Raw genomic sequence first — 55,785 nt, 5'->3', positions numbered from 1 at the left:
CGGGGCCCCAGCAGTAGGTGACCACGGTCTTGGCCGGGTCGATCAGCTGCGGTGCCAGGTCGGCAATCTGTGCGGTGGGCATGTGGAGGGCGCCAGGGATGTGTCCCTGGTCCCAGGCGGCATCACTGCGGGTGTCGACCACCACGACCCCGTGGGCGCCGGATGCCAGATCGGCGTGGACGTCGGAGACATCCGCCTCGAAGGCGAGGCGGGCGGCGTAGTGGGCGGCGCCCTCGGACGGGGCGGCGGCGGGCACGCTCAGGACTGCGCTGGTGATCTCGGCGGGAGCGGTGGCGGACATGGAGTGCCTCTTGTTCCTGCTGGTCGGGAGGGCCGGTGGGCCGTGCCGGGTATCCCCGGCCGGCGATGGCTCCATCTTCCGATCCCTGAGCCCGGCCCACGAGTGGCGTATACGCCTCCAGCCATCAAGATTCCGCCAGTCGTGCCGGTCGTACGGAGTGCCCGTCATGCGTGCTCGGGACGCGGGTGAACGTCTTGCGGTAGGCCGTCGGCGTCGTGCGCATCTGACGGGTGAAGTGGTGCCGGTACGTCCCGGTGCTGTCGAAGCCGACCGCGGCTGCGACCTCGTCCACGGTGCCGTCACCGGACTCGAGCAGCGGCAGACTGGCGGCCACCCGCTGGGCGATGACCCAGCGCATGGGACTCACGCCGTTGCGGCGGGTGAAGTGCCTCAAGTACGAGCGTTCCGACATGCACGCAGCCCGGGCCAGGGCGGACACGGACAGGGGTGTGTGCAGATGGCGCAGCACCCAGTCCATGCTCCGCGTGACGCCGTCGTCCTCGGCACCGATCTCTCCCACCGCCGCCTCGATGAACTGGGCCTGCCCGCCCTCGCGGTGCGGCGGAACGACGAAGCGGCGTGCGACCGTGTTGGCCACGGCCGCGCCGTGATCGGCCCGGACCAGGTAGAGGCACAGGTCGATACCGGCCGCGCTGCCCGCGCTGGTGAGGACATCGCCGTTGTCGACGTACAGCACGTCCGGGTCGACCTCGATCCCGGGATGCCGCTCGGCGAGCGCGCGGGCATAGCGCCAGTGGGTGGCGGCGCGGCGCCCCTCCAGCAGGCCGGACGCGGCCAGCGCGAACGCCCCCGAACAGATCGACACCATGCGCGCTCCCCGGGCATGGGCCCGCAGCAGCGCTTCCACGAGGGCGGGCGAGACGTCCGCCCCGGCCTTGGCCACCCCCGGCACGATCACCGTGTCCGCCGTGGTCAGCGCATCGAGCCCGTGCTCGGCGCGCAGCGTGAACCCGCCGACCGCCCGCAGATCCCGGCCGGGTTCCTCGGCGCACACCCGCAGCTCGTACCAGGGCAGGTCTCCCAGCTCGGGGCGGGGCAGGCCGAAGACCTCCACCACCACGCCCAGCTCGAAGGGCGCCATCCCATCGAAGGCCAGTACAGCCACCACGTGCGCTTGCGCCATGGCTGGATCTTAACAATCATCAAGATCCAGCCACGATGGATGCGGGGCGGCGGAATGGGGCGGCTGCCCGAGGCCCACCTGCGACGCCCCCGCGAGCTCCCCGTACCGGACCGGAAACTCACCATGGCGCTCAGCGTGCCGGCACCTGCCGCACGTAAGCCGGGCAGCGTGGACCGGGCTGCCCTGACAGCGCGGGGCCCGAGCTCACGCTCCCCAGCCGCCTCCGACCGCCCTGCTCGACAGGTACGAGTCGCGCAGCGCCTTGCGCAGGCCGGGCACGACGCCGTCGTACCGCGCTGCGAGCGCCTTGAACACCTGCTTGTGCGCGCGGCGCTCCTTGCCGGTGAAGACGCTGCTCACCTCGACTTCGGCCGCCAGCACCGCCATGGCCAGCTCGTCCACCGGGATCGCCGTCGGATCGGGGCCGCCGAGCACGGTCTTACGGACCCTCTCCTGCAGGGCGAGAACCTGCTGCGGGTCGTTGACGGCGGTCCGGTCGACGCCGATCATCCCCAGCCTCTTCTCGTGCGTGACGGTGATCGCGCCCACTGCGGCGAGCTGCTCACGGACGGGCTTCTCGGCCCGGTGAGCCTTGTTGTGCACGAACGAGAGCCAGCCCTTCCGCTTCTCGGGCAGATCGCTCCACACCTCGGCGAGGAACGGATCGCCCTGCGGCTCGGCGCCGTCTCGTGCGACCTTCCCTCCCTCGGCGCTGAGCAGTCGGCCGAGGGCCAGTTCGGTGAGCGCACCGGCGCGCAGCAGCTGACCGCGGCCCTGGAGGTCGGTGAGTTCGAACTTGCCCTTGTCCACGGTGTAACAGAGCAGATAGAGCCGCTGAGGCAGAGTCAGTCGCATGTCTCGTCCTTCGGGGTCGCGGTGGGGGCATGCGGTCCGGGCGTCACGTCCGGAGCCGGGACCTCGGGCTCGGCGGCCGAGGGGTCAGGCCCGGGGGCTCAGGTGGCGGGCGAGGAAGCGGTCGGCCATGCGGTACATGTCGATGTTGTTCTCGGGGTTCACGAAGCCGTGGCCCTCGTTGTCCTTGACCATGTACTCGACCTCGACGCCGCGGGCCCGCAGAGCGTCGACGATCCGGTCGGACTCGGCCTTGACGACGCGGACGTCGTTGCCGCCCTGGACCACCATGAGAGGTGTGCGGATCCGATCCACCCGGCTGATGGGCGAGCGCGCCCACAACTCCGCTTCCTGCGCGGGGATTTCTGGGTTTCCCGCGAAGAGGTACCAGTTGTTGAAGAGTTGCGGCTTCGCGAACTCCGGTACGGTCCGCAGGAAGGTCACGAGATTGGAGATGCCGCAGAAGTCGACGGCGGCGGCGAAGACGTCGGGAGTGAAGGTGACGCCGACGAGTGTGGCGTAGCCGCCGTAGGAGCCTCCGAAGACCGCGACGCGGTCCCGGTCCGCGTACCCCTCCTCGACGGCCCAGTCGACGGCGTCGATGAGGTCGTCGTGCATCTTCCCGGCCAGTTCCCCGATGCCCGCCTTCAGGAAGGCCTTGCCGTATCCGGTCGAGCCCCGGAAGTTGACCTGCAGCACCGCGTAACCGCGGTTGGCCAGGAGCTGGGCGGTGGGGTCGAACTTCCAGCTGTCGCGATGCCAGGGGCCTCCGTGGACCAGCAGCACCATCGGCAGTCCGACCGGCTCCGCCCCCACGGGCAGCGTCAGGTAGGAGGGAAGCGCCAGTCCGTCGCGTGAGGTGATCGTGACCGGTGTCATCGGAGCCAGCACTCCGGGGCCCAGGTGCGGGTAGGGCCGGAAGAGCAGGCGGCTCTCCCCTGTCGAGTGGTCGTAGAGGTAGGTGACGCCGGGGTCCCGGTCGTGGGTGAAGCTGACGACCCAGCGCCGCCCGCTCCTGTCGGAGGACACGGCGGACAGGTCCCCCTCCGACAGCTGCTCCAGCTTCTTCAGAACCGCGGCGAATTGGGCGTCCAGTGCGTGGATCACCTGGCGCTCGCCGAGATAGCGCACCCCGAGCAGCTCTCCGGTGTGCCGGTCGAGGATGAGGGGCGAAGGCAGGGTGGGGAAGACGGAGGTACGGGGGTCGACGTCGAGGGTGGGGTGGCTGTCGACCTCGGACTCCTCGCCGGTGGCCAGATCCAGACGGACCACGCGGGTCCGGTCGCTGTCCCGGTTGGAGCCCGCCCACACTCCGGTGCCGTCCGGGGTGAACTGGAACGGGTTGATGCCCAGCGGGTGGTCGGCACCGTCGAAGGTGGCGACCGGACGCCGCTCTCCGGTCCCGATGTCCAGCTGCACCAGCTCGATGTCGCCGTCGGAGGTCCAGATCTGGGCGTACAGGTCCCCGCCGGGTGTGTGCGTCAACCCGGCGAGCCGGCCCGGGTTCTGCGCCAGCATCGTCAGCTCGGCCGTGGCGATGTCGGCTTCGTAGAGGTCGAATTCGACCGGGTCGCGGTGGTTCAGCTGCACCAGCGCCTTGCCGGGGCGGGAGACCCGCATCTCGAAGCCCAGGGCCGTGGCCCCCGGGAAGGGGGTGAGGTCGACCGCCTCGGCCTCCGGGTTCTCCAGGTCGACGCGGTAGACGTGCCAGTGCTCGTCCCCGTCGCCGTCCTGCTCGTAGAGCAGCCACCGCGGATCGTCCGTCCAGTGGTAGACGTGCACACTGCGGTTGTCGTCGGCCGTGACGCAACGCGCCCGCTCGTCGGAGTCGATGCCCTCCACCCACACGTTGAGCCGGTCACGCCACGGTGCCAGGTAGGCGATTCTGGTGCCGTCCGGCGAGATCGACGCGCCGGCGCGGACGGGCGAGGCGAAGATCTCTTCGACGGTCAGGTGCGGGGCCTCGGGCGGAACGGTGGACATGAGGACACTCCTTCTCGTTTGCCGTGGTCCCATCGACGCGCTTCTTCGGCCTCTCCGGCCCCGATGTCCTCAGACGACGGGGTCGCCGACGACTCCGCTGGTGGCCGTGCGGATCGCATGGGCATACTGCCGGGCGACCGCCGCCACGTCGGTGAACTCCGTGAGGTCGGCGCCGGCGAGGAGGGCGGCACCGATGTGCTCGTCCAGCACCCGCACGCCCGACGCGGTGGCCGCGGCGTGCAGCCGCACCTCGAGGTCGTCCGCCGGACGGCCCAGGCGGTCGCCGATGATGCCGCACATCTGGCGCTCCACCTGATCGCAGGCCATCAACCAGGCCGTACGGAGCGCCGGCTCGGTGTCGGCGAGCCGGATCATCTTCATCGCGAGCATCTCGTCGGCCAGGCCGACGGGCGGCGTCCCGTGACGGAGCCCGACCAACTCGGCGGCCAGGTGATCCTCGAGAGAGCTCTGTCGGGGCCAGCTGCGCAGCACCGTCATCAAGGTGACAACCCCCTGCATGACGATCGGCTCGGCACAGCTCTCCTTGCTGCGGAAGTGCCGCCAGATGGTCCGCGTCGAGAGACCCACGGCTTCGGCGATCTGGTCACCGCTGGTGGCTGCCACCCCGTGCTCCCAGAACAGGCGGGCAGCCTCACGGGAGATCTCCAGCCGCAGCCGGGCACGCCGCTGCTCGCTCATCCCCCCTGAGCTGCGCTTCGTCGTCGTCATGGCGTCGGTGTCACCCTTTCCCCTTGCGTCTCCCTACGACACTATGTCACTTAGTGACAACCTGCAAGGGTGGAGAAGGGCGTCGCATCGACCGGGGATACGCCGAGGCTGCCGCTCAGGGCATCCCCCTCACCACACCCTGACCGTCGAACGCCGTTCCGCCCCCTGACCCGAGGCCCAGCCACAGTTCGGTGAACCGGTCGAGCAGCCCGGCCGCGCGGGTCACGTCGTCCGTCAGCGGCCGGTCCGCCAGCTCCGCCTCGAGCACCGAGTCCGCCAGTTCGAAAGCGCGCCCGACGGGCAGTCCGGGGTCGAGCCGCATGTCGCGCTGCCGCAACGCCCGTACGGCCGCGACGAGTTCGCAGCCCACGACGAGCCGGTACGCCTCGCATGCCCGTAGCGTCTGGCGCGCCGCCAGCGAGGCGAAGCTGGCCTGCTCCTCGACGCCCCGCGAGAGCACCGCGTGACCGAGTGACGCGGGCGCGGAGAAGGCCCGCAGGTCGCCGAGCGCCGCCCCGGCCGCGTATTCGAGGATCATCACGCCGGACGACGCCGGCTCGCCGTCCGCGAGGAACGGCCGCAGGCGGGTGAACCCCGGTTCGTTGAGCGTCGAGAGACGCGAGGTCGACAGGCGCGCCACCTGTGACACGGCCAACCTGAAGTGATCCAGCGACAGGGCGAGTTGCGCGAGGTAGAAGCCGCCGTGGTGGTAGGCCGCCATGTCGTCCGCCGAGATCAGCGGATTCTCCGCCGCCGCGTTGATCTCGACCGTGAGGACGTCTTCGAGCGCGTCCGCCGCGTCGTGCGCGGGGCCGTGGATCTGCGGCACACAGCGGAAGCCGTACGGGTCCTGGATCCGGCCGAGTGGTGGCGTGGGGCGGTCGGGCGCGCCGAGCAGCAGGCGCATGCGTTCCGCGACGGCGTACGAACCGGCGTGCCGACGCGCCTCGTGCACGGGCAGCGCGTACGCCTCGTACGAACCGTCGGTCGCCATCAGGGACAGCGCCGCCACCACCTGTGTGGCCGCGATCAGGCCACGCAGCTCGTGCACCGCGAGCGCCGACTGGCCGAGGGTGAGGGCGTTGCTGCTGATCAGTGCGAGGGCGTCGTTGTTGTCGAGGGGCTGCGCGTCGGGAGCCGTCCCCGGTCCCCGCCAGGGGTGTTCGCCCGCCAGCGCGAGGCCCATCTGCGCGAGCGCGGCGATGTCGCCGGTGCCGACCGAGCCGAATTCGTTGACCTTCGGGTAGGCGCCCGTCCCCAGCGCCTCGCAGAGGGCCGTGACGACGGTGGGGCGCAGGCCGGCGCCACCCGCGAGCAGCTGGTTGGCCCGGACCGCCAGCATGGCGCGGACCTGCCGTGCCGGGAGCTCCTCACCGATCGCCCCGGCATGGCTGCGCAGCAGCCGCAGGCCGTGGTCGGCTGCGGCGTCCGTCGGCACGGACTCATTCCGGTTAGCGCCCACACCGGTGGAGCGACCGTAGACGCGACCCCACGAAGCGATCTCCCGTGCGGCGCCCCAGGAGGCCTCGACACGCTTCATCCCTTCCGCGGCGGGAACGGGCTTCGCTGCGGATTCGGCCATGCGTACGACATCTGCGACCATCAGTCCGCGGCCGTCGAGGACGACGATCGCACCGCTGTCGTCGACCGCCGTGTTCACCATACGAGACGACATCACTCGTAATTCCTCCTCAATCAGGCGCCTGGTCTTGCCTTACGGCCACTCGTAACCAGGGATTTACGCCTGAGCGGCGACCAGCTATTGACAACCTATTCAGTCACCGAGAACTCTGCATGATGATATGCAGCCGGGCAAGGGACTCCTCATGATCCAATTCGACAAGGTCCACAAGCGCTTCCCGAACGGCACAACCGCGGTGCACGACCTCACCCTTGAGATGCCGGAAGGGGGCGTGACCGTCCTCGTAGGATCTTCCGGTTGCGGCAAGACGACGACCCTCCGCATGATCAACCGGATGGTCGATCCGACCTCCGGGACGATCAGGGTCAACGGCAAGGACGTCCTGGAACAGGACGCCGCCGAGCTACGCCGTTCCATCGGTTACGTCATCCAGCAGTCCGGGCTCTTCCCCCACCGCACCGTCCTGGACAACATCGCGACCGTGCCGCTGCTGCTCGGCTGGGGCAGCAGGAAGGCGCGGACGCGGGCGGCGGAACTCCTGGAGACGGTCGGCCTGTCCGCCGACACGGGGAAGCGTTACCCGCACCAGCTCTCCGGCGGCCAGCAGCAGAGGGTCGGCGTGGCCCGCGCGCTCGCCGCGGACCCGCCGGTGCTCCTGATGGACGAGCCGTTCGGCGCTGTCGACCCCGTGGTCCGCACCCAGCTCCAGGACGAACTCCTGCGGCTTCAAAAAGAGTTGAACAAGACCATCGTCTTCGTCACGCATGACATCGACGAGGCCGTACGGCTCGGCGACCGCATAGCCGTCTTCCGGACCGGCGGCCACCTCGTCCAGTGCGCGAGCCCCGCCGAACTCCTGGCCCGGCCCTCGGACGAGTTCGTCGCGGACTTCCTGGGCGCGGAGCGAGGCCTGAAGCTGCTGTCCCTGTCGACGCTCGCGCGGGTTCCCCAGGGGCCCGCGCCTCTGGACTCCCGCTGGCAGCTGACCCTCGACCCCGCCCGGAAGCCGCTGGCCTGGCGCGACAGCGAGACACATGCGGAGACCCCGGTGCGGCCCCTGCGGGACACGGACTCGCTCCTCTCGGCTCTCAACGAGTCGATCGCCGCGCCGAGCGGCCTGGTCGCCCGGGTCGACGCGGAGGGCGCCCTCACCGGCGTGACGTCCCGCGAGGACATCCACGACCACGCGGGGCACGTGCACAGCGAGGCAAGCGCGGTGGTCGCATGACCTTCGACTGGTCATGGACAGCCGACCACACCGGTGACCTCACCACCCTGGCCCTCTCCCACCTCCAGGCCGCCCTCACCGCCGTACTCCTCGGCCTGGTCGTCTCGCTCCCCCTGGCTGTGGTCGCGCACCGGGTACGCCGGCTGCGCGGGCTCCTCCTCGGCCTGTCGAACGTCCTGTTCACCATCCCCTCGATCGCCGTCTTCGTGCTCCTCCTGCCGGTCAGCGGTCTCACCCGCACCACCACCGTCATCGGCCTGACGATCTACACACTCGTCGTGCTCCTGCGGAACACGGTCGAAGGCCTGGACTCCGTCCCCGCCAGGACGAAGGAAGCCGCGAAGGCCATGGGCTCCCGGCCGCTGCGCACCCTGCTCACGGTCGAACTGCCCCTCGCCCTCCCGGTGATCATGGCGGGTGTGCGGATCGCGACGGTGATGGCCATCTCCCTCGTCTCCGTGGCCACGTACATCGGCGACGGCGGACTCGGGCAGCTCTTCACGGACGGGTTCCAGCGCAACTTCCCCACCCCCGTGATCGTCGGCGTCGTCCTGACCCTGCTCCTCGCGCTCGTCGCGGACGCGCTTCTCGTCGCCCTTCAGTACGTCCTGACCCCCTGGACCCGCCGGCAGAAGCAGAGGGCCTGACCCGTGTACGAACTCTTCAAGAATCTCGGCGCCTGGCTCGTCAGCGGCGAACAGTGGGCCGGGGCGGACGGCATCGGCCACCGCCTCGCCGAGCACCTCCAGTACTCGCTGCTCGCCACCCTCGTCGCCGCCGCCATCGCACTGCCGGTCGGCCTGCTCATCGGTCACACCGGGCGCGGCGCGTTCGTCGCCATCAACCTCTCCAGCTTCGGCCGGGCGCTGCCCACCGTCGGCCTGGTCGTGCTGGTCTTCCTCGCCAGCGGCCTGTCGATGTGGCCCGTCTACATCGCGCTGGTGGCGCTCGCCGTGCCCTCCATCGTCACCAACACGTATGCGGGCATGACCGCCGTCGACCCCGAGGTACGGGACGCGGCGCGCGGGCAGGGCATGCGCCGGCACCAGGTCCTCCTCCAGGTCGAACTGCCGCTCGCGCTCCCACTGATCATGACCGGGCTCCGGCTCGCGCTCATCCAGGTCGTCGCGACGGCCACCATCGCCGCGTACGTCTCCTTCGGCGGGCTCGGCCGGTACGTCTTCGACGGGCTCGCCCAGCGCGACCTCGTGCAGGTGCTCGGGGGCGCCGTGCTCGTGGCGGTCGTCGCCGTCGTACTCGATCTCACGCTCTCCGCGCTCCAGCGCGTCCTTTTCCGTAATCGACCCGCCAAGTCGGCCTAGGAGCAAGCACGATGAACCGCAGAACTCTCCTCGGCGGGCTCTTCGCCGCCGCCTCCGTCCCCGCCCTCGCCTCCTGCAGCGGCGGCATCACCTCCCTCGACGGGCAGGGATCCGGCGGCGGAGGCGGAGGCTCCAGCGAGGGCGGCGTCACCATCGGCACCGCCAACTTCACCGAGAACCAGGTCCTGGGTCATCTCTACGCGGCGGCGCTCGAAGCGGCCGGCGTGAAGACCACGGTCCGCCCCAACCTCGGTACCCGCGAGATCCTCATACCCGCCCTCGAGGGCGGCGACATCGACCTCCTGCCCGAGTACCAGGGCGCCCTGCTGCACTACCTCGACGCCGAGGCGAAGGCCACGGAGGAGGGGGAGATGCAGAACGCCCTCGCCATGGCCCTGCCGCGCGGCCTCCAGATCCTTCCCTACGGCATGGCGGAGGACTCCGACGCCTTCGTCGTCACCCGGGAGACCGCCGAGAAGTACGGCCTCAAGTCCCTGGCCGACCTCGCCGAGCACAACGGCAAGCTCGTCATCGGCGCGGCGCCCGAGGTCAAGAAGCGCACGGTGGGCGCGGTGGGCCTCAAGGACGTGTACGGCGTGGAGTTCAAGGAGTTCAAGTCCCTCGACTCCTCCGGGCCCCTGGTCAAGGGCGCCCTGAGGAAGGGCGACGTCGACGTGGCGAACCTCTTCACCACGGACACCGACATCGCCGCCGAGCGCTGGGTCGTCCTCACCGACCCGAAGAACCTCGTCCCCGGCCAGCACGTCGTCCCGCTCATCGCCGACCGCAAGGCCGACTCGACGGTCCGCAAGGCACTCGCCCGGCTCGGCGGTGCGCTGACGACCGAGGACCTCACCGAGCTCAACCGCCTGGTGGACAAGGACAAGAAGGACCCCGAGGACGTCGCGCACGACTGGGCGGCAGAGCACGGGATCAAGAAGAAGTAGCCGCCGGACCGAGCGGCAGGACCCACCACCGAGAGGCCAGGTACACGAGTCATGGCAGCTGAAGACCTGGTGGAGCGGCGCTCCATCGACGTCGTCCCGGACGACGAACGGCACGGGACAGCGTTCAGTCAGTTCACCCTCTGGCTCGGCGCCAACCTCCAGATCACCGCGGTCGTCACGGGCGCACTCGCCGTCGTCTTCGGCGGTGACGTGGTGTGGTCGGTCGTCGGCCTGCTGCTCGGCAACCTCCTCGGCGGCACCGTCATGGCCCTGCACTCCGCGCAGGGCCCGAAGCTCGGCCTGCCCCAGATGATCCAGTCCCGCGCCCAGTTCGGGGTGCGCGGCGCGGTCGTCCCCCTCCTCCTGGTCATCCTCATGTATGTGGGCTTCTTCGCGAGCGGCAGTGTCCTCGCCGGACAGGCGACCGCGGAGCTCACGCACACGGACGACACCACCGGCATCGTCGTCTTCGCCCTCGTCACGGCCGTGACGGCGACGGTCGGCTACCGGGTGATCCACGTCCTGGGGCGGGTGGCCAGCGTGGTCTGCGCGCTCGCGTTCATCTACCTGGGCATCCGCCTCCTGGATCGTGTGGACCTGTCGGCGCTGCTCGGGGACGCGCACTTCGACCTGCCGATGTTCCTGCTCGCGGTGTCGCTCTCGGCATCCTGGCAACTCGCCTTCGGGCCGTACGTCGCGGACTACTCGCGCTATCTGCCGCGTACGACGTCGGGGCGCACCACGTTCTGGTGGACCCTTTCGGGATCGGCCGTCGGCTCGCAGTGGTCGATGACGTTCGGCGTGCTCGTGGCGGCAAGCGCGGGCGAGGCGTTCCTCGCGAACCAGGTCGGCTACGTGGTCGGCCTGGGCGGCACGGGTCTGATCGCGTCGTTCCTGTACTTCGTGATCGCGCTCGGCAAGCTGACCATCAACGTGCTGAACACCTACGGCGGCTTCATGTCGATGGTGACCAGCGTCAGCGGGTTCCGCGGCCAGAAGACGCTGTCGCAGCGCGGCAGGACCGCGTACATCGCACTGATCATGGTGGCCGGGACGGTGGTGGCGCTCCTGGGCAAGGACAGCTTCCTGACGTCCTTCAAGGACTTCCTGCTGTTCCTGCTGACGTTCTTCACTCCGTGGTCGGCGATCAACCTGGTCGACTACTACCTGATCTCACGGGAGCGGTACGACATACCGGCGCTGTCCGACCCCGAGGGCCGCTACGGCGCCTGGCGCTGGGACGCCCTCGCCGTCTACGCGGTGGGAATCCTCGCCCAGCTCCCGTTCCTTGTCACGCACTTCTACACGGGGCCGCTGGCGGACCCGCTGGGCGGCGCGGACATCTCCTGGATCGTGGGCCTGGCGGTCCCGGCAGCCCTGTACTGGCTGCTGGCACGCCGGGACACGACCCACGTCCCGGAGGAGACGCGGTACACCCTGGCTTCGCCGCGGAAGCCCTGAGCCCGGAAGCCGCCGATCGCTGGGTCCGTCAGCTACGGACCCCGCGCTCCTCCTCGGCATCGCCGCTCCCCGCGCCCGCGAGGACCGCGCTCGCGACAACCCCGAAGAGGCGGTCCGCGCGCGGCGCGAGCGCGGGCTGATCGCCGAGCCAGGCGAGCGCCGCCACCAGCGCGAACAGGTCGGCGCCGTCGATGTCGGTCCGCGCCACGCCTGCGGCCTGGGCGCGGGTGAGGAGCCGGGCGCCGGCCGAGCGCAGAGTGACGCACGAAGCATGGAGTGCGGACTCGGCGTCCTCGATGGCGGCCGCCATCAGCACGGTCACGCCACGGTACTCGGTCGTCCACGCGACGCAGTCGCGCAGCCACGAGACGAGAGCGTCCGCCGGCGAGCTCGACGTCTCGAGCTCGGCCGCCCGCGCCGTCAGCTCGTCGAAGCTCGTCCGGAGCAGGGCCTCGAGCAGCGCCTCGCGCGTCGGGAAGTGACGCAGCAGCGTCGCGAGCCCGACATCCGCCCTGCGCGCGATGTCGCGCAGGGACACGTCGACGCCTTGTTCGGCGAGGGCGTCGCCCGCCACTGCGAGCAGGTGGTCGCGGTTCTTCCTGGCGTCGGCCCGCATCTGTTCCCCTTGACTATCCGGATCAGTGGTCCATATATTCGTACCAGTGATCCGCTTATTCGGATCGCCGATCCGGATAAGCCTATCCCGCGGCGCGGGCAGGAGAAGACGATGCCGATACACACGATGAGGGCGGTCCGGCTCCATATGCACGGCGGCCCCGAGGTCCTTCGCTACGACGAGGTGCCGGTTCCCGAGCCGGGACCGGGTGAGGTGCTCGTCCGCGTGCACGCGGTCGGTGTCAATCCGCCGGACTGGTACCTGCGCGACGGGATGTCCGACCTGCCTCCGGAGACGAGGCCGAAGTTCGGCCTTCCCGTGATCCCGGGGACGGACCTGTCGGGCGTCGTCGTGGCCGTCGCCGCGGACGTGGACGGCTTCTCAGTCGGTGACGAGGTCTTCGGCCTCCTCCGCTTTCCCAGCTTCGACGGCAGCACATACGCCGAGTACGTGGCCGCGCCCGCGTCGGACCTCGCCCGCAAGCCGGCCGGTATCGATCACGTGCACGCCGCAGGGGCGCCGATGGCCGGGCTCACCGCATGGCAGTTCCTGATCGAGCTCGGACACGATCACCCCTCGCCCTTCCAGGCGGCGCGGCATCGCCCGGTGCCACTCGGTGCCGGCGTCACGGTGCTGGTCAACGGTGCGGCGGGCGGCGTGGGGCACTTGGCGCTGCAGCTGGCCAAGTGGAAGGGTGCGCGCGTCATCGCCGTGGCATCGGGCGCGCACGAATCGTTCCTGAGCGAGCTCGGCGCCGACGAGTTCATCGACTACACCAGGGGCCGTCCCGAGGAACTCGTACGCGACGTCGACCTCGTCCTGGACACCGTGGGCGGCCCTCACAGCAGCCGCTTCCTGCGCACGCTCAAGCGCGGCGGGTCCCAGTTCCCGGTGTTCTTCGGCGAGTTCGACGAGGAAGAAACCGCGAAGCTGGGCGTCACGGTCACGGGCACCCAGGTCCGCTCGAACGGGGCGCAGCTCGCCGGACTGGGACGCCTGCTCGACACGGGCACGGTCCGCGTCGCGATCGACAGCACGTTCCCGCTGGCGGAAGCCCGGGCCGCGCACGAACGCGCCGCCAGGGGACATATCCAGGGAAAGATCGTGCTCACGGTCGACTGACCCTCGCCCCATGGCCCCTCACGACTCCGTCAGCCGGTCCCGGCAACCTTTTCCGCGCCTGCTGCCACTGGACTTCGACGATCTCCTCGACGAACCCACGGAGAAGGCCGGATGAGTCGTACAGCCACGGTCAGCAGCACCAGCCGCAGACGCCTGCTCCTCGGCGCCGCGGGCGCGCTCGGTGCCGGCGTCGGGGGCGCGCTGGGCGTTCCCGGCACCGCCGCCGCCGTCACCTCGTCCGCTACCGGCAGCGGGAGGAGCGCGGCGGCGACCGGCACCGTGTACATCGCGAGTGACTCCACCGCGCAGAGCTACAGCTCGGGTTACTACCCGCAGGCCGGGTGGGGCCAGAAGCTGTACTCGTACTTCACCTCGGACATCACCGTCGCCAACCGTGCCATCGGTGGCCGCAGTTCACGGTCGTTCATCGAGCAGGGGCGGCTGGCCGCGATCCACGACGTGATCGAGCCCGGCGACTACCTCTTCGTCCAGTTCGGTCACAACGACGCGACCGTCGGCAATGCCGAGCGGTACACGCCACCCGCCGACTACAAGGAGTACCTGCGCAACGACTACATCCGCGCGACCCGGGACCTGGGCGCCACGCCGGTCGTGGTGACGCCGGTGTCGCGGCGCTCCTACAACGCCGCCACCGGGAAGTTCAACGTCTCGTTCCCCGCGTACGTGGACGCCGCGAGGGCGGTGGCGCAGGAGGAGGGGGCCGCGCTGGTCGACCTCTCGGCGGCCAGCCGGGCCTACCTCGACGGGCTCGGGGTGGAGGCGTCCAAGGGGATCTTCATGTGGCTGAACTCCGGGCAGTACCCGAACCTCCCCAACGGCGTCCAGGACGACACCCACTTCCAGGAGCGAGGAGCTGTCGAGATGGCCCGCCTCGTCTCCAGGGCCGTGGCGGGGCTGGGACTGCCCCTCTCGGGAGAGGTGATACCCACGGGCGGGCGCTGAGGTGAAACCGTCCTGGCCACCTCCACGGACCGATGGGCGTGTCAGTGCTCGCCGACAAGCTCCGCCATGGGAAGCACGGACCATTGATCGGTATGATCAGAGGATCATGAAGGCTCTGATCCTGGCGCTCGCCGCGTTTGTCGTCTTCGGCGTGCCGACCTGCCTGGTGTGGCTGCTGGGACGGAGAGCGAAAATCCCGGGCTGGATGCTGCTCGTGTTCCTGTTGGCCGGGTGGCTGACCGTGTTCGTCGGCTGGGTCCTCTCGCAGCGCGCGCAGCCCATCCTGTTCCCCGATACGTCACCCTGCTACGGCACGCGCAGCACTCCTGTCTCGCAGTATTTCCCGCCCGACTCGTTCTGTCTCCACGCGGACGGGGAGTCTCGGACGGTCAATGGGCAGAAGGCCAAGCTCGTCTTCTGGACTGCCGCCGACACCACCTTGGCGATGGCGATTGCCGCCGGCTTCGCACGGCGTCGCCGGCAGACGTGAGATCAGGAGCGCGGCCAGGGCCGAATTCGCGGGTTGTCAGCCCCGGCTCTCCTTTGCGCCGCCCGCGGTGGCCGGTGGGCCTCTGCGAGAGCGTTGCGGACAGCAAGGCGGCCTGCCTGTCGGAACGCCCGGGGGTGGGAATCGACCGCATGGAAGCGCATGCGCCGCAGGACCACCGCTGCCGCCGGAGCCAACCCGGCCCCTGACGCGGCGAGTTCGTCGCGGATACCCGCCTCGACAGCGGCCCGGCACTCGGCCTGCCAGTTTGGATCGTCGTCACCGTCGACCGCCGGATCAGCCGCCACTTCGAAGACGACGCCCGCCTCCCACGGCTCGAAGTCCACGGTGACCTCGGCGAAGTCACAAGGACAGCCGGCCTGCCGCGCGTACACGGCTCGGACACCCCGAATCGGGTGAGGCGGGAAGGTTCCGGTGTCAGATTCCACGGGGTCACGATAGCCACTGAGGCCGGCGGGAAAGCCGCGCCGACGCAGTTCGCCCTACTCCTTCAGCACCTGGTCGAAGCGGGCGTACGCCTCCTCGTCGAAGAGCACGAACCGGACCTCGGTGACCGGAGAAAGAGTTGACTCGCGGACCGTACGCACGGCGATCCGGGCCCCGTCGTCGAGAGGCCAACCGTAGATGCCCGTCGAGACCGCCGGAAAGGCGATCGTCCGGGCTCCCAGCTCCGACGCCACCCGCAGGGACTCCCGGTAGCAGGAGGCCAGCAGCGCGGAGCGGTCCTCGGCGCTCGACCAGACCGGGCCCACCGTGTGGACGACGTGCTCCGCATGCAGCCGGCCGGCCGTCGTCGCCACCGCCTGCCCGGTCGGCAGTCCCTTGCCGTAGTGCGAGGCCCGCAGGTCGCGGCAGGCGGCGAGGATCTCGGACCCGCCACGCCGGTGGATCGCACCGTCCACCCCACCGCCGCCGAGGAGTGAGGAGTTGGCGGCATTGACCAGGACGTCGGCGTGCTGCTCTGTGATGTCCCCGCGCACGAGGGTGATCGTCGGTCGTGTCGTCATGCGGCCATACTGCCGCCTGTCAGGAGGGGGCGCGGGCCACGACCGTCACAGCCCGCGGCTGTGAACGGCTCCGCCCGCCCACTCAGCGAGGCAGGCTACCCGGTCACCCGGCCCACTCGTGACGGTCGCACGTCACCGCGGTGCGCCGGGGCCGGGAAGCGGTGGCGGGCGCGAGCGCAGCGGCGACGAGCATGAGCAGCAGGACCGGGACCATCGCGGCGCGCAGCCCGTGGTGCTCGCCGAGGAAGCCGAGCGACGGCGGTCCTGCCAGCAGCGCGACGTAGCCGATCCGGGAGGTCAGGGCGACACGGCCGGTGGTGTCCGGGCCGGACTCGCCGGCCGCGGAGAGGGCCAGCGGGAAGCCGAGCGAGGTGCCGAGCCCCCAGAGCAGCACGGCACAGCCGGCTGCCACCGGGGAGTCCACGAAGGACACCAGCGCGATGCCGACAGCGGTCAGCAACGCGCCGCCGCCGAGCACCGCGGGCCGGCCGATCCGGGCGACCACGGGGCCGCCGGCGAAGCGGCCCGCCGCCATGGTGGCGGCGAAGCCGGCGTACACCAACGAGCCGAGACCGGAGGGCATGTTGTGGCCGTCGACCATCAGCAGCGGCAGCCAGTCGGTGGCGGCGCCCTCGGCGAGCGTCACGCCGAGCACCACACCCCCGATCATCAGCAGGCGTGGATCGAGGTAGAGCCGGCGTTCCCGGGCCCCTCCGGCGGCCCCGGGGCCGCCGGGCGCCACGTCGGCGGCCCCGGGGCGCCCGATGCCGGGACGCAGTCCCGGCACCGCGAAGGCGAACATCCCGACCACGAGGAGCAGCACGACCGCGAGGTGCCAGGGCACCGGAAAACCGGCTGCTGCGCCGGCCACCCCGAGGCCTGCCCCCACCACGGTGCCGAGGCTGTAGCAACCGTGCAGGGCGGGCAGCACAGGCCGGTCGAGCTTTCGCTCCACAACGGCGCCGTCAACGTTGCTGGCGACCTCCGAGAGGCCGACACCGGCGCCGATGAGCAGCAGGCCGAAGGACACCGACGGCGCCGAGGACATCATCGTGCCCAGGGCCATCACTCCCACACCGGCCAGCACGAGACACATGCCGGCGACGATGACGGGGCGGGTCGAGAGCCGCGCCACCAGGGCGCCTGCGACCAGGATGCCGAGCATCGAGCCGATCGACATGCCGAAGAGAACCAGACCCATCTCGGCGGTGGAGGCGTCGAGCAGGTCCCGGACGTCGGGGGTCCGGGTCACCCAGGTGGCGAGCGACAGGCCGGGTATCGCGAAGCAGAGCTGCAGGGCCCTGCGATGGCGGCGGATCAGCGGGTCCGGAGGGATGGGCTCCATGAGGGCGTGGGACTCCGAGGCGGGGCGGCGAGGGCGACCCCGTACCCTAACCACGCCTCGCCCGGCCTTGTGTTCGGGGCGGAACAGGCGTGACGGTCCGCTCAGAGGTCTTCTGCGCCCGGGGTGACGCCGAAGTCCGCTCGGCACGCGCTCGTCGGCAGCCCTGACGTCCCGGAACGGACTGTCCCCGCTTCGGCTCCAGCCGTACACGGCGACAAGCGGCCCCCTCGTTCGCGCTCCCGCACCAGGCGCCCCGTTCAGTGCGGTGCCGGTGCCGGGTCCAGGGCGTTGCCGACGGTGCAGCCGCCCTCCCCGGGCATCCGCTGGATCCTGGGCGGCGTCCATACCTCGGTGGCACCGGGGCCCACGCGGGCAAGCAGGCAGTCCTGCGGGTCGAAGCCGTTGCCCTTCACCGACAGGAGAACGCCGACCCGGCCGCCGTCGGCCTTCACCTCGGTACGGATCGCCGGATTCATGTCCAGGGCGGCGAGCACACGGCGTACCTCGGCCTCGTCCACGCGGCCGCGCTCCGGCACCCGGGGGAGTTTCGCGCGGAGCTCCTCGTACGGCAGCCGGGGTGGCTCGGGCGGCGGGGCGAAGGTCAGCGGACGGCCGTCCGGGCAGACCACGTCGCGGGGTTCCTCACGCCACTCCGACCTGGGCGACACCCGCACCTCGAAACAGCGCCGCACGGTGACCTCCTCGACGTCGAACCATCCGTTGTACGCCGACCCGGACGTGCGGACGACCACGTTGACGCCGTCCCCGTCATGGGTCGAGGTACCCGTCACCCGCAGTACCTCCACACCGTCAATGCCGGAGGCAGCACGTCCGACCTCCTCCGCCGTGCGCGGACGCTGGCCGTAGAGCCGTTCGCCCGCCCTTCCGGCCACCTCCCGTGCGGCATCTGTCGCCTCGCCCTCGGAGGACTGCACCACCCCGCAGGCGGCGGCGAACAACAACAACGGTGCGAGCAGCAGCAGTCGGCGCATGCGTTCACCCTTTCGGCGCCGCGTGCGACGGGCAACCGCTCACGTACTCACACCGGCGTACGTGATCGTACTCACCGCACGAAGTCGGCACGGCCGGGGAGGCGATCACAGAGTCGGAGGCGCGGAGTCCGGCTACTCCGTGGCTCCCTCGCCGCGATGAGAAATCAAGGGCGCCAGGGGTGCCGGGCCTTGGACAATGATCGACATGACGTCCCTTCACTCGAACCCGCTCTTCACCCGGCTCGCAGATGCCGAACGAATCCTCGTCGCGGGCGCGGGAGGCGGCTTCGACATCTACTCCGGCCTGCCGTTGGCTCTCTCCCTCCTGCATCAAGGCAAGCAGGTGCATCTCGCGAACCTCTCCTTCAGCGCACTCGAAGGTCTCCCGACCGATGACTGGGCTGCCCCCGACCTGGCCGCCGTCACTCCCGACTCCGCTCCGCACCAGAGCTACTTCCCGGAGCGGACCCTTGCTCAGTGGCTGCACCAGCACGATTACCCGTCCACCGTGTACGCCTTCCCCCAGACCGGGGTGCGTCCGCTGCGCAGCGCCTACCAGGCACTGGTCGAGCTGCACCGGATCGACGCCGTGGTGCTGGTCGACGGTGGTACGGACATCCTGATGCGCGGCGACGAAGCCGGGCTCGGCACTCCGGAGGAGGATCTGGCCAGCGTGGCGGCGCTGGCCGCGCTCGACGGCATACCGACGCGTCTCGTCGTGTCGGTCGGGTTCGGTGTGGACGCGTACCACGGCGTCAACCACTCACACGTACTGGAGAACATCGCCGCCCTGGAGCGCGACGGCGCATACCTCGGTGCGTTCTCCATACCGCGCGCCACCCGCGAGGGCGCCCTCTACCTTGACGCGGTGGAGCACGCCCAGCATCACACACCACAGCACCCGAGCATCGTGAACGGTTCGATCGCGGCAGCCGTGCGCGGCTCGTTCGGGGACGTCCGGTTCACCGATCGCACCCGGGGCAGCGAGTTGTTCGTGAACCCGCTGATGTCCTTGTACTTCGCCTTCGACCTCCCGGGCCTGGCTGCCCGATGTCTTTACCTGGACCGGATCGAGGACACCTACCTGATGCGCCAAGTCCATTCGCGCATAGCCGAGTTCCGCGAGTCCGTGGTGACTCGCCCGCCCCGCCGCTTCCCGCACTGAGAACGCCTGGAGGTTCATTCGGCCCGGTAGCGGGAGGCGAGTACGGGGCTCTGCCCGCCGAAGGCAGCGAGGTCGGCCTGGAATACGGCGTCGAGGAGGCGGGTGTCCTCGACGCCGGGCGCGCAGACGACTTCGCCGAGTTCGAGGCCGCGCAGGCCGGCCGTGACGACGTCCTCGGCGCTCATACGAGGCACGACACTCATGTCGAGACCCTGGCGCTCGTGGAATTCGGTGGCGACGACGCCCGGGCACAGGACCTGGACCTGGACGCCGGTGTCGTCGAGTTCGACGCCGAGGGCCTGGGACATGGCGACGAGGTGGGCCAGGGAGCCGGCGTAGACGGCGCGGCGCGGCATGACCGCCTTGTCGGCGGGACCACTGAAAGCGATCATTCCGGCCACGTTGATGATCTTCCCTCCGCCGCGTTCCCGCATGCCGGCGACGACGGCGCGGGTGAGCATGGTGGGGGCGAGCACCTTGACGTGGACGAGCTCGCGGGCCTTGTCGGCGGGCAGTTCGGCCAATGGCATGTAGTGGGCGACGCCTGCGTTGTTGACGAGCATGGTCAGCGGCTCGGCGGCGCAGATGCCGGCGACGGTGTCGATGCCGGCGTCGGTGGACAGGTCGGCGGCAACGGCGCGGACCGTGACGCCGCGGTGGGCGGATGCGAACTCCTCGAGGCGGTCCTTGCGGCGGCCGACGATGATCAGGTCATAGCCGTCGGCGGCAAGGCGGTCGGCGAAGGCCTTGCCGATGCCGGAGGTGGCGCCGGTGACGAGGGCGAGCTTGTCCATGGGGGGTGTGCCTTTCGGGTGCCGGCCGAAGCGGCCGGGGTGAGGCTCCGATGGAGTCAGGTGGACGGCCGGCCCGGAGTCTTTTCGAGAGAGGGCCGAGGTCCTCCTTCAGGCGTTGAGGCGTTACGGCGGTGCACGTGCCGCGCCGGCGCGTGTGCCCTGGCCACCGGCCCGATGAACCCACGACGGGCCGTGCAGGCGTTTGTACCTCTGCCCTGCCTTCATGGTCGGCGGGAAGCGCATGATCAGCCAGTGGACCCGTTTTCATGGGAATGGCGGTACCAGGACAGGTGACGCCTCTCTTGCCACAATCGATGGCATGGCGACCACGGAACTCGGCACGGCCTTGCGCCACTGGCGCGATCACATCCCGGCCGAGGCCGTCGGCCTGCCGGTGGGCGCACGCAGGCGCGCCACCGGGCTGCGCCGCGAGGAGTTGTCCCAGCTGGCCGGCGTCTCCGCCGACTACCTCGTCCGGCTGGAACAGGGACGCGCCACCAACCCCTCCCCCCAGGTCGTCGAAGCTCTCGCCCGGGCCCTGCGACTCACCCAGGACGAACGAGCCCATCTCTTCCGCCTGGCCGGCCTCGCCCCGCCAGGCCCGAGCACGGTCCCGCAGCACATCACTCCCGGCGTCCACCGCATGCTGGACCGTCTGGCCGGCACACCGGTCGCCGTCTTCGACGCCGCCTGGACCCAATTGCTCGCCAACCCTCTGTACACGGCACTCCTGGGGGAATGGCACGGCGACGACCTCAACGCGGTCTGGCGCAATTTCCTCAACCCGCACAGCCGCGTACGCCACACTCCTGAATCCAGGGGCGCACTCCAGGCAGCACACGCCGCCGACCTGCGCCGCACCGCCGGCCGCTATCCCGACGATGCGAACCTGCGGTCCCTCATCGCCGGACTGCGCCGTCGCAGCGCTCACTTCGACGCGCTGTGGGAGTCAGGCGCCGTCAGCGAGCACCAAGCCGCCCGCAAGACCATCGACCACCCCCACGTCGGCGCCCTGACCCTGGACTGCGACGTGCTCAGCATCACCGGCAGTGACCTGCGCGTCATGGTCTACACAGCTCAACCCGGCACCGTGGACGCCGACCGCCTGGCACTCCTCGACGTCATAGGGGCGCAGTCCCCCGCCGGGTGACGATCTGGCGGTCGGGTGCCCGACCGCGCCGAGCGAGCGCGTGGTGGCCCCGCTCACACACGGTCCGGCACCGGGGCGGCGGCTTGGAGGAGGCGCGTTTCGGTGACGGTGCGCCGAGCGCTGACTGCCAGGTGCAGGGCGAGCGCACGAACTCCGACCAGAGCACGGTTGGTCGGCACGAACCACTGGTGCTTCAGCCGTGCCATGCGCTGATGGGCCGTGATGAAGGGGCGCAGCCGGGCTTCCCACTCGGTCAGTGCGGCGGCGAGATCGTCGGGTCGCTCCACGAGGACGCGGCCGAGTTCCGCTCCGCCCTTCAGGGCGGCTGTGGTTCCCATACCGGAGAACAGGTTCAGGCACCACGCCGCATCGCCGGCGAGCACGACCCGTCCGGTGTTCCACCGGTCCATCTTCACCTGATGCACAGAGTCGAACAGGCAGTCCGTCGTGGTGGGCAGTGCGTCCAGGACATGCCGCACGGCGGGATGGTCCATGTCGTCGAACACGGCGCGCAGTCGCTCGGCGCGGTCTCCGGCGAACTGGGCGTCGATGTCTCTGGTGCAGTAGGTCAGCAGCGCGGTGGGCGCCCTGTCCGCCAGACCGAACACCCACACGGCGCGCCCGGAGCGGGCACTGATGAGACTGTCCTGCGCGCCGAACGACGGGGCCTGCTCGGGCAGCGGGAAGGCACAGACCATCGCGTTCCAGTCGGTCATGAAGCGTTCGTGAGGGCCGAATGCGAGCCTGCGTACGGTGGAGCGCAGTCCGTCGGCGCCGACGACCAGGTCGAAGGATTCGCGGTAGCGCCGACCGGTGGAGCTGTCCTCCAGCAGTACCTGCACCGCGGCGCCGTCCTCTACGATCCTCGACGGTGCGGTCGCGAAGCGGACCTCGACACCGTCGTCGCCATGCGGTCGGACTTGCCGCCAGAGCGCGGCTTCGACGTCACCCCGGACCATCGCGGTGGGGCGGCCCGGCAGGTCGAGCCAGCCCAGGGCGGGTCTGCGGTGGCCCCGGCGGCTCAGCGACCAGGTGGTCCCGTGCTCGGGGTTGCGGGTGTGCAGGGTGTCCAGGCCGAGGTCTTCGGCCGCTCGCATGCCCTCGGGGGTCAGGTTGATGAAGTAGCCGCCGGTGCGGCGCTCGGGCGCCCGCTCGATGATCACCGGTGTCCACCCGGCCCGGCGTAGTCCTACGGCCGCGGACATACCCGCGATACCGAGGCCCACGACCAGCGCACGTTTCTGCATGACTCACTCCTTGGTCTTCGTCCGGCTGCCTGCGAGTGAAGGGGTGGCAGGCAGCCGGGACACGTGAGGTGGGAGGTCGGCCGAGGGCTTCAGGGCACGAGGACCAGACGCTCGCCGGTCCTCTCGGACCACGCCTGCGCGATCCGGGCCAGCGGCACCGCGCGGGCCTGGACGTCGATGGCGCCCTCGGTCACCGCTTTCGCCAGTTCGGGCAGTTCGGCGATGAAGTCACGGGGAGAGACAGAGCCGATGCCGCTGCCCACGATCTTCAGCCGGGCCGCGCGCAGCACCGTGGAAGGGATCGGGGCGGACTCGCCCGCCATGGAGCCGATCTGGATCCAGGTCAGTGGGGCGGAGCGGTCGGAACGGGCGGTGAGCATGGGAAGCATGGCGCCGGCGGCGGGAGCGCCCCACACGAAGTCGAGGACGACATCGACGTCGGCTGCGGCAGCGATTTCGTCGAATGTGAGCGCCTGGTCCGCACCGAGTCCGGGCAGCGCCCTGAGGCGGGTGGTGTCGCGGCCCGCGGCGAACACCTGGGCGGCGCCGAACCGCTTGGCGATCTGGATGGCCATGCGTCCGGCGCTGCCGGTGGCGCCGAGGATGAGAACCCGCTGCCCCTCGCGGAAGGTGATGCGGCGGCGCAGGGCGACCCAGGAGGACATGCCCGGGTTCATCGCCGCGGCGATCCGTACAGGATCGACATCGTCGGGCAGGACGACGCTTCGGCGTACGTCGATCACCGTGCGCTCGGCGAAGGTGCCGAGGTTCGTGTCGTCCAGGACCGCGTAACGCAGGCGGCCGGCGGAGTCGCGTACGACGCCGTCGACGCCGGGCACCAGGGGGAAGACACCGGTGGCGGAGTAGTGGGTGCCGTCCGCCTTTGCCCGGGTCAGGTGGTGCAGGCCCGCCGCGAGGACGTCCGCGACGATCTCGTGCTCACCCCGGGCCACGGGCTCGGGGTGCTCGCCGTGGACGGGCGGTGCGTCGTACGCCGTGATGACAGCAGCATGCATGAGGGCTCCCCCAGTTGGTTTGCATTACCAATCACTATGAGAGTTATTGGTAATGCAAACAATGTCAAGTAGGGTTGCTCGCATGGCTCCCGAGGACTCGACGGACGACCTGATCGATGGCCTGGTCCGCAGCGCCTTCCAGGTCATGGGCGTGCTCACCCGCGTCGGCGCTGAGCACGACCTGTCCCTCACCCAGCTGCGCGTGCTCGGCATCCTGCGCGACCGGCGCCCCCGCATGAGCGACCTTGCGGCCTTCCTGGGCTTGGACAAGTCGACCCTGTCCGGCCTCATCGCCCGTGCCGAACGTCGTGGGCTGCTGACACGCGGTACCAGCCCCGAGGACAAGCGCGCCGTCGTGGTTCTGATCACCGACGAGGGACGCGACCTCACCCAGCGCCTGTACGAGGAAGCCCGGGAGGCCCTCGCACCGGCCACCGGCCGGCTCGATCCGGAACAGCGCGAGCAACTCGCGCGGCTACTCGAACCCCTCCTCTCCCCGCCGCTGGCGGCAACGCCGCGTCCCGAGCGCCCGGTGCCCGGTACGCCCTGAGCCCGGGACCGCCTGCTCGACGAATCAGAGGCCGGTATCCGGGTCCGACCGGCTTCCCCGCCTACTCGGCCGCGTCCTTCACCCGCTCCCCCCGGTGGATGGGCATCAGCTTGGAGGTCCAGGCACGCACGCAACCCCTCGGCCGGTGTCGTACGGTCGCGGTCGCGTATCAGTCAGCCATCACCCCTTCCCGACCTCGGGCCCCCATCGGATGATCGACCACATGGCGTTCTCTTCACCCCCTGTCCGGCTGTGGTTGCTCCCCAGTGCCGTCCTGCTCATCGGATCAGCGACCTGGGGGACGCTCCGCTACCCGCACCTGCCGGATCGGATACCGAAGCACATCGGGGCCGGCGGAGTGGACGCCTGGACCGACAGGTCGATCGGCAGCGTGTTCTTGCTGGTCTTCGTGTACGCGGGAACAACGATTCTGATGGCCGGATGCGCGGAACTGACACTACGAGTGACACCGCTCGATGAGCTGCCGCACTCCGACGCTTCGCCGTTCGCCGCCGCGCAAGCGACATCCCCCCTGCTCAACAGGCCGAGCAGCCGGGCCGCAGCACGCCGGGTCGCACGCGCTCTGCTGCTGTTCAACACCTGCATCGGCATCTCCTTCCTCGCCGGCTGCGGAATACTCTGGCGGTCCACGCCGGACCCGAACGTGCCCGCGTGGTTGTTCGCGGCGATGACTCTGCCGCTCCTTGCCGGTACCGCGGTCACCATCGCTGCGGCCGTGAGAGGCCGGAAGCGATGAACCGGCCGGCAGGACCCGCGACCGCGCAGGCCGAAGTGCGTTCACACCCGCTGCGCCTCTCGACAGCCGTCATGCCTACGGTCACCCCGAGGCCAGTTGCTCCGCTATCTCCTGGACCCAACCGGACGTCTTCGCGGGGTCGTTGAGGGTCTCAGCCCACGCTTCCGGCTCCAGCTTGTGCTTGGCCGGGCCGGATTTGAGTGCGATGAGCAGGGCCCTGGCGGACTCCCGCATCTCGGCCGTCGTGCTGCCACTCCCTGAGATGTCGGGACCTGCCGCCAGGGCGTAGATCTCGCGCGCCATGGCCTGCCGTTCGCCCTTCGACACCTTCTTCCAGAACTTCAGGGCATGCTGCAGCGACTCCCTGCGGGACTGGGCCTCCGCCGGGGTCTCACCCTGCGGGCCCCAGCGCTCGGGGTGACGAACCTCCTCGTAGCGCTTCGTGGCGGCGCGGAGCGCCTTGTACATGGTGACGCCGAGGACGAGGCCGGCCCCGGCCCCGGCGAGGCCCCATCCGACCGGGTTGCTCGCGAGCCCGGCTGTTCCCGCCGCGACAGCCGTCACGACGCCGGCCGCGGCCTTGGTGGACTCGCCCAACCCGCCGCCGACCGTCTCCTTGCCTATCTTGGTGAGCTGCTTCTTCTTCGCGTACCCCTGCAACGTGCTCAGCTTTTCCACGTCCTTTTCGGCGCGCTGGAGGCTCTCGGCGGCGTCACGGGCTTCGCCCATCGCCTCCCACGCGGCGTCGACGGCCTCGGAAACGAGCTCCAGCCGTCCCTGGCCCTCGTGTTTCCAGTAGGCGTCCAGCGCGACGTAAGCCTCCGCGGCGGCCCAGTTGGCCTGCTCCCGCGATTCGTTCAGCCGGGCCAGTGACCCCGCGTGGACGAGGTGGGGGTCCCCCAGCTCCTTGATCTGCTTGTACTTGCGGGCCGCTCCCCCGGCCCGGAATACGGCCCGCATGCCCTTGACCGCGCCGATGGAAGCGCTGGCGATCCCGCTCGCCTCGGACGCCACCGCGGCGTCCGCCGCCTTCTGGATCTTGGTCACCTCCTTGGCGATGGCGGCGCTGTAGCTTCCGGAACCGGCAGCGCCGACGACCGTGTCGGCCCCCTTGGTCCTGGCCTTCTTCTTCGCCGTGTGGTGGCCGGCCCCGGTCTCGTGCTTATGGGCGGTCTTCATGTTCTTGTACGCGTCCATGCCACTGACCACGGTGCCGGCGGCCTCCGTGAGGAGGTTCCCCGACGCTGCGGAGGTGCCCGAGGCGGCGGCTGAGTGCTTGAGTCCCTCGTTGGCCGCGACGGCGGCCTGCTGGGTGAAGGCCGCGTTGGTGGGCGTTTGGAAGCCTTTGATGAAGGTGTCGATGGGCTCGAGATTCTTCTTGAACCTGTCGAGGAGCCCGGCGATCCGGTCGCGATAGTTCTTCTTCGCTCCGGCGGACGCGTCGCCCTTCCCCGCAGCCCTCCCACTCCCGGCGTCCGGGGCGCGCTGGACCACCGCGGTCGCGGCACGGTTGCCGACGCGGGACTGCATCTCGAGGAGGGCGTGCTCCGTCGAGCGTGCGGACGTACTCCCGGTCCGGCTCCCTTCCCGACGATGCCGGGCCGACGTCAGAGCGGCTGCGGACCGCCGTGTCGAGGTGCGGTGGATCGGGGCGCTCATGGTTGTACCTCTCCTGTACCGGACCGGGCGAGGCGAAGGTAGCCGGGCCCGGCCAACAGAAGGGGTGCAGCGGGGAAAATCCTCACGGATGCTGCGGGATGCGTGTGGTGCGGGCAGTGGCACGGCATGCGGATGCGCCCGCAGGGCTGTGACAAGCGCCTGGGCGTAGGCACTCAGGTCCTCACGCCAGGTGGCGGCGCCGAACTCCGGGGGGACCGCTTCCGGGACGACCTGCTCGACCATCCCGTCCAGCAGGGTGTCCTTGTTCGGCACATGGTGCCGACAGCGGAGGGGCGGGGTGTGGCGGGGTTGCTGCGGCCGTACGCGAGAGGCTTTGCCGTTGTTGTCGGCCTGCAGGTCACCGGCGCCCCGGCCGGGCTGGTGCCGCTGCTCGCAGTGGTCGAACTGGGCGGCACCCTGCTCGCACCCGGCCCGGTCGACCACAGCATGTCCCGTTCGTCGTGACAGCGGGTGCGGTCGGTCTGCTCGGCAAGCTGCTGTTCACGGCAGCGGCAGCGCGGGTCTGGCCATCTGCTGGACGGGCGGGTGCAGTTGGCGTTGCGCCGACAGCTTGCCGCGCGGCTGGGGCGGGTGCCGCTGATGATGACCCCCGCTTGGCTGCGCGAACAAGCCGCCTTCGACGCGGCAATGACGCGGATCGCAGGCTCAGGAGTGGAGTTCGTCCAGGGCATCGCGGTGGTCAAGGCTTTCGGCGGGGGTGAGCGCGCCCACCGGGAGTTCCTCGACGCCACCGATGAGTTCGTCGCGACCTTCGACCGCTGGGTGCGCGGGATCTCCCCGATCGCCGCAGGGATGCAGCTGGTGCTCTCGCCCCCGTTCGTGATGCTGGCGGTGTTGACCGGGAGCGCGGCACAGCGGCGGGGCCATGGCCCCTGCCGATATGCTGCCGTTCCTGCTGCTGGGGCTCGGGCTGACCGCACCGGTGGCGGCGCTCGGCCACGGCTTCGACGAACTGCAGGCCGCGCGCCGCGGGGTCGCCCGGATCAGCGAGGTGCCGGCGCTGCCGGAGCCCCGGGCAATGCCTGGTTCAAGGGCTGCGACACCACCAAGGCTGACCTCGTCTGCACGATGGCCAAGCCCTGAGCACCAGGCCGGCCGGCTGCGTTCAGTGCAGCGGCGCCCAGTCCTCGGCCGCATCCGTCAGCCACGACCTCTGCGGGTCATCCCAGATCAGGCAGCCGTGAACGATGCCTGGCACGCCGGACGAGCCCATCAGATCAGCGGGCCCAGCCGTCAAGGTGCGGTGCACGGCGCCCAGGTAGGCGGCGATCGACGGATACTGCGGATCGTCGATCCCCTCAGGGAGCTCCCAGGATCCGACACCGTCGGGGCCTGCGTAGTGGCCGGACTCAGGCCCGACTTCGTCCCGTGTGAGCCAGGGAACGATCGGTGCGCCCCACCCGCTGCTGCCGCCGAGAAGCACCGCGGACATGGCTTGCTCCGGAGTGAATATGATCCCGCCGGGCAGGAAGGCCCCCGAGCCGACCTCTCCCTCGTCGTCGCCTTCGATCTCCTGGTGCTCCACCCCACCGCAAAGCCGCCACAGCGCCTTCAACTCGGCAGGCAGTCCGTACCCGAGGTGTTGTCTCAGCTGATCACCCGCAGCGGTGATGTACTCCTCCGGCGCCGACGGCAGCAGGGAGGCATACGACGTAGGAGCATGTTCCGCCAACCACCGGGTGAGAGCCCCCCATGCCTCGGCAAGGGCTTCGTGCTCATGGCTTCGTATCGCCATTCGGCCACCGTAGCAACGGCTGCCCTCTGAGGCTCGGCACTCCCGACCGGCCCCTGTGGACGAGGAGTTGCCCCCCGAGAAGGCATGTGATCCAGGCAGATCACCCTTCCTCGTCGGGCAGGTTCCCCGAGAAGTGCATACGGGCGAGCTACTGAAGATCGCCCTTGCCTTCCATCACCGCTCGCCCGCGAGGTCGACTTCCTCCCGGTGCACCGGTGCCGCATCCGCGACCTCGGAGCGGCTCCACGAGCGTGCGGCAGGTGCCGACACCGCACGCCACCACGCATCCGAGGGAAGCTCCCCTGCCGGTTCGAACGGCTCACCCGGGCGGGGGAAGGCAACCGGCTGCCCCGCCTCCTCGGCCACGTCCTTCATCCACTCCCCGGGCTCCGCCCACGGATGCGGGGCGAGGTTGAAGGTCCCCCAGTGGATGGGCATCAGCGCGCCGTGCGGCCTGCCGCCCTGGAGGTCCAGGTGCGCGCGCAGGCCCTCGGCCGGTGATGGATGTCGGGCCAGAAGTCGTTCTTGATTCATTCAGCCCACAGCGACTCGACCGCCTCCCCAGTCCAGCTCGTCCTTCGGCCGCGACTTGGTTAGCAACTGGTCACAGATGCCCGCCTCGTTCCAGGCTGCCAGGCGCCACAAGCAGGTCACGCCCGTGCCGAAGGCAAGTTCCTAGGGCAGTCAGGCCCATTGGACCGGTGTGCAGAACTAACAGTATGGCCGCCCAAGGCTTGACGGTCGGGCACTCACCACCGTCCCTCCACCAGCTTCGGCGGCAGCTCGGGCAGCAACAGGCTCAATCAGCAGCCGAAGCGTCGTGGCTGGCATGGGAGACAGGGGTTGCGCTGGCCCAGAGGTAGGCCGCCGCCGTGGCTGACACTCTTCTCGGGGCCGGGCCGGCCGCGGCCAGAACGTCCTGGTGGTACGCGCCGGACTGGCCTTGGCTGTTACCGCCTCCATCTCTCTGGCCTGTGCAAGGCGCTGGTGAGCTATCTGCGGCGCCCTTTCCGCTGAGCACGGGCAGTCCGCGACGGCTGTCGGCGGACTGCCGTTGCAGCTGCTCCCGGAACGGTCGCGCCGGGCTGTATGCGCACGGAGACCAGGGCGGCGGCGAGTAGCCCGTTGTCGCTCGCCTCGGCGATCCGGTGGTGTACTTCTGGAGGAGCTGTCATGAGTTGCCGGTGCGCGGGCGGGTCGTGGAGGGCCAGGCCGTAGCCATACAGCACGAGCGCGCTGCCACGGTTGCGGGCTGCCTGCCGCCACCGGCCTGATGCCGTCGCATTGGCGCGTGCGATGACGGTGCCGTCGTCATGCTCGAGGGTCAGCCTTTGCCCCGCCACGGTGAGCGTGAGGTGCTTCGGTGAGGGGATGGTCGGCTGCGGCCCGATCAGGCGACGCAGGCCCTTGTCGCAGGCCCGGTGGATCTGCAGCTCGACTGACTCACCGTTCTCGGTCGAGGTGGCGCCAAGCATCTGATGAGGCTGCAGGATGACCAAAGCTCTCGACGTTGGCAACAGCTTCTGAATTTCAGGTAGGAGGATGTCCACGGTGGAGCGGCCGGCGAGGATCCCGTAGACGGGGTCCGTGGATAGCGACAGCACCGAATAGCAGCCGGCCTCCTCGTACGCGGCACGCAGGTCCTCATTGGCCTGCAACATCGGTGAGAACTCGGCAAGCACGGCTTCGCCGGCCTCTTGCTGGAGGCGGTGTGCGGTCTCTCCCGCAACGGCTGACAGCCGCGGGATTAGTCCCTGGAGAATCCTCTCCCACACACTCCCGGGGTCATGTGGATCGGTGAACGTCTTGTCTCTCAGTCGGGCAAGCAACCTAAGGGGTGCCGCTTCTTTTGCGCCCTCGTGCACCGCGCGCCAGCCGTCGTAGACCGCCTGCAGCAGGATGAATCGTGCTTCGTCGGTGCCTGTCTCGTACGCTGGATTCTCGGTGATGCAGGTCTCTTTCAGCAGCCGTCCCAGCAACTGCACGGCGTGCTGCTCCCCGGTCAACACCCATTTCCACGCGCCCTGGCAGCCGACGTTGTGCACCAGGTGATGCACTGCAAACCCGTGGAGGGTGTGGGGGCCGGCATAGGGCAGGAAGTCGGTGAATGCAGCATCGGCCTCGACCCACTTGTCCTGCAGAACCAGCGCCTCGACCAAGAGGCGTCTGAAGTCGGCTGTGCTCGACGCCCACGGATCGGCGCAACTCGCCAGGGCCTTGGCTGCAGCGCGCTCGGCGCGCTCGGCCTCTCCCTGCCGGATCAGATCCTGGATCGCCAGGAGGCCCTGCACCGTATGCTCCCTCTCGGGTGAGGGGAGACCGTCGGCGAGGGAACGAAATCCCCTCAGCAGCTCCTCCAGCCCAGGGTCGGCTTCTCTGCGCAACTGCATCTGAAGGATCAAGGAGGCCTGGGCCGGCAGGTCGGCGACGTTGTCGTGCAGGCGGCCGTCAAGCCTACGCAGATAGGCCAGCACAGGGCCCAGGTAGTGGGTCATGCAGGCGGCGGCGCCGTCTTGCTTGCGCAGCTGAACGAGATGGGCGAGTGACGTGCTCGCCTGGGCGGCCATCCCTTCGTCCGGGTTGCCGGCCTGCACCAGCCATTCCAGCTCCAGCTCCAGCAGCCGCTGCGCGGACTCGTACTGGCCATGGGCATGATGAAACGCGGCAAGGTTGCCCATGAGCAGAGCGGTGAAAGTATCTGCTGTCCCTGCCGAGTGGATGTGCCCAACAAGAGCAGTGGCGTGCTGAGCCAGCTCCCAGCTACGCTCCGCCTGACCGGTGAGCAGAGCTCCGCGCAGCCAGCGGTCCGAGTGGAAGGCAAGGACCGACAAGGCGGCCGTAACCTCTCCGCCGGTCATTCCCAGATAGCGGGCGATGATCTGCTGCAGGACCGCGTTCATCGATACGGTGTCCTCGCTTCCGGGGACTGACTCACCCCGGGCTGGCAGCGGCTCGTCCCACCGTACGAGGGAGACATTGAGTAACTCGCGCATGACCTCCCGTACCGGGATCTGGGTCTCATCGAAGACCAGCCATCTGGGAGATGGTGGCATGTTTTCGGGCTCGTAGAACGCGCATGCTGCAGCGAGATGCACCGGCGCCCGGCGCGGTGCGAGCCAGCACAGTGCAGCTACCGTGTTTAGAGTCGGTTGCAGCAGGCCACGGCCTTGTGCGCCGCTGATGAGGCGCTCCATGGTCAGCGCGACCGCTGCGGCCAGAGTCCGCGGATAGCCGGCAGGCACCGACTGCGCATCGTCGGCAGCTCGGTGCACCAGGGTCTCCGTATAAGCAGCAATCCGCTCCACGCCAACCCCGCAGCTGACCAGATAGCCACACGCCACCTCGATCGCCAATGGCCAGTGCTCCAAGACGTCAGCCAGCTGGGACAGTACCGACGCCTGCTCGGTGGCCTGCTGTGCACCGACCGACAGCCGCAGCTGCAACAGCTCAAGTGCTTCCTCGCGGCTCATCGGTTCTAGACCGATGAGCCCGTCGGTCCTCGGCCAGTGGCCCCCCAGCGCCGTCACGATTACCCGGCCGTGCCCCCGCCGGGGGATCCAGGCGCCGGCAACGGACGCGCTTGCGTCGTCAAGAATCATGAGCCAACGCCCGGGTAGCGACTGCAGCTCGGCGTGAACCCGCTCACAGATCAGCCGTGGGTCACGCACCTCCGTTTGCTCCGCACTGCCCGTTAGGTGTGCCAGCATCCGGACGAACGACGCCACCAAAGACTCTTGGCTCTCGGCGTCCACCCAGAACACAGCGTCATAGCGGAAAGCTTCAGCCGCGATGTACGCGGCGGCGAGACTGGATTTACCCAGACCCGACAGACCTGTGATGACACACGTCCGCACACCCTGCGCCGAATCGTGCCCACCCAGCAGTACCTCGCCTACCTTCTCGACGAGGTGCGCCCGGTCCACCTCCGGGACAGGAGGCGCCTGCCCGAACACGATGCCCAGATCCTGCCGCCCCAGAGCCGTGCGCAGTTCCTCATCACCGACCAGCACTGACCTGCGGAAATCACTCACATCCCATTGCGCCAGACCGGGATCAGCCGCCCGACGCATGACTTCGGCCACCAAACAGCCCAACACGAGCCCGCCGGACTGCCCGGACAACCCCCGCCCCGCCCTCTCACGCTCCAAGCGCAGCGCACTGTGGAGGTCCTCACGCAACTGCTCATCACTGCGGGCATCGAACTCTATGCCCGAACGCCCCAAGCGCTCCCAGTGCTCGGCGGACAACGCCTGGCAGAGGCCCCAAGCGGCCGGAGCCCGTGCCAAAAGCTCTTTGAGACCCACCTTGAGGCGCGGAACGTCACCACCGTGGCGCTTCAACAACTCATGGAGATGCAGGCACCCTTCGTCCGGGACAGCGGACGTGATCAAGCGGTACTGGTCGGCTTCGAAGCCGGTGACCAGATGAACCAGCACCGACACAGCCTCGCGCGCCCGCGCGGACCGTCCTGCGCCAGCGCTCTTCACCTGCACCGCAAGCAGCGAGCGCCCAGAGGCATTGATCAGGTCGAAATCGACCGAATCCACATGGTGGACAGACACCGCATTTCCGGGCCCCTCGACACGACAAGCAGTCGCTTCGCCCTGCTGCATGCCAGCCAACAACGCCTCTACCGTACGCAGGTACTGATACTGGAATCCGCGAGCAGCAACGCGCCCACCATCGATCGCCACACAACCCCCTTGCGCCGAGTGCTACATGCGTGACTCAGACTAGGCGCGAGGTGTGACAACGAAGGGCAGTCTGGCCATATGTGATGGCTTCCAGCCCGGAAGGCTCAACCCCAGATGCAAGTGGGACTTCCGTGACGGTTCCCCGAGGGCGTGAGCAGAGCCGCAGAGCGGGCAGGCTAGTGGGTGCCATCGTGCCCATGGCCAGATCATGAATGACATCCCGGGCCTTCTTGGCCGGTCCGCACCACTACGGCAACCTGCGGACCGCAGGTACCCCTAACCCGACGAATACGGCTCGGCAATCTGGCCGGTACCCGGCCCTCTGCGCGCGGCGTCCGCCGCCTCAGCGAGGTATCCCCTCACGTCGTACTCGGTCTCGCCCGGATACAAACTCTCTCCTGCCGAGGAGATCGACCGGTGGCATGGCAGTCCGTCACCCTCCACTCCGCCGGCTCCGTCCACGCATGCGGTGCCAGGTTGAATGTGCCCCAGTGGATCGGCATCAGCGCACCATGCGGCCGGCCGCCCTGCAGGTCAAGGTGCGCGTGGACCCCCCTGAGCGGGCGACATGTGGATGTCTGGCCAGACCCCCGGCAGCGGCGTTTAGTCCGTGTGGTTCTTGGGCCAGCAGTCATTCTTGACTCTCTCAGTCCACAGCGGTTTATTTTTGGGCGACTTCTTCCTCGTTGCCGTGTTCTTGAGGGCCCTCATCTCGTGGATCGTGGCGTGATCGCCGTCGTCCTCGCTGCGGTCTCCTTGGCCTTCCGCACGCTCACGGTCGCGCTGCCGTCAGGTAGATGAGAGCGTAGGCTGGCCAGCCCAGCAGCGGATGGCAGGGGTCGCCCTCCCAGCAACGTCTGAATCCACCTGCCCGGGAAGATGAGCAGGGCCCCTTTTCGCGCAGACACAGGGATGAACCGAGGTCGGCGCCTCTACCAAGGGGTGGGACCCTGGATCCGATCTCAGCCGACCACTCTCACGCCAAAGATCAGTTACGGGACAGCCCTTTGATCGAAAGACCGGCCGACGTTTCGGGTCGCATGCAAGCTACGACCTCGGAGCCCACTTAGCTTACGCTCATTCCTTGGTCGGGCCACGTCGACGTCTCTTCGTAAAGTGCGTTGATCTTGCGTGATGCTTTCAGGAATGCATAATCGATTTCTCCGTCGATGGGTTGAGATCTGCGACTCTTCGTGTCCATCAGGAGTCTATGAGGAGGGTCGTCCGTGTCGAAGCCGAAGAGATACTCGACCGATTCGGCAGATTCGGCAATCTTTCGGAAATATACCAGTGAGGCCATCACCATTCACCTTCCAAGTCTTCCCGCTTGAACAGTGGAATATGCTGTTCCCAGTTGTGATCTTCATTCGCGAATCGGTGGGCTTCCTGATAAGTGGATCCAGGGTGATCGCGGAGATATCCCAGCTCCGCTATTTCGTGTTCGAGGAGGATGTGGTCTTCGGGCAGTGCGTTGCCGGATCTGAGCCGGATCCACGCATCTGCGATCTCCGCATCTGCGTCGAACTTTCGTATCACCACCTTACCCGTTTCCGGGTCAACGATCGGATGCTCAGTGTCGAACACGTGCTTCTTGACCGACGCGATCTCCTCGGATGAAAATCCTGTAGAGCCATTGCCTCGTTGCACGTCACGAGAATGGTCGGCGATGCTGCTGACGTCACGAGAGTCCTTCAGGAAACTGTCATACGCATCTTCAGCCCACCTGGTTTGAGCTGGATCGTCCAGAAGGTCTCTCGGCCGTCGCCGCGCCCCGGTCATCCATTCGTCAGGCAATTTACCAGGTCCCACTTCGCGCATTCCAGCCCGCAGGCCGCCCCTGATGAAGCCGCCACCCTTGGTGCCGATGAGTTCGGGAATCAGTCGGCCGATGAACTCGGAGGGGTCGCCCTTGGCCGCGTCCCAGGCGTTCTTCAGTGCCCGGTCGGGGTTGGCGGCGGTGGAGACGAGGCCGGCGAGCGTCATGTTGACGCCCTTGTAGTACTCGGCCGGGTGCGTCAGGTTGTACGGGTCGGTCGGGTTGACCGAGCGGACGAAATTCACCAGTCCCGCGGAGGCCTTGATGACACCGCCGCCGACGTGGGCCAGCTCGATGCCTTGGCCGACCCCGTAGTCGATGAGCTCCTGCTTGGCCCGGTCCAGGCCGGTGGGCTCCTTCGGAGCATGCGCCAACGCAGCCGTGATCGCACCCTTTGCTGCTTCGCCCGCTTCGTTACGTGCCCGGCGGGCGCGCTGGAGGATTTCCTGCGCGTGCTGGCGCTTGGCCGCTCCCGGGTCGGAGAACTTCCCCGGATGCGGGAGCGGGTGGTCGGTGTTGCGGACCGCGTTGTACGCCTCCGCCTTCTCCCTGAAAGCGGCAGCTGCGGTCTCGTAGTCCTGCTTGCCCTCCTTGTAGAGAGCGATCGCCTCACCCGCCTTGCCCTGCGCGCTGGTCACCGTGTTGGCGAACGTCTCCAACGCCTTGGCCGCGTCCTCGAACGCGTCCGCCGCGCGCAGCCAGTCTGTGGGCAGCGTCTGGAATTTGACGCGGAAGGCGTCGGCAGCCTCGCCCTTCCAGTGACCGGAGTCGAGCTTCTTCATCCCGCCGCCGACAAGATCGAACGCCTTCTGGAAGTCGCGGAGGTTCTTCACCGCCGCACTGATCTTCTCCGGCCTGCCGTGGATCAGCTCATCCGCTTCCTCGGTCTGACCGAGCTGCTGCTCCCCGACCTCCGCACCCAGAGAGGACGCGGTCTCATCGCCCCAGTCCTCGACCGCATCCGCCCACTCATCGGCACCGACCTTCTCCAAGCCCGAGCCGAGCACATCGGTGCCCTTGTCGATGCCTGTCCCGACGATCTCCTTGCCCTTGTCGACCACATCGCCAGCACCGTCGTAAAGGGCATCGCCCCACTTCCCCCAGTCCACCATCAGCGACTCTCCCCCCACCGCGGCTGCTCAGCCTGATCGATCGTCTCCTGCGAGGGGTCCAAATACTCCTTCAGCCGCTCATCCGCCGCCGACCGCACCTCCGGGTCCACCAGCCCGTTGCGCTCCATCGAGTCGAGCGCGGCATCCTCCACGTCGTAGGCGGTGTTCTTCCAGGTCTGGTTCACCTCGTTCTGGGCCTGGCTCATCGAATCCCAGCTGTAGTCCGGGTTGTCATAGGCGGACTGGGTGCTGACCTTGTCCCAGCTCATCGCCTTGACCTCGTCCTCGGACGCATGCGGATTCCCGTTCAAGGAGTTCACACCGATCTTGATCGAGTCCTTGACGTACTGCTCCTGCTCCGCATACGAACCCGCCGACAGCCCCACTCCGAGAGCGAAGCCGTTCCCCTTCTGTGTCAGGGCCCGTACGCCCCACTCCCAGCGGTTGCAGAACGTCTCGAACTCCGACGTCAGCCCGCCGTGCCCCAACTCCAGCCCCGAGAGTGCGAGATCCGAGAACCCCCGGCCCGTCGACGCTTCCCCGATCATGCCGAGCTCCTTCAGCTCCGCATGCGCCAGATCGATTCCCTTCGCGATCTCGGCCAACGCCTCCGGCGGAACTTCCAGGTCAGAACCTTCACCGCTCATTGAATCCCCCGAGATCAACCGCAACCGCATCCGGCACGATGCCCGCCACCGGCGGGAACAACAACCCGTCCGTACTGCCTGCATCCAGCGCCACCCCAGCCGGCCCGGGAAGCAACGGCACCATCACATCCAACAACCGCGCGCCCAGAACGCTCTGGTACGTCCATCCCCGGTCGCCCTCACCGCGAGCCAGGGCGAACCGGGCCAACGCCTCCTCGTCCGAGAACGCACAGATCCAGCGCACACCGTTCTGCTCCGCCGACCACAGATCCCCGGCCTCACCCAGCGGCACCAGCGCCGCCGTACGTCGGAACTCGCCCAGCAACACGGCAAACTCTCGGCGCGCCGTAAGCAACTGCTCCTGGCCGGCCTCGATCGACGTCACAGTCGAGGCGCGCCTAGGCGACGGACCTGAAAAACAGTCCAGGTCCGCCAACCGCGACCGTCTCTGCTGCCGCTCCGGTATCCCATCCCCACCCGTGGTCATAGGCAGGATCTTGACACGCAAGAATTCCCGAGTGCAACGTGCCATCGCCTACTGGCCGGAAAGCTGCTACTTCGCGCCCCAGCCCCTGCACGCAGGCAAAGCCTACGACCTACCTCACCTGCGGAAAAATGGCTATGGGACAAGCACATCGGCGTGCGCATCGCCCGCAAGGGAGCCGAGTCCAGCGAACGCTTAGGACGCCGTCGATAGGTCATCGAACGCACCATGTCCTAGCTCACCGGATACCGCAGACTCAACCACCGATACGAACGCCAACCCCGCAACTACCTGGCCTTTCTCGGCCTCGCCGCGGCACTCTGCTGCTACGAACGACGCGCCCAACCCACCACATACACGGTCTTATTCGACAGCGCGTAGTCGCTCTGGACGTAGACCCAGGAGAGTCGAAAGAGGCGCTGCCAGCCGACGCACCTGTGCCGGGCGCCAGCCAGAGACGATCTCTTCCAGTGCATGGCGGCGTTCGTCCGGCGGCGCGTCGTGCCGCCTTCGAGGTCGGGCAGGCCTGCGATTAGGGCAGCGTTCGAGTTCCGTCGACTTGCAGGCGGTGGCTCGCTGCTTCTTCAGCCAGCGGGCCACCGGGGAGCCGCCCTGGGTGGCCTCGCCGGGCGCGGCGAATGTGCTGGTCCGAGGTACAGCGCAGCACACACATCAGGGAGTTGGCGGGCAGCCGGGAGCAAGGAGCGGACTTCCTGAGCAAGCCCATGCCAAAGAATCATGAACGCGACGTCATGAGAATGGCGTACCGCCGCCTCTCTCTTGTGAACGGCCACCGCGCGCACTGAGCGCCACCGGCCCATAGTGCACGGGAGGTTGGACGGTGGAGCTCGCTGCCGCACTCTTGTCCGCGGTTATTCCTCTGGTCCCTGCGGTCAAGCGTTGGCTGGACAGCATGGCGCTTCGCAACCGGTCCTCGGCCCGGGCCGAGATAATCCGTGCTCGGTCGGCCCGTCAGGGCGCCTCTCGAGGTATGGCCGCAGAACGGAAATCGGAGGAAGGCAATGGCTGAGCGTGAAGTGGAGCCCGCTGAGGCTTTGGGTACTTTGTACGCCAACTACTGGGTCAGCCTCACAAGCACCGCTCAGCAGGCGCTCCTCGCCCACGGCATCCCGGAGTCCGTCGTCTCGGCCGAGGATCTCGTGCAGAACGCCTTCGCCAAGGTGCTGCGTCATCCGGCGTCTGTCGAGTACCCGGTCACCTATCTGCGCATGGTGATCCGCACGGAAGCGGCCAACCGAGCGCGTCAGCAGGCCCGACACAGTGGGCTGGAAGCACGGCGTGCGGCCGATCCGCTGCGCTTCGACCCCTTGCAGTCTGCGGACGTGGCCGCACTGGTGGCCAACCGCTGTGCCGTCGAGCAGGCCATGGACGCCCTGACTCCCTCGCAACGCACCGCGGTATGGGCAACGAAAGGGCTGGACTGCACCCAGGCCGAGACTGCGGTCATGATGGAGAAGGCGCCCGGCACTGTCGCCACTCATGTCTCGCGTGGCCTGGCACTTCTGCGTGCGAGCCTCGTTGCCGCCGTGGTCGCCGGCACCGTCTGCGGGGTGAGCCATTTCATCGGCGATCCGCTGCAGGACACCCCTCCCGCGAGGGAGCCGGGCATAGGTTCCGGCCCACTGTCCCCACACTGGTGGCCCGGAAAACCAGCCCTGATGTCCGTCCTGTACGCGCACTGGCCGGTGTCCGTCCCGGCGGCGCTGATGGCCACGTGCGGCATTGCCTGCTGGCTGCGGCGGCGCTTCAGGGCCCACGACAGGGCCGAGACACCATTCGGAACCTGGTTGGGCCTCCGGCGGACCGGCCAGGCCTGGCGGAGTTCGACCAACCAACTCGGGCTGCCCTTCACCTCTCGCGAAGTCACCCGCGACGCGATCGTGTTCGTGGCCCCAAGTGACCTCTCCGCCGAAGCCGTACTGAAGGGTTTGGAGGCGGTAACCATCCTGATGAAGCGAAAGCTGGGCCGCACCGTTCACCTGGAACTGTTCGGGGGACTCTCGTCGCGGCAGCAGAGCTCCCCTGACAGCCGACTACGGGACGCATTCGACCTGACCGGCTGGTCCAGAGGCGAACTCGCCAGAAAGGTGAACCGGCAGGCTGCCACCCTGGGGGACCGGCAAGTCGCGACAGACACCTCGCGGGTGCGCCGTTGGCTCGACCTTGGAGAGATCCCACGCGATCCCGTACCGCAACTGCTCGCCGCCCTGTTCACCGAGCGTCTCGGTCGTGTCGTGACCACCGAGGATCTCGGCTTGACCCGTCCCGCAAGCGTGGGGGCACGCCGCAACAGTGCGGAGCAGCAACACCCCGATGGGCTGCCATGGGCGCCCGAGCGGACCGCCGTGGTGCTCACGGAATTCGCGGGCATGGACCTCATGCTCAATCGCCGCGGCTTCGTAAGCGAGAACGCCTCGCTCCCAGCCGATCGATCGATTCCACTGTCAGGGAACGTCTTGACAAGGACAGTCCCGCCGGACGCCGGGCCGGGAGTGTCAGAGACCTGAGTTCCAGCTCGCCTCGGCCCTCGACTCGCCGCCGAAGCCGCCAACCATGCACGAGCTCGTTGCTACTGAGCATGATCGGGTGGTGTCGGACGGTTTACCAAACAGCGTCAAGGTGGCCTTGGTAGGCCTTGTGCGGTGAGATATTCGCAGGGCGGCTTGACCTACGTCGAGAGAGCCGCACGGGAGCGGGTCGGGCGTCAGGCCGCGCCGGGCTTCGAGGCTGGCGGGAAGGACCGGAGTTCCCGCGCTGCGGATCTCGGAGCGGTCGGTGGAACGTTGGCAACGCCAGTGACGCGAGGGCGGCCCTGCCTGAAGTGGCCTCCAAGGGGTCACCTGGTCGACCCCGACTATCTGACGCGCAAATGGCTAGGTTGGAGCGCGGCCCGCTGGCCCCACGGGTGAAGCAGAAATCCGGCGCCGTCGGGCCGTGGGGACAACGAGGTTCTCCCTTCCCCGCGCCGTGTAGATCGGCTTGTCCCTGCCAGCCCGGCGCAACGAACTTCGCCAGCCAACGAAACGCCGCGACTCAGACGATGCGAGTCTTGACCAGCATGGGCGATGAACCATGCGCGGAGGGCAACGGTGTGGACTGTCCCGGGGCTACCGGCCGTCCCTCTCGGAAGGGACCGTCGATAGCCGCCCACAGACGGTCCCGCTCCTCGCGCGGCAGGTGGCCAAGCAACCGAGCGAGCTGCTCGAGATCCCTCTCGCTCTCTGTCACCGCTCGCCCGCAAGGTCGACTTCTTCCCGGTGCACCGGTGCCGCATCCGCCACCTTCGGACCACGCCACGGATGCGCAATCGGCGCCGACACCGCACGCCACCACGCATCCGAGGGAAGCTCCCCTGCCGGTTCGAACGGCTCACCCGGGCGGGGGAAGGCAACCGGCTGCCCCGCCTCCTCGGCCACGTCCTTCATCCACTCCCCGGGCTCCGCCCACGGATGCGGGGCGAGGTTGAAGGTCCCCCAGTGGATGGGCATCAGCGCGCCGTGCGGCCTGCCGCCCTGGAGGTCCAGGTGCGCGCGCAGGCCCTCGGCCGGTGTCATATGGATGTCGGGCCAGTACTCCGAGTAGGCGCCGACCTGGATCATCGTCACGTCGAAGGGGCCGTGCTCGGCGCCGATGTCCTGGAAGCCGGAGAAGTAGCCGGTGTCCCCGCTGTGGTAGACCCGGTGCTCCGGACCCGCGACGACCCACGACGCCCAGAGCGTGTGCTGCTGGTTGCGCAGCCCTCGGCCGCAGAAGTGCCGGGCGGGGGTGGCGGTCAGGCTGATGCCGGCGATCTCCGCGGTCTCGTTCCAGTCGAGCTCGTGGATGCGGTCCAGGGGCACGCCCCACCGCTCCAGGTGGGCGCCGACACCGAGCGGCACCGCGAAGACCGTGTCCGTCCCCGCCAGGGCCTTGATCGTGGGCAGGTCGAGGTGGTCGTAGTGGTCATGGGAGATCACTACGGCGTCGACCGGCCCGAGCGAGGCGAGCGGGAGTGGGACGGGGTGCAGCCGCTTGGGCCCGGCGAAGGCGAACGGCGAGCAGCGCTCGCCCCAGACCGGGTCGAACAGCACCCTGCGTCCGTCGATCTCGGTGAGCACGCTGGAGTGGCCCAGCCAGGTCACCCGCAAGCCCGTCGCCGGCGGTGCGGCCAGGTCGGCCAAGGTCGTGGCATGGACCGGCACGGTGCCGAGCGGGGACCTGCGCGCCCGCTGCTCCTTGTGGAAGTACACCTTGGCGAATTCGAGCATGGAGCCGGAGGGCCTGGTCCGCGCCCCCTCCGGGTTCTGGAAGACACCGTCGGCGAAATTGGGCGAGCGGCGGATCCGCTCCATCCGCACCCCCGCCGGGTCCGCGCCGAAGGCGTCGGGGCGCAGCGAGCGGAGTCTGGTACGGAGCGAAGGCTGGTGGTCGGCGCCGGTCACAACATCTCCTGAGGGAGTCGGTGTCGTCATTATGGTCTGCAATCAGGACGGAGCGAGAGCTCGGCGGTGAACGGAGCACGGTCAGGGGCCGCCGGGAGCCGTGCCGCCTCAGGCGCGCGGCTGGCCGTACACATGCTCGATCCGCAGGGTCAGGACGACTCTGCGGTCCTGGACCATCACCCGGCGGTAGTCGTCCCAGTCCGGGTGCTCTCCCCGCACGTCCCGGTAGAGGGAGACCAGCTGCTCCACGACCCCGTCGTGCGGGTCGGCGGCGGGCGGGGTCAGCTCGGCGGTGACATCGGCGACGGTCCAGGCCCATCGGTCCTCACTGGTCACGTGATAGCTCGCCCGCGGGTCCCGGCGGAGATTGCGGGTCTTCGCACGCCCCTCGGTGATGGACACGCGGATCACCCCCTCTTCGGGGTAGTAGGCGTGGTTCACATTGGACAGCTGGGGTCTGCCGTCACGCTTGAGGGTGACCAGCACCCCGCCGTCGTGCTCCCCGATGAGTCGTAGCAGCGCCGCACGCGAGGGTTCCGTCATGCCGACTCCAACGTCCGTACCCCCCGCAGGATTCCGCATCGGGCGTCCGACGATGTCACATCCGGTGTTCCGTACGCGTTGACAGCCGTGCCCCGCCTTCCTGATACTGACTCGCTGTTCAGTAAATCGACACAGGTGATCCAGGAGCCGCCCGATGCAGTCCCTCTCCCCCGCCCCGCTGGTGTCCCTGACCTGGACGGACCACGTCACCGGCACCGAGGGATACCTGGTCGTCGACCGACTGGTGCGCGGGGTGTCGAGCGGGGGCCTGCGGATGAGGAAGGGCTGCACCCTCGCGGAGGTGGCCGGCCTGGCACGGGGCATGACCTTGAAGGAAGCCCTGCACTTCGACGCCGGCGACCCGCGGACGCGCTACATCCCGCTGGGCGGCTCCAAGGGGGGCATCGACTGCGACCCGCGCGATCCGGCCGCCTACGGGGTGCTCGTCCGCTTCCTGCGGGCGATGCGGCCGTACATCGAGAACGTCTGGACGACCGGCGAGGATCTCGGACTGAGCCAGGATCTCGTCGACCGGGCCGCGGCGGAGGCCGGCCTCGTCTCCACGGTCCAGGCGGTCTATCCCCTGCTGGACGACGAGGCGGGCGCACGGCGACGGCTCGCGGACGCCTTCGCGGTCACGGTTGACGGGATCGGGCTGGACGAGCTGGTCGGCGGGTGCGGGGTCGCGGAATCCACGCTCGCCGCACTGGACCGGGCGGGTGTGGCGCACCGCGGTGCCCGGGTCTCCCTCCAGGGGCTCGGCACGATGGGCGGGGCGACGGCCCGCTTCCTCTCCCGGGCCGGACTGTCCGTCGTCGCGGTCGCGGACATCAGGGGCACCATCGCCAATCCCGCCGGCCTGGACGTCGAGGCACTGCTGGCCGCCCGGGACGTACACGGGGCGGTGGACCGGCGCGCGCTGCGCGACGGGGACCAGGAGCTGCCGGCCGACGACTGGCTGGCCGCCGACGTCGAGGTGCTGGTTCCGGCCGCGGTGTCGTACGCCGTGGATGGAGCGAACCAGGCCTTGGTCAGGGCCCGTTGGGTGGTCGAGGCGGCGAACATGCCGGTGCTTCCGGAGGCGGAGACACTGCTCGCCGAGCGCGGAATCACGGTTCTCCCCGATGTGGTCGTCAACTCCGGTACGAACGCGTGGTGGTGGTGGACGCTGTTCGGGGACATCGGACCCGATGCGGAGGAGGCGTTCGGACACACCCGCCGCTCGATGCGCGTCCTGATGGACCGCGTCCTGGAGCGGGCGGCCGCGGACGGCTGCACCCCGCGGGCGGCGGCGCACTCGCTCGCCGCGGACCGACTGCCGGTGATGGCGGAGCGGTTCGGCTGGTATCGGTAGGGCACGGGGGCCGGATGCCGGCGCCGCCGCGTTGGTTAGGGTGACCGCGTGGCCAGAGTGCGACTGAGTGTGGCGGAGCGACGTGAGGCGCTCCTGCGCGCTGCCGTCGAGCAGATCGAGGTCCGGGGTGTGTCCGCGGTCAGGATCGCCGATGTGGCCGCCGTTCTCGGGGTGAGCAACGCGCTGGTGCTCTACCACTTCTCGTCCAAGGAGAAACTGGTGGCCGCCGCGTTCGCATACGCGGCGGAGGCCGATCTCGCCCATCTGCGCAAGCTGCTGACCCGGCGCACCAGCGCGGTCCGGCGGCTCCGGTCCGCCGTTCGCTGGTACGCGCCGACCGGACAGGCCAAGGGCTGGCGGCTGTGGATCGAGGGCTGGGCCTCCGCACTCCGTGACCCGGTGCTGCGCGAGGTGGCCGGAGACCTCGACCAGCAGTGGAAGGCCGAGCTGGCCGAGGTGATCGAAGAGGGGGCCGCGGCGGGTGAGTTCCACTGCGAGGACCCGATGTCCGTGGCCTGGCGGCTGACAGCGCTCCTGGACGGGCTGGCCGTCCAGATGACGTCGTACGCGGGTCCGCTCTCCCGGGCCACCATGCTGCAGTGGACCGAGGAGGCGCTCGCCCGCGAACTCGGCATCGACCACGAGGCCCTGACCGCCTGAGGCTCCGAAGGGCGGGTCAGGTCTGGCGCACCGGGGCGTAGGACTCCCCCTCGATCCCGGAGACACTGCCGTTGCACGATGTCTTCCCGGGCGGCGTCCTGGAGCGGATACCCGCCCGCCCGGTGCGGGTGTCCGCATCGGACGGGTTCGTTCCGCCGGGCCCGGCCCGGCGTCCGCTCCCCCTGGCCGGCCCCTGACGACGGGTCGGCGCCGAGCGGTCAGAGCGGCAGCAGGTCGGGGCGCTTGGCCGCGACATGGTCCCCGGAGGACTCCCCGCGCAGCCGGCGGCCGAGCCACGGGACGAGGTATTCGCGCGCCCACTGGATGTCGTCGCGCCGGACCTCGAGCGCTCCGCGCTGTGCCTGCGGAGGCCACACCTGGTCGGGGTCGGCGGGCACCTGGAGGCCGAGGACCTGGGCGGCCCGCAGCGCGACGCGGGTGTGTCCCTCCGCCGAGAGGTGCAGCCGGTCGTTGTCCCAAGCTCGTCTGTCCTGCACGGACCGCAGGGACCACAGGTCCAGCACCGGGCAGTCGTAGCGGTCGGCGATGGACCGGACATGAGCGGTGTACATGGCGATCTTGCCCCGCAGATGCTTGAGCACGGGGATGCCACGGGTGTCGAAGCCGGTGGTGACCATGACCGTGCCGACCGCCTGCGTCAGGTCGGCGACCGCACGCTCGAAGCGCTCTGCCACGTCGTCCGGGTCGGAGCCGGGACGGAGGATGTCGTTGCCGCCGGCGCAGAAGCTCACCAGATCAGGTGCCAGCTGCTTGGCGCGGGGGACCTGTTCCTCGACTATCTGGTCGAGGAGCCGTCCGCGTACGGCGAGATTGGCGTACCGGAAGTTGCCGTGCTTGTCGTCCGCGGGGGCGACCGTCGCGTCGGCGCCCGGGAGCTGGTCCGCGAGGAGCACCGCGAGCCGGTCTGCCCAACCGACGAGTGTCCCGCCGGGGCCGGCGTCTCCGACGCCCTCGGTGAAACTGTCGCCAATCGCTGCGTACGACCCGATGATGCCTCGTTGTTTGTTTCTCGAATCGTCTGCCACAAGGGCTTATCTTGCACCTTCGATTGTGACCTACGCGACCGTAATAAGGGGTTGACGGGTGGTGAGAAAGACCACCCGGTCAGTTTTTGGTAAAGCCGGAATAAGGAGAGGGGCGGTGCGCAAGCGCGCACCGCCCCTCTCCTTCAGCCTGAGATGACACCCTCAGGCGGCGTGTCTCAGATGGAGACGCCGTGCGAACGCAGGTAGGCGATCGGGTCGACGTCGGAGCCGTAGCTCGGGCCGGTCCGGACCTCGAAGTGGAGGTGCGGGCCGGTGGAGTTGCCGGTGGTGCCGGAGAGGCCGATCTGCTGGCCGCCGGTGACGGTCTGGCCGGCCGAGACCTCGAGCGAGGAGAGGTGGGCGTACTGGGAGTACATGCCGTCGCTGTGCTGGATGACGACCTCGTTGCCGTACGAGCCGCTCCACCCGGCGGAGACCACGGTGCCCGGCCCGATGGACCGGACGCTGGTGCCGGAGGCCGCCTGGAAGTCGGAGCCCGTGTGGTAGCCGCTGGACCAGCTGGCGCCCGAGGCGCGGTACTGGGTGGTGACGTTGGCGTTCTCGACCGGGGTGGCCCAGCCGGAGCCGGTGCTCTCCTCCGACGCGCCGGAGTCGGCGGTCTTCGCCGCCGGAGCCGACGTCGCCTCGGCCGGGGCGGCCTTCTTCTCGGCCGGGGCGGCCTTCTTCGCCGCCGACGGGGCGGACTTGGAGGGTGCGGACTCGGCGGAGCCGGACGCCTTGGCGCCGAGGGTCAGCTTCATGCCCGGGAGGATCAGGCCGGGGTTCTCGCCGACGACGTCGCGGTTGTCCTGGTACAGCTTCTGCCAGCCGCCCTTGATCTTCTGGTCACCCGCGATCTTCGCCAGGTAGTCGCCGGAGACCACGGAGTAGGTCTTCGGGGCGCTCTTCGCCGAGGCCGGGGCGCTGTGCGCGGCGGCGGACTCGGCGGCCGGCGCGGCCTGCTCGGCGGCGTGGGCGCCGGTGGCGCCGATCAGCGGGAGGGCGAGTACGGCGCCGCCGGTCCCTGCGGCAAGGACGCCTCGGGAGATCGGGCCGGTCTTCGTGCGACGGTGCTTGCCTTTTGCGGGCATGGAAATTTCCTCTCCGGCGCCTGCGAGGTGAGCTGTCGGGTTCGGACTGGAGATGCCCGGCCGCGCGGTGCGCGTCTTTACCCCGAGCCGTACCGGATCCCTCCGGCCGGCGGCCTACCTGGTTCCCCCGCTCCTGCCACACGTGAGTCGGTGCGGATTCCGGGCGGCGGCAGGATTAGGCGTTCCGTCCGGATTGACCGTGACCGTAAGCGAGCCGGTACGTCGCGAACAAGCCGTGGATTCCGGACCGGAATCCACGCTTCATCAGCGCGCGGAATTCCCGTCACACTCCGTGGATTACGGATCTTGGCTTTCCGCACGGCGTCCGGAATACCCTCCGGCGCCTTCACCACACACCGTCACGGATATGATCCCGCTCACCCGCCTCACCCCATCTCCCGCACAAGCGGGGCATGTTCTGCTAAATACACCAATACGGACATGGCGCGGTCTCGTCCGCGCAGGGAGACCAGGACCACGGCGGCCGGGACAGTTGTCCGATGCAGCCATGTCGTATCGTCGCGGGCGTGCCCCCGTCGGCGAGCGGCGCCGACGCCCGACACCCCAGGAGCCCTTGTGACGCAGCTGCCAGAGGTCCCGCCGGTCGGCCCCGAGCCGGCGGACGTCGATCTGACCGGTGTCCGCAACTTCCGCGACGTCGGCGGGCTTCCGACCGTCGACGGCAGCACCGTGCGGTACGGGCGCCTCTACCGCAGCGGCCACCTCGCCCACGCCACGGAGGCCGACGCCGCCTTCCTCGCCGGGCTCGGCCTGCACACGATCTTCGACTTCCGCAACGCGGCGGACCACAAGCTCGACGGTCTCGACGTGGAGCTGCCCGGCGTCCGGAATGTCAGCATTCCTCTCTCCGACCCGGCGGACGGCGCGGAGTTCTGGCGGCTGGTGCGCGACGGGAACATCCAGCAGCTGCGCTCGATCCTCGCCGACGGCAAGGGAACGGGGCGGATGATCGCCTCGTACCGTTCGATCATCAAGGACCGCACCGCCGAACACAGCCGTGTGCTGCACGCGCTGGCCGAGGACAGCGTGCCGGCGCTGATGCACTGCGCGGCGGGCAAGGACCGGGCCGGCCTGTCGATCGCGGTCTCCCTGCTCGCGATCGGCGTCGAGAAGGAGGCCATCGAGGCCGACTACCTCAAGTCGAACGACGCGCACCGCCGCTACAAGGTGCGCCGTAGCGACACCTCACCGGTAGGGATGTCCGAAGAGGTGATGGAACTGCTCAATCCGCTCTTCGGCGCCCGCGCCGAATACCTCGCCGCGGCGTTCGACACCATCGACGAGGTCTGGGGCAGCACGGACCGGTATCTCGTGGAAGGGCTGAAGATCAGCGACGGGACCCGCGCGAAGCTGCGTGAGCGACTCGTCGAGGGTGCGTGACGCCGGGCGTCATCCCTTGCCGGCCACGGTGAAGAGAAGGAAGAGGAAGCCCGCGACGACGTGTCCGGCCACGAGGTAGGCGAAGAGCCGGATCACGACGCCGCGGGGCATCCGCCGCTCCTGCGTGTCCTTGCTCTTCGGCCTGCGCGGGGTGAGCGGGTCGTAGTACTCCGAATCGGACATGACGGTCCTCTCTTCCGGCCGCTCGGGCCGGGTGGCGAAGGGGGCGCGCGGCGTGGGTGTGCGGGATCAGAGCCGGTGGATCCCGCTGCCCAGGCACAGCTCGGCGGCCGGGCTCTGCAGCAGCGTGTGGACGAAGAGCAGTCGCGCCCCACCGGGGTCGAGGGCCGCGATCCGGTGCGGGGTGAGCGAGTCGAAGTGCGCGCTGTCACCCGGATCGAGGTCGTGCACGGTCTCGCCGAGCACGACCCGCAGCCTGCCGTCGAGGACGTAGAGCCACTCCTCTCCGGGGTGGACGCGCACGAGGTCGCCCTCCACGCCGTACGGGACACGGACGTGCAGCGCCTGCATGGCGCGGCCCGGCCCGCCCGCCTGCCGGTAGAGCCAGCCGCCCGCCTCGGTGGATCGGGGCGCGCCGGCGGGCGGGCCGCCGCGGACGATCGCGTCACGTTCGGGCGGCATCTCGCCCAGGAGCTCGGAGACGGTCGTACCGTAGACCCGGGCGAGGCCGAGGAGCATCGGCAGCGAAGGCTGCCTCCGGCCCGTTTCGAGCCGGGAGAGGTGGGCCGGGGAGAGCCCCGCCCGTCCCGCCGCGCTCTCCAGGGTGAGGCCGCGGTTGCGGCGCAGATCGCGTAGGCGTGGCGCGACCCCCGGGAGCTCGTCGGCCACCCCTCCGTCAGGAGGATTCATGCCTCCATTGGGCCAGGACATTTCCTCTGAGGCAAATAATTTGCCTCAGAGGCAACATCAGCGGTTGGCCACGGCCTGTTTCACCAGTGTCCTGCCGAAGTCCCACATCAGCCCACCCCCGCTGTGCGCGTCGTCCATGACGGCGGTGAAGGCGGTGACGAAGCGGTCGATCTCCGGCTCCCCGATCACCAGCGGCGGAATCAGCTTGATCACCTCCAGGTGATCACCGGAGACCTGGGTGAGGATCCGGTGCTTCTGGAGCAGCGGCACGACCACCATCTGGGCGAAGAGTCCCTTGCGGGCGGCCTGCAGCATCGTCCACCGGCTGCGGAGCTTGAGGGAGGACGGCCGGCCGAACTCGATACCGATCATCAGGCCCCGGCCGCGCACCTCGTGCAGCAGCTCGTAGCGTTCGACGAGCGCGGCGAGCCGCTCGCGCAGCAGATCACCGGTGCGACGGGCGTTCGCGACGGTCTCCTCCTGCTCCATCACCGCGAGGACGGCGAGCCCGGCTGCCATGGCCTGGGCGTTGGAGCCGAAGCTGGCGGAGTGGACGAGGACCCGGTCCATCGAGGAGTAGACGCGCTTGAAGATCCAGTCCTTGCCGAGCGTCGCCCCGACCGGGACGTACCCGCCGGAGAGCGCCTTGGCGACACAGAGCAGATCGGGTTCGACACCCTCCTCGTGCTGGTACGCGTAGAAGTCCCCGGTTCTGCCGAGTCCGGTCTGCACCTCGTCGGCGATGAGTACGGCCTTGTGCCGGTGCAGCAGCTCCTGTGCCTCGCGCAGGAAGCCGGGCGGTGAGGCGTGGACGCCCTTGCCCTGGATCGGCTCCACGACCAGCCCGGCCACGTCCCCGCGCTTCAGCTCGCGCCGCAGCGCGTCGAGGTCGCCGAGCGCGATGGCCGTGTCGGGCAGCAGGGGCGCGAACCCGTCGCGGAAGCCCTTCTCGCCGTTGACGGAGAGCGACCCGGTGGTCAGTCCGTGGAACGCGTGGTCGCAGTAGAGGATCCGCGGCTTGCCGGTGGCGTACCGGGCGAACTTCAGCGCGGTCTCGACCGCCTCCGTACCGCTGTTGCCGAAGAACACCCGGTCGAGGTGCGGGCTGTGCGCCAGCAGCTTCTCGGCGAGGAGTCCGGGCAGCGGCTGGCAGTCGAAGCGGGTGAGGTCGGCCAGTGAGGCGTCCAGCACGTCGTGGAGCGCCTTGCGTACGACGGGGTGGTGTCTGCCCAGCCCCATCACGCCGAAGCCGGCGAGCATGTCGAGGTAGTCGTTGCCCTCCGCGTCCCAGAAGTGCGCGCCCTCGGCCCGCTCGTAGACCTTGTCGAAACCGAGGGTGTGGAGCATCCGCGGCAGCTGGTGGTTGAGGTGCCGGGTGTGCAGCTCGTAGCGTTCGGCCCCCCGTTCCGCGAGGAGCCGCGTCAGGTCGAAGCCCGGCTGTTCGTCCTTCATGCCCCATTCTCCTTCGGCATGTTCCGCTCTCCCACTGCCGTGCGGCGCTCCAGCGCCGCGCTGATGCGTCCGGCGATCTCCACCGGAGTGAGCCCGATCCCGGCGAGTACCTCACCGCGCCCGGCGTGCGCGAGGAACTGCTCGGGGATGCCGAACGTCCGCAGCGGTACGTCGACGCCGGCGTCCCGCAGGGCCTGTCCGACGGCCCAGCCGACCCCGCCCGACCGGCTGTTGTCCTCGACGACCGCCACCAGCCTGTGCTGCGCGGCGAGCGCGGGCAGCTGCTCGTCGACCGGTTTGACCCAGCGCGGGTCGACGACCGTGCAGCGGATTCCGGATCCGGCGAGCAGGTCGGCGGCCTGCAGACAGACCGGGGCGAGCACGCCGACGGCCACCAGCAGGACGTGCGGGTCCGGGGCCCGGTGCAGGACGTCCATCCCGCCGATCCTCCCGACGGCCGCGACAGGCTCCCCCACCGACTCCTTGGGGAACCGGACAACCGTGGGCGCGTCGTCGACATCGACGGCCTCGCGCAGCTCCTCACGCAGCCGGTCGGCGTCGCGCGGGGCCGCGATCCGCAGTCCCGGGACGACCTGGAGCACCGACATGTCCCACATGCCGTTGTGCGAGGGGCCGTCGACCCCGGTGACGCCGGCCCGGTCCAGCACGAAGGTCACCCCGCACCGGTGGAGGGCGACGTCCATCAGCAGCTGGTCGAAGGCCCGGTTGAGGAAGGTCGCGTAGACGGCGACGACCGGGTGCAGGCCCCCGGTGGCCAGCCCCGCGGCCGAGACCGCCGCATGCTGCTCGGCGATCCCGACGTCCCAGATCCGGTCGGGGAACTCCTCCGCGAAGCGGGTCAGCCCGACCGGATGCAGCATCGCCGCGGTGATCGCGACGACGTCCGGGCGCTCGGCCCCGATCTCCGCGATCTCGTCGCCGAACACCGACGTCCAGGAAGGCGCGGCGGGCACGACGAGTGGTTCGCAGGTCAGCGGGTCCATCCTGCCGACGGTGTGGAAACGGTCGGCGTCATCGGCCAGGGCGGGCGCGAAGCCACGGCCCTTCTCGGTGATGCAGTGCACCAGCACCGGGCCGTGGAAGCGCTTGGCCCGGTGCAGTGCGGACTCGACCGCCGCCGTGTCGTGCCCGTCGACCGGGCCGACGTATTTGAGGCCCAGGTCCTCGAACATGCCCTGCGGCGCGAAGGTGTCCTTGAAGCCCTTCTTCGCACCGTGCAGCGACCCGTACAGCGGCTGTCCGATGACCGGCGTCTGCTGCAGCACGCCCTTGCCCCAGGACAGGAAGCGCTCGTAGCCGTCGGTGGTGCGCAGGGTGGCGAGGTGGTTGGCGAGCCCGCCGATGGTGGGGGCGTAGGAGCGCTCGTTGTCGTTCACCACGATGATCAGCGGGCGGTCCCTGGCCGCGGCGATGTTGTTGAGCGCCTCCCAGGCCATTCCGCCGGTGAGGGCCCCGTCGCCGATGACCGCCACGACATGACGCCCGCGCTCCAGCACCTCGTCGGCCTTGGCGAGGCCGTCGGCCCAGCCGAGCACGGTGGAGGCGTGGGAGTTCTCAATGACGTCGTGCTCGGACTCCTCGCGGGAGGGATAGCCGGAGAGGCCGCCCTTGCTGCGCAGCTTGGAGAAGTCCTGCCGCCCGGTCAGCAGTTTGTGCACGTAACTCTGGTGTCCGGTGTCCCACAGGATCCGGTCCACCGGTGAGTCGAAGACCCGGTGCAGGGCGATGGTGAGTTCGACCACGCCGAGGTTGGGGCCGAGGTGACCGCCCGTCCTCGCCACCGCCCGGATGAGGAACGCCCTGATCTCCTCGGCGAGTTCACCGAGTTCCGGTCGGCTCAACGCCTTGAGGTCCTGCGGCCCCTTGATGGATTCCAGCATCGTCACGCCCGGGCCCCTCTCTCTGCTCCGAACGCCACCGACCCGACCTGGATGCGCCGCGAGGGGCGACGCACCGCGAGAGGCCGGGCCGGCAGCTCCGGGAGACCCGGTACGACCGGCTCTCCTGCTCTCATGACGTCACCGGTTCCCGCCGATCGTCTCCCGTGCCGCTCGCAGGGATTCCTTCAGCGACCCCATGGTGGCGAGCACCGCGGTGGGCTCGTAGCCGCAGTGCGCCATGCAGTTGGCGCAGCGCGGGTCCTTGCCGCGGCCGTACTTGTCCCAGTCGGTGTCCTCGATGAGCTCCCGGTAGGTGGGGACGTACCCGTCGCTCATCAGATAGCAGGGCCGCTGCCAACCGAAGAGCGAGTAGTTGGGGATGGCCCAGGCCGTGCAGGGGAAGTCGGCCTTGCCCTCCAGGAAGTCCAGGAAGAGCGGGGAGTGGTTGAGCCTCCAGCGGCTCCGGTTGCCGCCCGCGAAGGACTTCTTGAAGAGTTCGCGGGTCTGCTCGACACCCAGGAAGTGCTCCTGGTCGGGGGCCTTCTCGTAGGCGTAGGCGGGCGAGATCATCATCTCGTCGACCTTCATCTCGTCGTTGAGGAAGTTCAGCACCTCGATGACGGTCTGCGGGGTGTCGGTGTTGAAGAAGGTGGAGTTGGTCGTGACCCGGAAGCCGCGCCGCTTGGCCTCCTTCATCGCCTCCACCGCTTCGTCGAAGACGCCTTCCTTGGCGACCGACTCGTCGTGCCGTTCGCGCAGCCCGTCGATGTGCACGGCGAAGGCGAAGTAGGGCGACGGGGTGAATTTGTCGAGCTTCTTACGCATCAGCATGGCATTGGTGCAGAGGAAGACGTACTTCTTCTTCGCCACCAGCTGACGCACGATCTCGTCGATCTGCGGGTGCATCAGCGGCTCGCCACCGGCGATGGAGACCATCGGGGCGCCTGATTCCAGCACCGCCCCGACCGCCTGGGCGACCGGCATGCGCTGCTTGAGCACTCCGGCCGGATGCTGGATCTTCCCACAGCCCTCGCACGCCAGATTGCAGGCGAACAAGGGCTCCAATTCGACGATCAGCGGGAACTTCTCACGCTTTCGGAGCTTCTGTTCGAAGAGATACGTCGCAACCTTGATGGACTGACGGAGCGGCATGGCCATCTGGGCTCACCTCCTGGGGAGCAGCAAAGATCGGTGCCATTCATGGAAAGCCGGAAGGACAGCACGAAGAACGCGGAATGCCGATATTCCACCGCGGACCGTGCCGATGCGGACGAGCTCATGCCCTGGAGCGTCCACGACCACCCGTACGGCGGCAACGGGGCGTGGCCCCGTCCGTACGGCGGTGCGGAGGGTGGCGGCGGACTCCATGTCCACCGCGATGGCGCCGGTGGCCCGAAGCGATGCCCGCTCCGGACCCCGGACCACATGTGCGGAGCCGTTCAGCGGGCCCGTGTGGACGGTACGTCCGGGCGCCGCCCTGACCAGTGCGTCGACCAGCAGGCCGGTACCCGTGCAGGCGGTGGTGCCGCCGTGGTCACGGGTCTCCTCGGCCACCACCAGATCACCCGGGTGCATGCCGGGTTCCAGCCCGGCGCAGAAGCCGGAGGCGATGACCGCCGTACCCCCGGCCCCGTCCTGCCCCAGCGCGAGCCGGACGGCGCTCTCCGCGGCCCGGGGGCCCATCCCGGACCTGATGATGCTCACGGGCCCGGGGCCCGGGGCTCCGCCCCTCCTTCCGGTGCGCAGGGCGAAGCGCTCGATGCCGAGCGCGCAGGCGATCAGCAGCGGCGTGGTGGGACCGGGCGGCTCCTGTGGACCCCCCATCGGCTCAGACCCCCTTGCCGGCGTCCGCGCCGATACCGGCAGCGGTGGCGAAGGGGTCCCCGTAGACGTACCGGCCGAGCGCGGTGAGGGGGAAGACCTGCCGGTACAGGTGGTAGTTGATGGAGAAGTCCCACGGGAAACCGGTCCCGGTGAAGTGCGGTTCGTCCCAGGATCCGTCCGGCTGCTGGGTCTCGGCCAGCCAGGCGACGCCCCGTCCCACGGACCTGCTCTCCCGCTCCCCCGCGGCCAGGAGGGCGAGCAGCGCCCACGCGGTCTGGGAGGCGGTCGAGGTGCCGTGGCCGATCCACTTCTCCTCACGGTAGGACCGCAGGTCCTCGCCCCAGCCTCCGTCGTCGTTCTGGACGGACCTCAGCCATTCGACGGCCCGTCGCACCGAGGGGTGCGCGGCCGGCAGCCCGGCGGCGATCAGTGCGGGCACCACGGAGCCCGTCCCGTAGATGTAGTTGACGCCCCACCGGCCGAACCACGCGCCGCTCGTCTCCTGTTCGGCGAGCAGCCACTCGATGCCCCGGCGGGTACGGGGGTGGCCCGCCCGTCCCTCGACGGCGAGCATCTCGACCACGTGTCCGGTGACATCGGCCGACGGCGGGTCGATGACCTCGCCGAAGTCGCAGAACGGCAGACGGTTGGGGAACGGGCTCGTGTTGTCCGCGTCGAAGGCTCCCCAGGCACCGTTGCGTGACTGCATTCCCAGGTTCCAGCGCACTCCGCGCGCGATGGCGGCCTCGACCCTGGCGGGGTCGGGGTGGCGGACGCGGCGCAGCGCCAGGACGACTTCGGCGGTGTCGTCGATGTCCGGGTAGTTGTCGTTGTGGAACTCGAACGCCCAGCCTCCCGGCGCCAGTTCAGGCCTGCGTACGGACCAGTCGCCGGGCCGTACGATCTCCTCGCCGAGCATCCAGTCGGCCGCCCTCACGAGCGCCGGATGGTCGGCGCTCACCCCGGCGTCGGCGAGGGCGATGGTGGCGAGGCAGGTGTCCCAGACGGGGGACTGGCAGGCCTCGATCATGCGGGCGCCGTCCTCACGCCACACGGTGAACCGGTCGAGCGACTCGAGCCCCGCCCGCATGACCGGATGGTCCAGGTCGTAGCCGAGCAGGTGCAGGGCGATGACGGAGTACACCGCGGGGGGCTGGATGCCGCCCCAGCAGCCGTCGTTCTCCTGGCGTTCGATGATCCAGCGGGCGGCGGCGTTCATGGCGCTGCGCCGCAGCCTGCGGGGGGCGACCTTGTGGTAGAGGTGCAGCGCCTGGTCGAGACGCTGGAAGACTCCGTCCCAACTCGCGGCCGGAGCGGCGGGCTTGGGCGGATTGGGGCACGCCGGATCGGTGTGCAGCTCGTCCAGCGTGAAGGGGGCGGGGCGTACGGGCCGCTTCGCGGACACGATGGTGAGCGGCACGATGGTCTGGCGGGCCCAGCATCCGAAGTCGTAGATGTTGAGCGGGACCCACTTCGGGAAGAACATCAGCTCGGGCGGGAGCTCGGGCAGGTCGTCCCACTTCCACCAGCCGAAGAGCGCGAGCCAGATCCGGGTGAAGACCCGGGACTCCGCGATGCCGCCCTGTTCCCTGACCCAGCCCGCCGCGCGGATCATGTGGGGGTCGTCCGGCCGATCTCCGGCCAGCCGCAGCGCGACGTACGCCTCGATGGTGGCGGAGAGGTCGGGCGGCCCCTCGTAGAAGGTGTTCCAGGTGCCGTCGCCCATCTGCTCGCCCCGGATGAAGCGGGCGGCGGCCTTGACGGTGTCCGGGTCCTGGATGCCCAGGAACTGACGGAGCAGCAGGTCCTCCGCGTCCATGGTGACGTTGGTGGCGAGGTCTCCCTTCCACCAGCCCTGCGCGTCCTGCCTGCCGAGGAGGTGCTCCACCGAGCGTTCCGCGGCCTGCCGCGCGACGGCCAGGATGTCGTCCGCGGCGTTGGTTGATTCGGTCGGATCGCTGGCCGAGGCTGCGCGGAGGTTCGCGGCCCCGGTGCTTCCGTCGGTCGTCGCTGTCATGGCTTCCCCTTCGTGCAGTCTGGTCCTCTGCTGTGCTGGGGTCTCCGTCGGGGGGGGGCCCCCCGGGGGGGCCCCCCCCCCCCCCGGGCGAAAAAATATGGTGGGAAGCACATTATTACAACCCCCCAAAAGCCGCGCCCCCGGGGGGGGGCCCCCCCCCCGGACCCGCCGGGTA

48 protein-coding genes, 5 pseudogenes and 1 riboswitch (1 of these 54 only partly in view) are annotated in these 55,785 nt (G+C 69.3%); of the genes and pseudogenes, 20 read left to right on the top strand and 33 right to left on the bottom strand.

Translation table 11 applies throughout. From position 1 onward, the window contains the following. From ACIQM3_RS16740 to ACIQM3_RS16715, 6 genes are all read right to left on the bottom strand, one after another. Nucleotides 1–301, bottom strand: the 5' portion of a protein-coding gene (locus ACIQM3_RS16740) for a rhodanese-like domain-containing protein (protein ID WP_401624482.1). The gene continues 185 nt to the left of window position 1, outside the view; 301 of the gene's 486 nt are visible here — the first part of the coding sequence; the start codon lies at nucleotides 299–301; the stop codon falls past the left edge of the window. Nucleotides 302–425: 124 nt separating this feature from the next. Beyond that, a complete protein-coding gene (locus ACIQM3_RS16735) occupies nucleotides 426–1,445 on the bottom strand; it encodes a helix-turn-helix domain-containing protein (protein WP_401624480.1) in 1,020 nt (339 codons plus the stop codon). Between the two features lie 204 nt (nucleotides 1,446–1,649). Further along, nucleotides 1,650–2,300: a GPP34 family phosphoprotein gene (locus ACIQM3_RS16730; protein WP_401624478.1), complete on the bottom strand. Its 651-nt coding sequence runs from the start codon at nucleotides 2,298–2,300 to the stop codon at nucleotides 1,650–1,652. 84 nt (nucleotides 2,301–2,384) lie between these two features. Beyond that, the gene (locus ACIQM3_RS16725; RefSeq protein ID WP_401624477.1) at nucleotides 2,385–4,280 is read right to left on the bottom strand and encodes an alpha/beta fold hydrolase; all 1,896 of its coding nucleotides are present in this window, start codon (nucleotides 4,278–4,280) and stop codon (nucleotides 2,385–2,387) included. Nucleotides 4,281–4,349: 69 nt separating this feature from the next. After that, nucleotides 4,350–5,009, bottom strand: coding sequence for a TetR/AcrR family transcriptional regulator (locus ACIQM3_RS16720; RefSeq protein WP_401624475.1), 660 nt, complete (start codon nucleotides 5,007–5,009; stop codon nucleotides 4,350–4,352). 115 nt (nucleotides 5,010–5,124) lie between these two features. Next, nucleotides 5,125–6,684 (bottom strand): aromatic amino acid ammonia-lyase, encoded by a 1,560-nt coding sequence (locus ACIQM3_RS16715; protein ID WP_401624473.1) that lies wholly within the window; start codon nucleotides 6,682–6,684, stop codon nucleotides 5,125–5,127. A gap of 127 nt (nucleotides 6,685–6,811) precedes the next feature. Between ACIQM3_RS16715 and ACIQM3_RS16710 the strand changes: the two genes are divergently transcribed. The 5 genes from ACIQM3_RS16710 to ACIQM3_RS16690 are packed head-to-tail and all read left to right on the top strand — an operon-like array spanning nucleotide 6,812 to nucleotide 11,609. Further along, nucleotides 6,812–7,879 (top strand): ABC transporter ATP-binding protein, encoded by a 1,068-nt coding sequence (locus ACIQM3_RS16710; RefSeq protein WP_401624471.1) that lies wholly within the window; start codon nucleotides 6,812–6,814, stop codon nucleotides 7,877–7,879. Then, nucleotides 7,876–8,526: an ABC transporter permease gene (locus ACIQM3_RS16705; RefSeq protein WP_401624469.1), complete on the top strand. Its 651-nt coding sequence runs from the start codon at nucleotides 7,876–7,878 to the stop codon at nucleotides 8,524–8,526. The genes ACIQM3_RS16710 and ACIQM3_RS16705 overlap by 4 nt, the downstream gene beginning before the upstream one ends. A 3-nt stretch (nucleotides 8,527–8,529) precedes the next feature. Next, on the top strand, nucleotides 8,530–9,201 hold the full coding sequence (locus tag ACIQM3_RS16700; RefSeq protein ID WP_401624467.1) for an ABC transporter permease: 672 nt from the start codon (nucleotides 8,530–8,532) through the stop codon (nucleotides 9,199–9,201). 11 nt (nucleotides 9,202–9,212) lie between these two features. Next, nucleotides 9,213–10,148, top strand: coding sequence for an ABC transporter substrate-binding protein (locus ACIQM3_RS16695; protein WP_401624465.1), 936 nt, complete (start codon nucleotides 9,213–9,215; stop codon nucleotides 10,146–10,148). 51 nt (nucleotides 10,149–10,199) lie between these two features. Next, a complete protein-coding gene (locus tag ACIQM3_RS16690; protein WP_401624463.1) occupies nucleotides 10,200–11,609 on the top strand; it encodes a purine-cytosine permease family protein in 1,410 nt (469 codons plus the stop codon). Between the two features lie 28 nt (nucleotides 11,610–11,637). Here ACIQM3_RS16690 and ACIQM3_RS16685 read toward each other — a convergent pair whose 3' ends face one another. Next, complete coding sequence (locus ACIQM3_RS16685) at nucleotides 11,638–12,225, bottom strand: TetR/AcrR family transcriptional regulator (RefSeq protein WP_401624461.1); 588 nt, start codon at nucleotides 12,223–12,225, stop codon at nucleotides 11,638–11,640. Nucleotides 12,226–12,336: 111 nt separating this feature from the next. On the opposite strand from ACIQM3_RS16685, the gene ACIQM3_RS16680 reads away from it, so the two are divergent. The 3 genes from ACIQM3_RS16680 to ACIQM3_RS16670 all read left to right on the top strand — a co-directional run bounded on the left by ACIQM3_RS16680 (nucleotide 12,337) and on the right by ACIQM3_RS16670 (nucleotide 14,800). Further along, the gene (locus ACIQM3_RS16680; protein ID WP_401624459.1) at nucleotides 12,337–13,347 is read left to right on the top strand and encodes an NADP-dependent oxidoreductase; all 1,011 of its coding nucleotides are present in this window, start codon (nucleotides 12,337–12,339) and stop codon (nucleotides 13,345–13,347) included. A 111-nt stretch (nucleotides 13,348–13,458) separates the two neighbouring features. Further along, entirely contained in the window at nucleotides 13,459–14,310 is an 852-nt protein-coding gene (locus ACIQM3_RS16675) for a rhamnogalacturonan acetylesterase (RefSeq protein ID WP_401624457.1), read from the top strand. Nucleotides 14,311–14,416: 106 nt separating this feature from the next. After that, a complete protein-coding gene (locus ACIQM3_RS16670) occupies nucleotides 14,417–14,800 on the top strand; it encodes a hypothetical protein (RefSeq protein WP_401624455.1) in 384 nt (127 codons plus the stop codon). A gap of 2 nt (nucleotides 14,801–14,802) precedes the next feature. On the opposite strand, the gene ACIQM3_RS16665 is transcribed toward ACIQM3_RS16670, so the two are convergent. The 4 genes from ACIQM3_RS16665 to ACIQM3_RS16650 form a co-directional block, all read right to left on the bottom strand. Beyond that, a complete protein-coding gene (locus ACIQM3_RS16665) occupies nucleotides 14,803–15,192 on the bottom strand; it encodes a hypothetical protein (protein WP_401624453.1) in 390 nt (129 codons plus the stop codon). Nucleotides 15,193–15,300: 108 nt separating this feature from the next. Next, a complete protein-coding gene (locus ACIQM3_RS16660) occupies nucleotides 15,301–15,825 on the bottom strand; it encodes an O-acetyl-ADP-ribose deacetylase (protein ID WP_401624451.1) in 525 nt (174 codons plus the stop codon). Between the two features lie 103 nt (nucleotides 15,826–15,928). Further along, nucleotides 15,929–17,170 (bottom strand): MFS transporter, encoded by a 1,242-nt coding sequence (locus tag ACIQM3_RS16655; RefSeq protein ID WP_401624450.1) that lies wholly within the window; start codon nucleotides 17,168–17,170, stop codon nucleotides 15,929–15,931. A 257-nt stretch (nucleotides 17,171–17,427) separates the two neighbouring features. Further along, nucleotides 17,428–18,162: a translation initiation factor IF-2 gene (locus ACIQM3_RS16650; RefSeq protein ID WP_401624448.1), complete on the bottom strand. Its 735-nt coding sequence runs from the start codon at nucleotides 18,160–18,162 to the stop codon at nucleotides 17,428–17,430. A 205-nt stretch (nucleotides 18,163–18,367) separates the two neighbouring features. On the opposite strand from ACIQM3_RS16650, the gene ACIQM3_RS16645 reads away from it, so the two are divergent. After that, complete coding sequence (locus ACIQM3_RS16645) at nucleotides 18,368–19,327, top strand: DUF1152 domain-containing protein (RefSeq protein WP_401624446.1); 960 nt, start codon at nucleotides 18,368–18,370, stop codon at nucleotides 19,325–19,327. 14 nt (nucleotides 19,328–19,341) lie between these two features. On the opposite strand, the gene ACIQM3_RS16640 is transcribed toward ACIQM3_RS16645, so the two are convergent. After that, nucleotides 19,342–20,121, bottom strand: a complete 780-nt coding sequence (locus tag ACIQM3_RS16640) for an SDR family NAD(P)-dependent oxidoreductase (protein ID WP_401624444.1) — start codon at nucleotides 20,119–20,121, stop codon at nucleotides 19,342–19,344. Nucleotides 20,122–20,440: 319 nt separating this feature from the next. On the opposite strand from ACIQM3_RS16640, the gene ACIQM3_RS16635 reads away from it, so the two are divergent. Beyond that, a complete protein-coding gene (locus ACIQM3_RS16635; protein ID WP_401624442.1) occupies nucleotides 20,441–21,271 on the top strand; it encodes a helix-turn-helix transcriptional regulator in 831 nt (276 codons plus the stop codon). A 53-nt stretch (nucleotides 21,272–21,324) separates the two neighbouring features. On the opposite strand, the gene ACIQM3_RS16630 is transcribed toward ACIQM3_RS16635, so the two are convergent. Together ACIQM3_RS16630 and ACIQM3_RS16625 are read right to left on the bottom strand one after the other, a co-directional pair. Further along, the gene (locus ACIQM3_RS16630) at nucleotides 21,325–22,518 is read right to left on the bottom strand and encodes an FAD-dependent monooxygenase (RefSeq protein WP_401624440.1); all 1,194 of its coding nucleotides are present in this window, start codon (nucleotides 22,516–22,518) and stop codon (nucleotides 21,325–21,327) included. An 89-nt stretch (nucleotides 22,519–22,607) separates the two neighbouring features. Next, nucleotides 22,608–23,534 carry a zinc-binding alcohol dehydrogenase family protein gene (locus ACIQM3_RS16625; RefSeq protein WP_401624439.1) on the bottom strand — a complete coding sequence of 309 codons (927 nt, stop codon included), beginning with the start codon at nucleotides 23,532–23,534 and terminating at the stop codon, nucleotides 22,608–22,610. 82 nt (nucleotides 23,535–23,616) lie between these two features. Here ACIQM3_RS16625 and ACIQM3_RS16620 point away from each other — a divergent pair, with 82 nt between their 5' ends. Continuing rightward, complete coding sequence (locus ACIQM3_RS16620; protein ID WP_401624437.1) at nucleotides 23,617–24,084, top strand: MarR family winged helix-turn-helix transcriptional regulator; 468 nt, start codon at nucleotides 23,617–23,619, stop codon at nucleotides 24,082–24,084. A 223-nt stretch (nucleotides 24,085–24,307) separates the two neighbouring features. Beyond that, nucleotides 24,308–24,841, top strand: coding sequence for a DUF1648 domain-containing protein (locus ACIQM3_RS16615; RefSeq protein ID WP_401624435.1), 534 nt, complete (start codon nucleotides 24,308–24,310; stop codon nucleotides 24,839–24,841). A gap of 81 nt (nucleotides 24,842–24,922) precedes the next feature. Here the strand turns inward: ACIQM3_RS16615 and ACIQM3_RS16610 are convergent, their stop codons facing one another. Then, nucleotides 24,923–26,500: a hypothetical protein gene (locus ACIQM3_RS16610; RefSeq protein ID WP_401624433.1), complete on the bottom strand. Its 1,578-nt coding sequence runs from the start codon at nucleotides 26,498–26,500 to the stop codon at nucleotides 24,923–24,925. A gap of 126 nt (nucleotides 26,501–26,626) precedes the next feature. On the opposite strand from ACIQM3_RS16610, the gene ACIQM3_RS16605 reads away from it, so the two are divergent. Beyond that, nucleotides 26,627–26,965, top strand: coding sequence for a hypothetical protein (locus tag ACIQM3_RS16605; RefSeq protein WP_401624431.1), 339 nt, complete (start codon nucleotides 26,627–26,629; stop codon nucleotides 26,963–26,965). 81 nt (nucleotides 26,966–27,046) lie between these two features. Then, nucleotides 27,047–27,604: a hypothetical protein gene (locus tag ACIQM3_RS16600; RefSeq protein ID WP_401624429.1), complete on the top strand. Its 558-nt coding sequence runs from the start codon at nucleotides 27,047–27,049 to the stop codon at nucleotides 27,602–27,604. Between the two features lie 22 nt (nucleotides 27,605–27,626). Here the strand turns inward: ACIQM3_RS16600 and ACIQM3_RS16595 are convergent, their stop codons facing one another. The 7 genes and pseudogenes from ACIQM3_RS16595 to ACIQM3_RS16565 all read right to left on the bottom strand — a co-directional run bounded on the left by ACIQM3_RS16595 (nucleotide 27,627) and on the right by ACIQM3_RS16565 (nucleotide 37,012). Next, nucleotides 27,627–28,256, bottom strand: a complete 630-nt coding sequence (locus tag ACIQM3_RS16595; protein WP_401624427.1) for a hypothetical protein — start codon at nucleotides 28,254–28,256, stop codon at nucleotides 27,627–27,629. A gap of 174 nt (nucleotides 28,257–28,430) precedes the next feature. Then, a pseudogene (locus ACIQM3_RS16590) lies at nucleotides 28,431–28,763 on the bottom strand (MBL fold metallo-hydrolase); the annotation flags it as partial. Nucleotides 28,764–29,248: 485 nt separating this feature from the next. Beyond that, nucleotides 29,249–32,950, bottom strand: coding sequence for an NB-ARC domain-containing protein (locus tag ACIQM3_RS16585; protein WP_401624425.1), 3,702 nt, complete (start codon nucleotides 32,948–32,950; stop codon nucleotides 29,249–29,251). A gap of 440 nt (nucleotides 32,951–33,390) precedes the next feature. Then, a pseudogene (locus ACIQM3_RS16580) lies at nucleotides 33,391–33,535 on the bottom strand (MBL fold metallo-hydrolase); the annotation flags it as partial. Nucleotides 33,536–34,249: 714 nt separating this feature from the next. Continuing rightward, nucleotides 34,250–35,878 carry a putative T7SS-secreted protein gene (locus ACIQM3_RS16575; RefSeq protein ID WP_401624423.1) on the bottom strand — a complete coding sequence of 543 codons (1,629 nt, stop codon included), beginning with the start codon at nucleotides 35,876–35,878 and terminating at the stop codon, nucleotides 34,250–34,252. Further along, nucleotides 35,878–36,525, bottom strand: coding sequence for a hypothetical protein (locus ACIQM3_RS16570; protein ID WP_401624421.1), 648 nt, complete (start codon nucleotides 36,523–36,525; stop codon nucleotides 35,878–35,880). The genes ACIQM3_RS16575 and ACIQM3_RS16570 overlap by 1 nt, the downstream gene beginning before the upstream one ends. Continuing rightward, a complete protein-coding gene (locus tag ACIQM3_RS16565; protein ID WP_401624419.1) occupies nucleotides 36,515–37,012 on the bottom strand; it encodes an SseB family protein in 498 nt (165 codons plus the stop codon). The genes ACIQM3_RS16570 and ACIQM3_RS16565 overlap by 11 nt, the downstream gene beginning before the upstream one ends. Before the next feature lie 67 nt (nucleotides 37,013–37,079). Between ACIQM3_RS16565 and ACIQM3_RS16560 the strand changes: the two are divergent. From ACIQM3_RS16560 to ACIQM3_RS16550, 3 pseudogenes are all read left to right on the top strand, one after another. Then, nucleotides 37,080–37,390, top strand: a pseudogene (locus ACIQM3_RS16560) (transposase); the annotation flags it as partial. Between the two features lie 641 nt (nucleotides 37,391–38,031). Beyond that, nucleotides 38,032–38,529: pseudogene (locus tag ACIQM3_RS16555) on the top strand (RNA polymerase sigma factor); the annotation flags it as partial. 486 nt (nucleotides 38,530–39,015) lie between these two features. Continuing rightward, nucleotides 39,016–39,468 (top strand): annotated as a pseudogene (locus ACIQM3_RS16550) (hypothetical protein); the annotation flags it as partial. A gap of 786 nt (nucleotides 39,469–40,254) precedes the next feature. Here the strand turns inward: ACIQM3_RS16550 and ACIQM3_RS16545 are convergent. Together ACIQM3_RS16545 and ACIQM3_RS16540 are read right to left on the bottom strand one after the other, a co-directional pair. After that, nucleotides 40,255–41,451: an MBL fold metallo-hydrolase gene (locus tag ACIQM3_RS16545; RefSeq protein ID WP_401624417.1), complete on the bottom strand. Its 1,197-nt coding sequence runs from the start codon at nucleotides 41,449–41,451 to the stop codon at nucleotides 40,255–40,257. Between the two features lie 108 nt (nucleotides 41,452–41,559). Further along, entirely contained in the window at nucleotides 41,560–41,994 is a 435-nt protein-coding gene (locus tag ACIQM3_RS16540; protein WP_401624415.1) for a PPOX class F420-dependent oxidoreductase, read from the bottom strand. 154 nt (nucleotides 41,995–42,148) lie between these two features. Between ACIQM3_RS16540 and ACIQM3_RS16535 the strand changes: the two genes are divergently transcribed. Both ACIQM3_RS16535 and ACIQM3_RS16530 read left to right on the top strand, forming a co-directional pair. Further along, nucleotides 42,149–43,348 (top strand): Glu/Leu/Phe/Val dehydrogenase dimerization domain-containing protein, encoded by a 1,200-nt coding sequence (locus tag ACIQM3_RS16535; protein WP_401624413.1) that lies wholly within the window; start codon nucleotides 42,149–42,151, stop codon nucleotides 43,346–43,348. 48 nt (nucleotides 43,349–43,396) lie between these two features. After that, nucleotides 43,397–44,008, top strand: a complete 612-nt coding sequence (locus ACIQM3_RS16530) for a TetR/AcrR family transcriptional regulator (RefSeq protein ID WP_401624411.1) — start codon at nucleotides 43,397–43,399, stop codon at nucleotides 44,006–44,008. 218 nt (nucleotides 44,009–44,226) lie between these two features. Here the strand turns inward: ACIQM3_RS16530 and ACIQM3_RS16525 are convergent, their stop codons facing one another. Beyond that, complete coding sequence (locus ACIQM3_RS16525) at nucleotides 44,227–45,054, bottom strand: SGNH/GDSL hydrolase family protein (RefSeq protein WP_401624409.1); 828 nt, start codon at nucleotides 45,052–45,054, stop codon at nucleotides 44,227–44,229. Nucleotides 45,055–45,230: 176 nt separating this feature from the next. Next, entirely contained in the window at nucleotides 45,231–46,145 is a 915-nt protein-coding gene (locus tag ACIQM3_RS16520) for a peptidoglycan DD-metalloendopeptidase family protein (protein ID WP_401624407.1), read from the bottom strand. 2 nt (nucleotides 46,146–46,147) lie between these two features. After that, nucleotides 46,148–46,308: riboswitch (cyclic di-AMP (ydaO/yuaA leader) on the bottom strand. Nucleotides 46,309–46,721: 413 nt separating this feature from the next. On the opposite strand from ACIQM3_RS16520, the gene ACIQM3_RS16515 reads away from it, so the two are divergent. Continuing rightward, complete coding sequence (locus ACIQM3_RS16515; RefSeq protein ID WP_401624405.1) at nucleotides 46,722–47,546, top strand: tyrosine-protein phosphatase; 825 nt, start codon at nucleotides 46,722–46,724, stop codon at nucleotides 47,544–47,546. A gap of 9 nt (nucleotides 47,547–47,555) precedes the next feature. On the opposite strand, the gene ACIQM3_RS16510 is transcribed toward ACIQM3_RS16515, so the two are convergent. The 7 genes from ACIQM3_RS16510 to shc form a co-directional block, all read right to left on the bottom strand. Further along, on the bottom strand, nucleotides 47,556–47,729 hold the full coding sequence (locus tag ACIQM3_RS16510) for a DUF6126 family protein (protein WP_187355684.1): 174 nt from the start codon (nucleotides 47,727–47,729) through the stop codon (nucleotides 47,556–47,558). Nucleotides 47,730–47,795: 66 nt separating this feature from the next. Next, nucleotides 47,796–48,416, bottom strand: coding sequence for a helix-turn-helix domain-containing protein (locus tag ACIQM3_RS16505; protein ID WP_401624402.1), 621 nt, complete (start codon nucleotides 48,414–48,416; stop codon nucleotides 47,796–47,798). A gap of 57 nt (nucleotides 48,417–48,473) precedes the next feature. Then, nucleotides 48,474–49,868, bottom strand: a complete 1,395-nt coding sequence (locus ACIQM3_RS16500) for an aspartate aminotransferase family protein (protein WP_401624400.1) — start codon at nucleotides 49,866–49,868, stop codon at nucleotides 48,474–48,476. Next, a complete protein-coding gene (dxs, locus tag ACIQM3_RS16495; RefSeq protein WP_401624398.1) occupies nucleotides 49,865–51,775 on the bottom strand; it encodes a 1-deoxy-D-xylulose-5-phosphate synthase in 1,911 nt (636 codons plus the stop codon). The genes ACIQM3_RS16500 and dxs overlap by 4 nt, the downstream gene beginning before the upstream one ends. A 132-nt stretch (nucleotides 51,776–51,907) precedes the next feature. Beyond that, the gene (hpnH, locus tag ACIQM3_RS16490) at nucleotides 51,908–52,927 is read right to left on the bottom strand and encodes an adenosyl-hopene transferase HpnH (protein WP_099177424.1); all 1,020 of its coding nucleotides are present in this window, start codon (nucleotides 52,925–52,927) and stop codon (nucleotides 51,908–51,910) included. Nucleotides 52,928–52,933: 6 nt separating this feature from the next. After that, nucleotides 52,934–53,593, bottom strand: a complete 660-nt coding sequence (locus tag ACIQM3_RS16485) for a 1-hydroxy-2-methyl-2-butenyl 4-diphosphate reductase (protein WP_401624396.1) — start codon at nucleotides 53,591–53,593, stop codon at nucleotides 52,934–52,936. 4 nt (nucleotides 53,594–53,597) lie between these two features. Next, on the bottom strand, nucleotides 53,598–55,610 hold the full coding sequence (gene shc / locus ACIQM3_RS16480; RefSeq protein WP_401624394.1) for a squalene--hopene cyclase: 2,013 nt from the start codon (nucleotides 55,608–55,610) through the stop codon (nucleotides 53,598–53,600). Between the last annotated feature and the right edge of the window lie 175 nt (nucleotides 55,611–55,785).

The organism is Streptomyces sp. NPDC091271 (genome assembly GCF_044757505.1).
Classification (GTDB): Bacteria; Actinomycetota; Actinomycetes; order Streptomycetales; family Streptomycetaceae; genus Streptomyces.
Note: the sequence above shows the minus strand (reverse complement) of the source record. Positions and strands in the feature narration are given on the sequence as shown.

Excerpts from the sequence above, each read along its gene's own strand:
- ACIQM3_RS16735 (WP_401624480.1), bottom strand. The coding sequence starts at position 1,445 with ATGGCGCAAGCGCACGTGGTGGCTGTACTGGCCTTCGATGGGATGGCG.
- ACIQM3_RS16730 (WP_401624478.1), bottom strand. The coding sequence starts at position 2,300 with ATGCGACTGACTCTGCCTCAGCGGCTCTATCTGCTCTGTTACACCGTG.
- ACIQM3_RS16725 (WP_401624477.1), bottom strand. The coding sequence starts at position 4,280 with ATGTCCACCGTTCCGCCCGAGGCCCCGCACCTGACCGTCGAAGAGATC.
- ACIQM3_RS16720 (WP_401624475.1), bottom strand. The coding sequence starts at position 5,009 with ATGACGACGACGAAGCGCAGCTCAGGGGGGATGAGCGAGCAGCGGCGT.
- ACIQM3_RS16715 (WP_401624473.1), bottom strand. The coding sequence starts at position 6,684 with ATGTCGTCTCGTATGGTGAACACGGCGGTCGACGACAGCGGTGCGATC.
- ACIQM3_RS16710 (WP_401624471.1), top strand. The coding sequence starts at position 6,812 with ATGCAGCCGGGCAAGGGACTCCTCATGATCCAATTCGACAAGGTCCAC.
- ACIQM3_RS16705 (WP_401624469.1), top strand. The coding sequence starts at position 7,876 with ATGACCTTCGACTGGTCATGGACAGCCGACCACACCGGTGACCTCACC.
- ACIQM3_RS16695 (WP_401624465.1), top strand. The coding sequence starts at position 9,213 with ATGAACCGCAGAACTCTCCTCGGCGGGCTCTTCGCCGCCGCCTCCGTC.
- ACIQM3_RS16690 (WP_401624463.1), top strand. The coding sequence starts at position 10,200 with ATGGCAGCTGAAGACCTGGTGGAGCGGCGCTCCATCGACGTCGTCCCG.
- ACIQM3_RS16685 (WP_401624461.1), bottom strand. The coding sequence starts at position 12,225 with ATGCGGGCCGACGCCAGGAAGAACCGCGACCACCTGCTCGCAGTGGCG.
- ACIQM3_RS16680 (WP_401624459.1), top strand. The coding sequence starts at position 12,337 with ATGCCGATACACACGATGAGGGCGGTCCGGCTCCATATGCACGGCGGC.
- ACIQM3_RS16675 (WP_401624457.1), top strand. The coding sequence starts at position 13,459 with ATGAGTCGTACAGCCACGGTCAGCAGCACCAGCCGCAGACGCCTGCTC.
- ACIQM3_RS16670 (WP_401624455.1), top strand. The coding sequence starts at position 14,417 with ATGAAGGCTCTGATCCTGGCGCTCGCCGCGTTTGTCGTCTTCGGCGTG.
- ACIQM3_RS16660 (WP_401624451.1), bottom strand. The coding sequence starts at position 15,825 with ATGACGACACGACCGACGATCACCCTCGTGCGCGGGGACATCACAGAG.
- ACIQM3_RS16655 (WP_401624450.1), bottom strand. The coding sequence starts at position 17,170 with ATGGAGCCCATCCCTCCGGACCCGCTGATCCGCCGCCATCGCAGGGCC.
- ACIQM3_RS16650 (WP_401624448.1), bottom strand. The coding sequence starts at position 18,162 with ATGCGCCGACTGCTGCTGCTCGCACCGTTGTTGTTGTTCGCCGCCGCC.
- ACIQM3_RS16645 (WP_401624446.1), top strand. The coding sequence starts at position 18,368 with ATGACGTCCCTTCACTCGAACCCGCTCTTCACCCGGCTCGCAGATGCC.
- ACIQM3_RS16640 (WP_401624444.1), bottom strand. The coding sequence starts at position 20,121 with ATGGACAAGCTCGCCCTCGTCACCGGCGCCACCTCCGGCATCGGCAAG.
- ACIQM3_RS16635 (WP_401624442.1), top strand. The coding sequence starts at position 20,441 with ATGGCGACCACGGAACTCGGCACGGCCTTGCGCCACTGGCGCGATCAC.
- ACIQM3_RS16630 (WP_401624440.1), bottom strand. The coding sequence starts at position 22,518 with ATGCAGAAACGTGCGCTGGTCGTGGGCCTCGGTATCGCGGGTATGTCC.
- ACIQM3_RS16625 (WP_401624439.1), bottom strand. The coding sequence starts at position 23,534 with ATGCATGCTGCTGTCATCACGGCGTACGACGCACCGCCCGTCCACGGC.
- ACIQM3_RS16620 (WP_401624437.1), top strand. The coding sequence starts at position 23,617 with ATGGCTCCCGAGGACTCGACGGACGACCTGATCGATGGCCTGGTCCGC.
- ACIQM3_RS16615 (WP_401624435.1), top strand. The coding sequence starts at position 24,308 with ATGGCGTTCTCTTCACCCCCTGTCCGGCTGTGGTTGCTCCCCAGTGCC.
- ACIQM3_RS16610 (WP_401624433.1), bottom strand. The coding sequence starts at position 26,500 with ATGAGCGCCCCGATCCACCGCACCTCGACACGGCGGTCCGCAGCCGCT.
- ACIQM3_RS16605 (WP_401624431.1), top strand. The coding sequence starts at position 26,627 with ATGCGGATGCGCCCGCAGGGCTGTGACAAGCGCCTGGGCGTAGGCACT.
- ACIQM3_RS16595 (WP_401624427.1), bottom strand. The coding sequence starts at position 28,256 with ATGGCGATACGAAGCCATGAGCACGAAGCCCTTGCCGAGGCATGGGGG.
- ACIQM3_RS16575 (WP_401624423.1), bottom strand. The coding sequence starts at position 35,878 with ATGGTGGACTGGGGGAAGTGGGGCGATGCCCTTTACGACGGTGCTGGC.
- ACIQM3_RS16570 (WP_401624421.1), bottom strand. The coding sequence starts at position 36,525 with ATGAGCGGTGAAGGTTCTGACCTGGAAGTTCCGCCGGAGGCGTTGGCC.
- ACIQM3_RS16565 (WP_401624419.1), bottom strand. The coding sequence starts at position 37,012 with ATGACCACGGGTGGGGATGGGATACCGGAGCGGCAGCAGAGACGGTCG.
- ACIQM3_RS16540 (WP_401624415.1), bottom strand. The coding sequence starts at position 41,994 with ATGACGGAACCCTCGCGTGCGGCGCTGCTACGACTCATCGGGGAGCAC.
- ACIQM3_RS16535 (WP_401624413.1), top strand. The coding sequence starts at position 42,149 with ATGCAGTCCCTCTCCCCCGCCCCGCTGGTGTCCCTGACCTGGACGGAC.
- ACIQM3_RS16520 (WP_401624407.1), bottom strand. The coding sequence starts at position 46,145 with ATGCCCGCAAAAGGCAAGCACCGTCGCACGAAGACCGGCCCGATCTCC.
- ACIQM3_RS16510 (WP_187355684.1), bottom strand. The coding sequence starts at position 47,729 with ATGTCCGATTCGGAGTACTACGACCCGCTCACCCCGCGCAGGCCGAAG.
- ACIQM3_RS16505 (WP_401624402.1), bottom strand. The coding sequence starts at position 48,416 with ATGAATCCTCCTGACGGAGGGGTGGCCGACGAGCTCCCGGGGGTCGCG.
- ACIQM3_RS16500 (WP_401624400.1), bottom strand. The coding sequence starts at position 49,868 with ATGAAGGACGAACAGCCGGGCTTCGACCTGACGCGGCTCCTCGCGGAA.
- hpnH (WP_099177424.1), bottom strand. The coding sequence starts at position 52,927 with ATGGCCATGCCGCTCCGTCAGTCCATCAAGGTTGCGACGTATCTCTTC.
- ACIQM3_RS16485 (WP_401624396.1), bottom strand. The coding sequence starts at position 53,593 with ATGGGGGGTCCACAGGAGCCGCCCGGTCCCACCACGCCGCTGCTGATC.
- shc (WP_401624394.1), bottom strand. The coding sequence starts at position 55,610 with ATGACAGCGACGACCGACGGAAGCACCGGGGCCGCGAACCTCCGCGCA.